Annotated in this window: 58 protein-coding genes (1 of these 58 running past the window's edge); 29 read left to right on the top strand and 29 right to left on the bottom strand. The window is 36.5% G+C overall.

Annotation, left to right across the window (positions count from 1 at the left end):
- Both BM361_RS13630 and BM361_RS13625 read left to right on the top strand, forming a co-directional pair.
- Positions 1-1,424: the 3' portion of a M14 metallopeptidase family protein gene (locus BM361_RS13630; RefSeq protein ID WP_074979531.1), read on the top strand. Its footprint begins 1,063 nt before the window's first position; 1,424 of the gene's 2,487 nt are visible here — the last part of the coding sequence; its start codon lies off the left edge, out of view; the stop codon is at positions 1,422-1,424.
- 143 nt (positions 1,425-1,567) lie between these two features.
- The gene (locus BM361_RS13625) at positions 1,568-2,176 is read left to right on the top strand and encodes a DinB family protein (protein WP_074979529.1); all 609 of its coding nucleotides are present in this window, start codon (positions 1,568-1,570) and stop codon (positions 2,174-2,176) included.
- A 97-nt stretch (positions 2,177-2,273) separates the two neighbouring features.
- On the opposite strand, the gene guaB is transcribed toward BM361_RS13625, so the two are convergent.
- From guaB to BM361_RS13595, 6 genes are all read right to left on the bottom strand, one after another.
- Positions 2,274-3,746 carry an IMP dehydrogenase gene (guaB, locus tag BM361_RS13620; RefSeq protein ID WP_074979528.1) on the bottom strand — a complete coding sequence of 491 codons (1,473 nt, stop codon included), beginning with the start codon at positions 3,744-3,746 and terminating at the stop codon, positions 2,274-2,276.
- Between the two features lie 104 nt (positions 3,747-3,850).
- Complete coding sequence (locus tag BM361_RS13615) at positions 3,851-6,295, bottom strand: TonB-dependent receptor domain-containing protein (protein WP_074979526.1); 2,445 nt, start codon at positions 6,293-6,295, stop codon at positions 3,851-3,853.
- Positions 6,276-7,643: an HTTM domain-containing protein gene (locus tag BM361_RS13610; RefSeq protein ID WP_074979524.1), complete on the bottom strand. Its 1,368-nt coding sequence runs from the start codon at positions 7,641-7,643 to the stop codon at positions 6,276-6,278. Before BM361_RS13610 ends, BM361_RS13615 begins: the two co-directional genes overlap by 20 nt.
- Before the next feature lie 7 nt (positions 7,644-7,650).
- Positions 7,651-8,781, bottom strand: coding sequence for an imelysin family protein (locus BM361_RS13605; RefSeq protein ID WP_074979522.1), 1,131 nt, complete (start codon positions 8,779-8,781; stop codon positions 7,651-7,653).
- Between the two features lie 87 nt (positions 8,782-8,868).
- Positions 8,869-10,065 (bottom strand): DUF4856 domain-containing protein, encoded by a 1,197-nt coding sequence (locus BM361_RS13600; RefSeq protein ID WP_074979521.1) that lies wholly within the window; start codon positions 10,063-10,065, stop codon positions 8,869-8,871.
- A gap of 124 nt (positions 10,066-10,189) precedes the next feature.
- Positions 10,190-11,053, bottom strand: coding sequence for a hydroxymethylglutaryl-CoA lyase (locus BM361_RS13595; protein WP_074979519.1), 864 nt, complete (start codon positions 11,051-11,053; stop codon positions 10,190-10,192).
- A gap of 122 nt (positions 11,054-11,175) precedes the next feature.
- Here BM361_RS13595 and BM361_RS13590 point away from each other — a divergent pair, with 122 nt between their 5' ends.
- Complete coding sequence (locus BM361_RS13590) at positions 11,176-12,795, top strand: class I SAM-dependent methyltransferase (protein ID WP_074979518.1); 1,620 nt, start codon at positions 11,176-11,178, stop codon at positions 12,793-12,795.
- Here BM361_RS13590 and BM361_RS13585 read toward each other — a convergent pair.
- Positions 12,792-13,805 (bottom strand): quinone-dependent dihydroorotate dehydrogenase, encoded by a 1,014-nt coding sequence (locus BM361_RS13585; protein WP_038261505.1) that lies wholly within the window; start codon positions 13,803-13,805, stop codon positions 12,792-12,794. The genes BM361_RS13590 and BM361_RS13585 overlap by 4 nt on opposite strands.
- A gap of 286 nt (positions 13,806-14,091) precedes the next feature.
- Between BM361_RS13585 and pepT the strand changes: the two genes are divergently transcribed.
- Positions 14,092-15,336, top strand: coding sequence for a peptidase T (gene pepT / locus BM361_RS13580; RefSeq protein ID WP_074979516.1), 1,245 nt, complete (start codon positions 14,092-14,094; stop codon positions 15,334-15,336).
- Between the two features lie 6 nt (positions 15,337-15,342).
- Positions 15,343-15,933, top strand: coding sequence for a YdeI/OmpD-associated family protein (locus BM361_RS13575; protein WP_074979514.1), 591 nt, complete (start codon positions 15,343-15,345; stop codon positions 15,931-15,933).
- A gap of 53 nt (positions 15,934-15,986) precedes the next feature.
- On the opposite strand, the gene yajC is transcribed toward BM361_RS13575, so the two are convergent.
- From yajC to BM361_RS13555, 4 genes are all read right to left on the bottom strand, one after another.
- Entirely contained in the window at positions 15,987-16,274 is a 288-nt protein-coding gene (gene yajC / locus BM361_RS13570) for a preprotein translocase subunit YajC (RefSeq protein WP_074979513.1), read from the bottom strand.
- A 19-nt stretch (positions 16,275-16,293) separates the two neighbouring features.
- Entirely contained in the window at positions 16,294-16,770 is a 477-nt protein-coding gene (locus BM361_RS13565) for a DUF1573 domain-containing protein (RefSeq protein ID WP_038261494.1), read from the bottom strand.
- Positions 16,771-16,838: 68 nt separating this feature from the next.
- Positions 16,839-17,780 (bottom strand): transcription antitermination factor NusB, encoded by a 942-nt coding sequence (nusB, locus tag BM361_RS13560; protein ID WP_038261491.1) that lies wholly within the window; start codon positions 17,778-17,780, stop codon positions 16,839-16,841.
- An 83-nt stretch (positions 17,781-17,863) separates the two neighbouring features.
- Positions 17,864-18,967, bottom strand: a complete 1,104-nt coding sequence (locus BM361_RS13555) for a Leu/Phe/Val dehydrogenase (RefSeq protein ID WP_074979511.1) — start codon at positions 18,965-18,967, stop codon at positions 17,864-17,866.
- Between the two features lie 141 nt (positions 18,968-19,108).
- On the opposite strand from BM361_RS13555, the gene BM361_RS13550 reads away from it, so the two are divergent.
- The 3 genes from BM361_RS13550 to BM361_RS13540 all read left to right on the top strand — a co-directional run bounded on the left by BM361_RS13550 (position 19,109) and on the right by BM361_RS13540 (position 24,023).
- The gene (locus BM361_RS13550; RefSeq protein ID WP_074979510.1) at positions 19,109-20,866 is read left to right on the top strand and encodes an ABC transporter ATP-binding protein; all 1,758 of its coding nucleotides are present in this window, start codon (positions 19,109-19,111) and stop codon (positions 20,864-20,866) included.
- A 78-nt stretch (positions 20,867-20,944) separates the two neighbouring features.
- The gene (locus BM361_RS13545; RefSeq protein ID WP_038261482.1) at positions 20,945-21,334 is read left to right on the top strand and encodes a PUR family DNA/RNA-binding protein; all 390 of its coding nucleotides are present in this window, start codon (positions 20,945-20,947) and stop codon (positions 21,332-21,334) included.
- A 178-nt stretch (positions 21,335-21,512) separates the two neighbouring features.
- Positions 21,513-24,023, top strand: a complete 2,511-nt coding sequence (locus BM361_RS13540) for a M14 family metallopeptidase (protein ID WP_074979508.1) — start codon at positions 21,513-21,515, stop codon at positions 24,021-24,023.
- On the opposite strand, the gene BM361_RS13535 is transcribed toward BM361_RS13540, so the two are convergent.
- The 13 genes from BM361_RS13535 to recR form a co-directional block, all read right to left on the bottom strand.
- Positions 24,016-24,291 (bottom strand): hypothetical protein, encoded by a 276-nt coding sequence (locus tag BM361_RS13535; protein ID WP_038261478.1) that lies wholly within the window; start codon positions 24,289-24,291, stop codon positions 24,016-24,018. The genes BM361_RS13540 and BM361_RS13535 overlap by 8 nt on opposite strands.
- 5 nt (positions 24,292-24,296) lie before the next feature.
- Positions 24,297-25,910 carry an amidase family protein gene (locus BM361_RS13530; RefSeq protein ID WP_254785837.1) on the bottom strand — a complete coding sequence of 538 codons (1,614 nt, stop codon included), beginning with the start codon at positions 25,908-25,910 and terminating at the stop codon, positions 24,297-24,299.
- A 94-nt stretch (positions 25,911-26,004) separates the two neighbouring features.
- Positions 26,005-26,958, bottom strand: a complete 954-nt coding sequence (ftsY, locus tag BM361_RS13525) for a signal recognition particle-docking protein FtsY (RefSeq protein ID WP_038261473.1) — start codon at positions 26,956-26,958, stop codon at positions 26,005-26,007.
- A 148-nt stretch (positions 26,959-27,106) separates the two neighbouring features.
- Positions 27,107-28,741, bottom strand: coding sequence for a glycoside hydrolase family 5 protein (locus BM361_RS13520; protein WP_083425955.1), 1,635 nt, complete (start codon positions 28,739-28,741; stop codon positions 27,107-27,109).
- Between the two features lie 213 nt (positions 28,742-28,954).
- Complete coding sequence (locus BM361_RS13515) at positions 28,955-29,107, bottom strand: DUF4295 domain-containing protein (protein WP_074979502.1); 153 nt, start codon at positions 29,105-29,107, stop codon at positions 28,955-28,957.
- 12 nt (positions 29,108-29,119) lie between these two features.
- Positions 29,120-29,302 carry a 50S ribosomal protein L33 gene (rpmG, locus tag BM361_RS13510; protein ID WP_038261471.1) on the bottom strand — a complete coding sequence of 61 codons (183 nt, stop codon included), beginning with the start codon at positions 29,300-29,302 and terminating at the stop codon, positions 29,120-29,122.
- A gap of 20 nt (positions 29,303-29,322) precedes the next feature.
- Positions 29,323-29,559, bottom strand: a complete 237-nt coding sequence (gene rpmB, locus BM361_RS13505) for a 50S ribosomal protein L28 (protein ID WP_038261468.1) — start codon at positions 29,557-29,559, stop codon at positions 29,323-29,325.
- Between the two features lie 76 nt (positions 29,560-29,635).
- Positions 29,636-30,883 carry a competence/damage-inducible protein A gene (locus BM361_RS13500; protein ID WP_074979500.1) on the bottom strand — a complete coding sequence of 416 codons (1,248 nt, stop codon included), beginning with the start codon at positions 30,881-30,883 and terminating at the stop codon, positions 29,636-29,638.
- Positions 30,883-31,221 carry an Hpt domain-containing protein gene (locus tag BM361_RS13495; RefSeq protein ID WP_074979498.1) on the bottom strand — a complete coding sequence of 113 codons (339 nt, stop codon included), beginning with the start codon at positions 31,219-31,221 and terminating at the stop codon, positions 30,883-30,885. Before BM361_RS13495 ends, BM361_RS13500 begins: the two co-directional genes overlap by 1 nt.
- The gene (locus BM361_RS13490) at positions 31,222-31,833 is read right to left on the bottom strand and encodes a fumarylacetoacetate hydrolase family protein (protein WP_074979496.1); all 612 of its coding nucleotides are present in this window, start codon (positions 31,831-31,833) and stop codon (positions 31,222-31,224) included.
- 98 nt (positions 31,834-31,931) lie between these two features.
- Positions 31,932-32,708 carry a 3'-5' exonuclease gene (locus BM361_RS13485; RefSeq protein ID WP_038261453.1) on the bottom strand — a complete coding sequence of 259 codons (777 nt, stop codon included), beginning with the start codon at positions 32,706-32,708 and terminating at the stop codon, positions 31,932-31,934.
- A gap of 95 nt (positions 32,709-32,803) precedes the next feature.
- Positions 32,804-34,102 carry a dihydrolipoamide acetyltransferase family protein gene (locus BM361_RS13480; RefSeq protein WP_074979494.1) on the bottom strand — a complete coding sequence of 433 codons (1,299 nt, stop codon included), beginning with the start codon at positions 34,100-34,102 and terminating at the stop codon, positions 32,804-32,806.
- 172 nt (positions 34,103-34,274) lie between these two features.
- Entirely contained in the window at positions 34,275-34,892 is a 618-nt protein-coding gene (gene recR / locus BM361_RS13475; RefSeq protein WP_038261448.1) for a recombination mediator RecR, read from the bottom strand.
- 83 nt (positions 34,893-34,975) lie between these two features.
- Between recR and BM361_RS13470 the strand changes: the two genes are divergently transcribed.
- Together BM361_RS13470 and BM361_RS13465 are read left to right on the top strand one after the other, a co-directional pair.
- Complete coding sequence (locus BM361_RS13470; protein WP_074979493.1) at positions 34,976-36,433, top strand: sodium:solute symporter; 1,458 nt, start codon at positions 34,976-34,978, stop codon at positions 36,431-36,433.
- Positions 36,434-36,464: 31 nt separating this feature from the next.
- On the top strand, positions 36,465-36,926 hold the full coding sequence (locus BM361_RS13465; RefSeq protein ID WP_074979491.1) for a lipocalin-like domain-containing protein: 462 nt from the start codon (positions 36,465-36,467) through the stop codon (positions 36,924-36,926).
- Positions 36,927-36,955: 29 nt separating this feature from the next.
- Here the strand turns inward: BM361_RS13465 and BM361_RS13460 are convergent, their stop codons facing one another.
- Positions 36,956-37,315, bottom strand: a complete 360-nt coding sequence (locus tag BM361_RS13460) for a CoA-binding protein (RefSeq protein WP_038261439.1) — start codon at positions 37,313-37,315, stop codon at positions 36,956-36,958.
- 109 nt (positions 37,316-37,424) lie between these two features.
- Here BM361_RS13460 and BM361_RS13455 point away from each other — a divergent pair, with 109 nt between their 5' ends.
- The 6 genes from BM361_RS13455 (at position 37,425) to BM361_RS13430 (ending at position 42,931) form a co-directional block, all read left to right on the top strand.
- Entirely contained in the window at positions 37,425-39,875 is a 2,451-nt protein-coding gene (locus BM361_RS13455) for a TonB-dependent receptor (RefSeq protein ID WP_074979489.1), read from the top strand.
- A gap of 137 nt (positions 39,876-40,012) precedes the next feature.
- The gene (locus BM361_RS13450; RefSeq protein WP_038261433.1) at positions 40,013-40,351 is read left to right on the top strand and encodes an ArsR/SmtB family transcription factor; all 339 of its coding nucleotides are present in this window, start codon (positions 40,013-40,015) and stop codon (positions 40,349-40,351) included.
- A gap of 47 nt (positions 40,352-40,398) precedes the next feature.
- Positions 40,399-40,938: a DUF6428 family protein gene (locus tag BM361_RS13445; protein WP_038261431.1), complete on the top strand. Its 540-nt coding sequence runs from the start codon at positions 40,399-40,401 to the stop codon at positions 40,936-40,938.
- Positions 40,939-40,942: 4 nt separating this feature from the next.
- Entirely contained in the window at positions 40,943-41,437 is a 495-nt protein-coding gene (locus BM361_RS13440) for a GNAT family N-acetyltransferase (RefSeq protein ID WP_074979487.1), read from the top strand.
- A gap of 23 nt (positions 41,438-41,460) precedes the next feature.
- The gene (arsB, locus tag BM361_RS13435; RefSeq protein ID WP_074979485.1) at positions 41,461-42,516 is read left to right on the top strand and encodes an ACR3 family arsenite efflux transporter; all 1,056 of its coding nucleotides are present in this window, start codon (positions 41,461-41,463) and stop codon (positions 42,514-42,516) included.
- Position 42,517: 1 nt separating this feature from the next.
- Entirely contained in the window at positions 42,518-42,931 is a 414-nt protein-coding gene (locus BM361_RS13430; protein ID WP_074979483.1) for an arsenate reductase ArsC, read from the top strand.
- A gap of 73 nt (positions 42,932-43,004) precedes the next feature.
- On the opposite strand, the gene BM361_RS13425 is transcribed toward BM361_RS13430, so the two are convergent.
- Positions 43,005-43,259, bottom strand: a complete 255-nt coding sequence (locus BM361_RS13425; protein ID WP_254785835.1) for a DUF983 domain-containing protein — start codon at positions 43,257-43,259, stop codon at positions 43,005-43,007.
- A 203-nt stretch (positions 43,260-43,462) separates the two neighbouring features.
- Between BM361_RS13425 and BM361_RS13420 the strand changes: the two genes are divergently transcribed.
- Positions 43,463-44,335 (top strand): AraC family transcriptional regulator, encoded by an 873-nt coding sequence (locus BM361_RS13420; protein WP_074979481.1) that lies wholly within the window; start codon positions 43,463-43,465, stop codon positions 44,333-44,335.
- 49 nt (positions 44,336-44,384) lie between these two features.
- Here BM361_RS13420 and BM361_RS13415 read toward each other — a convergent pair whose 3' ends face one another.
- Positions 44,385-45,395: a 3-oxoacyl-ACP synthase III family protein gene (locus tag BM361_RS13415; RefSeq protein ID WP_074979480.1), complete on the bottom strand. Its 1,011-nt coding sequence runs from the start codon at positions 45,393-45,395 to the stop codon at positions 44,385-44,387.
- Positions 45,396-45,590: 195 nt separating this feature from the next.
- On the opposite strand from BM361_RS13415, the gene htpG reads away from it, so the two are divergent.
- The 4 genes from htpG to BM361_RS17160 all read left to right on the top strand — a co-directional run bounded on the left by htpG (position 45,591) and on the right by BM361_RS17160 (position 50,271).
- On the top strand, positions 45,591-47,477 hold the full coding sequence (gene htpG, locus BM361_RS13410) for a molecular chaperone HtpG (protein ID WP_074979478.1): 1,887 nt from the start codon (positions 45,591-45,593) through the stop codon (positions 47,475-47,477).
- 147 nt (positions 47,478-47,624) lie between these two features.
- The gene (locus tag BM361_RS13405) at positions 47,625-48,041 is read left to right on the top strand and encodes a hypothetical protein (protein WP_074979813.1); all 417 of its coding nucleotides are present in this window, start codon (positions 47,625-47,627) and stop codon (positions 48,039-48,041) included.
- 30 nt (positions 48,042-48,071) lie between these two features.
- Positions 48,072-49,853: a DUF885 domain-containing protein gene (locus tag BM361_RS13400; protein WP_074979476.1), complete on the top strand. Its 1,782-nt coding sequence runs from the start codon at positions 48,072-48,074 to the stop codon at positions 49,851-49,853.
- A 64-nt stretch (positions 49,854-49,917) separates the two neighbouring features.
- Complete coding sequence (locus tag BM361_RS17160; protein WP_074979474.1) at positions 49,918-50,271, top strand: DoxX family protein; 354 nt, start codon at positions 49,918-49,920, stop codon at positions 50,269-50,271.
- A gap of 86 nt (positions 50,272-50,357) precedes the next feature.
- Here BM361_RS17160 and BM361_RS13390 read toward each other — a convergent pair whose 3' ends face one another.
- Positions 50,358-50,786 carry a hypothetical protein gene (locus BM361_RS13390; RefSeq protein WP_217643777.1) on the bottom strand — a complete coding sequence of 143 codons (429 nt, stop codon included), beginning with the start codon at positions 50,784-50,786 and terminating at the stop codon, positions 50,358-50,360.
- 127 nt (positions 50,787-50,913) lie between these two features.
- Positions 50,914-51,684, bottom strand: coding sequence for a S1/P1 nuclease (locus BM361_RS13385; protein ID WP_074979470.1), 771 nt, complete (start codon positions 51,682-51,684; stop codon positions 50,914-50,916).
- 119 nt (positions 51,685-51,803) lie between these two features.
- Here BM361_RS13385 and BM361_RS13380 point away from each other — a divergent pair, with 119 nt between their 5' ends.
- From BM361_RS13380 to BM361_RS13345, 8 genes are all read left to right on the top strand, one after another.
- A complete protein-coding gene (locus BM361_RS13380) occupies positions 51,804-52,664 on the top strand; it encodes an SPFH domain-containing protein (protein ID WP_038261393.1) in 861 nt (286 codons plus the stop codon).
- Positions 52,665-52,673: 9 nt separating this feature from the next.
- The gene (locus BM361_RS13375; protein WP_083425954.1) at positions 52,674-52,850 is read left to right on the top strand and encodes a DUF4177 domain-containing protein; all 177 of its coding nucleotides are present in this window, start codon (positions 52,674-52,676) and stop codon (positions 52,848-52,850) included.
- A complete protein-coding gene (locus tag BM361_RS17155) occupies positions 52,850-53,353 on the top strand; it encodes a hypothetical protein (protein WP_038261389.1) in 504 nt (167 codons plus the stop codon). The genes BM361_RS13375 and BM361_RS17155 overlap by 1 nt, the downstream gene beginning before the upstream one ends.
- A complete protein-coding gene (locus BM361_RS13365) occupies positions 53,350-54,288 on the top strand; it encodes an alpha/beta hydrolase (protein WP_038261387.1) in 939 nt (312 codons plus the stop codon). The genes BM361_RS17155 and BM361_RS13365 overlap by 4 nt, the downstream gene beginning before the upstream one ends.
- Position 54,289: 1 nt before the next feature.
- Positions 54,290-54,460 carry a type II toxin-antitoxin system antitoxin gene (locus tag BM361_RS13360; protein WP_074979468.1) on the top strand — a complete coding sequence of 57 codons (171 nt, stop codon included), beginning with the start codon at positions 54,290-54,292 and terminating at the stop codon, positions 54,458-54,460.
- Positions 54,460-55,278 (top strand): Cof-type HAD-IIB family hydrolase, encoded by an 819-nt coding sequence (locus tag BM361_RS13355; RefSeq protein WP_074979466.1) that lies wholly within the window; start codon positions 54,460-54,462, stop codon positions 55,276-55,278. The genes BM361_RS13360 and BM361_RS13355 overlap by 1 nt, the downstream gene beginning before the upstream one ends.
- Positions 55,279-55,434: 156 nt before the next feature.
- The gene (locus tag BM361_RS13350; RefSeq protein WP_074979464.1) at positions 55,435-57,291 is read left to right on the top strand and encodes a M61 family metallopeptidase; all 1,857 of its coding nucleotides are present in this window, start codon (positions 55,435-55,437) and stop codon (positions 57,289-57,291) included.
- Positions 57,292-57,391: 100 nt separating this feature from the next.
- Positions 57,392-57,671 (top strand): helix-turn-helix domain-containing protein (locus BM361_RS13345; protein ID WP_074979462.1); only part of this gene is annotated, 280 nt, incomplete at its 3' end.

Below are 57,671 nucleotides of genomic sequence, written 5' to 3'. Positions count from 1 at the left end.
AATTCCATGCGAAACAAGATTTTAAATTTAAAAGCTATATACTGTCCGGCAACAAAGATAAGATCCAACTACTGACAGAACTATTAGACGCTCATGAAATTGAATATGGCTACACCCCGGTTACAACAGTACGCGGATACGATTATAATAGTGGTAACAACAACACTTATAAAACCTCCGAAGATGATCTCGTTATCAGTACAGATCAATTCAAAGGTACACTTGTAAAGGTGCTCTTTGAGCCGAAAACCAAATTAAGCGATTCCTTGACCTACGATATTACTGCCTGGTCTTTACCTTACGCCTATGGATTAAACGCCATAGCCTCGGAACAAAAAATAACCTCAACTGCTCAAAATAAAACGAACGATGTTTTAAATAATATCGATTTTAGCGAAAATGAATATGCTTATATCTGTAGGTGGGAAAGCATGAAGGATGCCCGCTTTTTGTCAGATCTTCTTAAAAACAAAATTAGAGTACGATTTACCACTGAACCATTCGAAGTGAATAACACAACTTTTAAAAGAGGAAGCTTGATTATTACAAAGGCTGACAATAAAAGTAATCCTGAATTTTTAACCATCCTAAAAGAAACAAGATTCAAACATAGTAGAGAACTTACCGTTGCTCCAACAGGATTGGTGGATACCGGCAAGGATTTTGGTTCTAGTGCAGTCAAAATGATTCACAATAACAAAGTAGCAGTTTTGACAGGAAAACCTTTTTCAAGTCTTAGTTTTGGTGAAATTTGGCATTACTTTGAACAACAACTTCACTACCCCGTTACAGTTTTAGAACAAAGCTATTTTAACTATATAGATCTATACCAATATGATATCATCATACTTCCGGAAACAGCTGGGGTCATTGAGAAACAGACTATGGATAGAATCAAAAACTGGGTCAAGAATGGTGGAAAACTTGTAACCATCGGAAGAACTGTCAATTCCTTAGCTAAAGACAAAGACTTTAGCATAACACAAAAAAAGGACTCCGCTGAAAATGATGAAGACGCTGAAAATGGTAAGGATAATAGTGAAATGAACATAATCCCATACAGTGGCAATGAAAGAAACTATATAAAAGAAATGATAACCGGAGCAATATTCAAAGCAAAAGTCGATAAAACACACCCATTAAGCTATGGATTTAACAACGACTATTTCACTCTTAAATTAAATAGTGACGCGTACGATTACCTCGAGGGTGGAAATGCTGTTTATATAGACCATGAAAACAAACCCTTTAACGGCTTTGCTGGAAGTGACGCTACGGATAAGCAAAAAAGAAGTGTAATAGTAGGGTCCCAAAAATACGGAAAAGGCAATATTATTATCATGGTAGACAATCCTTTATTTAGAGGATTTTGGGAAAACGGTAAGCTTTTCATGGCCAACACCCTATTCTTTATGGGCAGCTAACCGTCCATTAAACCCAAAAAAAAATCTTATAAACTAGATTCCAAAAAGCAACTAGCTATTGTTTATATTTTTTTGTATCTTAACATTTAGAAATCTCACCCCTGTAGCTTTCCCTACGAAATGTAAACCAATAGCATAGTAAAATGAAATCATTTTGTAGCATTCTGTTTGTTTGTGCTTTCGTATTCAACTTAAGCCTCTATAGCCAAAACACTTTATCGGAGAAAGACCGCGCTTTTGCAATAAAGCATCTGAATGAATCTAAAGCAGAATTATTAAAAGCAATTAAAGGATTATCTGAAGAACAGTTAAACTTTAAACCTTCTGAAAATTCATGGTCAATTGCTAATTGCGTTGAACATCTTGCGCTATCAGAAACCAATATTATGGGGGCAGTTAAAAAGTCCTTGGAAGAGAAACCAAGCACTGAATCCCTGAACGAATTAAAAACTAGCGACAAAGAATTAATTGACATGATTACGGATCGGTCCAGTAAGGTCAAAACATCCAAACCATTTGAACCAACAAATAGTTTTGGATCCTACGAAGAAACACTGAAAGCATTTAAGGATCGAAGAAAAAACAATATCGCATTTGTAAAAAAAGACAAAATCAATTTACGAAATTACGTAATGGATTTGCCGTTTGGAAAAATTGATGCATTTCAAGGTATTCTATTTATGTCCGGACACACAAGTCGTCATGTAAAACAGATAAATGAAATTAAATCTAATGAAAGCTTTCCGGAATAACCAGCCAGCATACCACTTATAAACAACCAACCAAAAGAAGAGGCCTGTAATCAGAATTACAGGCCTCTTTTATTTTTAGAATGCTTTATGCTATACTTTATCTACTGTAATTAGGAGCCTCTTTAGTAATGGTTATATTATGTGGATGACTCTCCTTAATTCCACTACCTGTTAACTTAACAAAGCGACCGGTTTCTTTAAGTGTATCAATATCTTTGGCACCACAATACCCCATACCGGCACGAAGACCTCCAATAAACTGATGCATACTCTCATTCAACTCTCCTTTATACGGAACACGTCCCACAATACCTTCAGGAACTAATTTTTTGATATCATCTTCAACATCCTGAAAATATCTGTCTTTACTACCTTTATTCATAGCCTCTACAGATCCCATTCCACGATAGGACTTAAACTTTCTTCCTTCAAAAATAATAGTTTCTCCAGGAGATTCTTTAGTACCTGCCAAAAGTGATCCAAGCATAACACAATCAGCACCGGCAGCAATAGCTTTAGGGATATCACCAGTATAACGAATACCTCCATCAGCAATTACCGGAACTCCAGTTCCTTTTAATGCAGCAGAAACCTCTAAAACCGCAGAAAGTTGAGGAAAACCAACACCTGCAACAACCCTTGTAGTACAAATAGAACCAGGACCAATACCCACCTTAACAGCATCTGCTCCATTATCCGCCAAATATTTAGCAGCTTCTGGAGTTGCTATATTTCCAACTACTACATCGAGATCAGGGTGCGCTTTTTTAACCTCTTTTAATACGGTAACAACACCTTTGGTATGTCCATGAGCCGTGTCTATTACAATAGCATCAATACCCGCATTTACGAGTACTCCTGCACGTTCCACAGCATCACTGGTAACTCCTACAGCAGCAGCAACTCTTAAACGACCATATTTATCTTTATTCGCAATAGGCTTTTGCGTTAATTTAGTAATATCTCTAAACGTAATTAACCCAACCAGCTTTTCTGCATCATTAACAACCGGAAGTTTTTCAATCTTATTTCCTTGTAAAATCTGTTCGGCATCCTTAAGTGAAGTTCCCTCAGCAACAGTTACAAGATTCTCACTCGTCATCACCTCAGTGATTGGTCGATCCTCATTTCGCTCAAAACGAAGATCTCTATTCGTAACAATCCCTTTTAAGAATCCACTATCATCAACGATTGGAATCCCTCCAATACTATGTTCTTTCATACACTGCTTCGCATCGGCAACCTTAGCTGTAAGCGGCAGAGTTACAGGATCTATGATCATACCACTTTCAGCACGCTTTACTTTACGCACCTCCAGGGCTTGTTGTTCAGCAGTCATGTTTTTATGTAAGACCCCAATTCCACCTTCTCTGGCCATTGCTATAGCCATAGCTGACTCGGTCACAGTATCCATAGCAGCAGCTACAATAGGTACATTCAGAGTAATGTTCTTAGTAAATTTTGCTTGGATATTTACTTCGCGGGGGAGTACCTCTGAGTAATTAGGTACGAGAAGAACGTCGTCGTAGGTTAGACCTTCGCCAACAAATTTAGCATCGTGAGCTTTCATATTGCAACTTGTGATTTTGTTGCACGCAAATATACTGCTTTTTTATAGATTAAATAATGCTTTAACTATTATTTAATTTTATCCCATTTAAGTTTCTGTTCATATTAAAACTTAAATTGCAAGGTAGCGTAATAAGTACGTGGTGCAGAAGGTATAATTCCAGGTCCTGGATACCCGGTTGCCCTGCGCGTAAAATAATTATTATCAGTTAAATTATTAATCCCGGTTTCAATCCTGAATCTGGAAAATGAATACGACAGAGCCAGATCCATAACATGGTAAGCTGGAATCTGTCCTTCAATTCCTCGCACATTATCATTCACATCAATTGGAGCATTTGAAGCATCCGTATATTGATCTGACAAGTACGTATACTGAACAGATGCTAAAAAGTTTTTATATCCGAATGAAGTACCGGTCTTTAAGTTCACATTGGGAACAAACTCAACCTTATTCCCTTCAACGCCCGGAATATCAGACTCGATATACTCCGAATTTGTAAAAGCTGAATTGACAAAAACACTCCATTTGTACTGAAGGTCACCATTAAAAAATGTTTTGTATATATTCCAGTCAATAAAACCTTCAAAACCGTACATAAAAGCCTTCCCTATATTACCACGGCTTCTAACAACCCTGTTATCTTCAGCTACCAGTACTTCACCAATTCTATCATTGTACATTAACCCAAAAACATTAGCGTCATATGACACCTTACCTCCCAATTGCCCTCTTGCACCTAGATCGGCGGTAAATCCTTTCTCATCCGATATATCCGGATCTACCTTAAAAGAAGGATTAGCTATTCGAATATCATTAAAAGTAACTGATCGGTAATTCTGAGAGAAATTACCATACAATTCCATACTATTTAACGGCTTATAACTAACGCCCAGTCCAAAAAGAACAAAAGAACGCTCTAAATTTTCATCTTCATAAACGGTTTCATTCTGTATTACATTCCCGGCATTATCTAAATTAATATTTTTATAAAACCCTTCTGCCTTGGTATCAATAAATTCAAATCTGAAACCCGGAGTAAGGGTGAACTTATCAGATAACCGAAAAATATTTTCCCCGAAAAATGCCAGATTTAAATTAGGAAATTTATAATCCGATTGATTCGGATAGTTCGGAAACTCTTCTGTATAAAACTCAAAATCCGGACCATTGCCAGAACTTCCCGGCCCCTGAATAGCAGTATTATCAGACTGGTAATACTTCGCTCCCAACAATAAAGCATTTTCTTTATCTTTAAGAGTATACTTATGAAGCATCCGTAGTTCCGCTCCCCAATTCACAAAATCTCCTGAAATTAAATCCCTCACAGTTCCCGGTTCATCGGGTTGTGAAACTCTGTTCGTCCTGAATCCCACACTTTCTCTCGAAGCATCTAATCCAAATAAATTCAAAGTAAACATCGTTTGTTCCGAAAATTGGTGTTTTAATTTCAAAGCCAATAGATTCCAATCTACCGCAAACCAATTTCGTTCCCTGTTGCTTTGTGAAGGATCCTCTAAAAACATAACATCAGTTAGTCCCCCAGCCTGATGAGCTAAATAATTAAAATAGGTATAATCCAAACTTAGACTGGTTTGCTCACTAAACTGATAATTCAAATTGGCAAAAAAGTTTCTGGCATTAAACTCCGAGTTATCCTGATACCCATCACCTTCTTTATAATTGAAATAAGTATAATAACTAAATTTTCCTACTGTACCACTTAAACTATTAAAACTTGTAAATAAACTATTAGAACCAAGTGTTTGTCTACTAATCCACTCTATCTTTTTATCAGCAACCGGTTCTTTCAGCTTAAAATTAACCAAACCTCCAAACTGCGTACCATATTGCAGCGATGCAGCTCCCCTGATAATTTGGATTTCATTCAAGGCCTCTGCCGGAGGAGTATAATAACTTTCAGGATACCCTAAAACATCAGCACTTATATCATACCCGTTCTGCCTGGTATTAAAATTGGCGGAACGATTAGGATCTAAGCCTCTCCCCCCAATATTCAATTGAAGTCCACCATCATCACCTTCATAGATATTTAAACCTACTACCTGAGAATACAATTGTCGTGGTGAATTCACCGCCAAATTCCCCATTTGCTCACCAACCAAAACAACTTCATTCTTCTTACCGGCATAGATTGCGGTTTCCTCAATATCCTTTAATCGCTTAAGTGCAAAAAGTTCCTTCCTCTTTTGAGATAAAACTACTTCAGTCAACTCTACAGACAAAGGTGATAAAGCCAGGTCAAGAGTTAAAACCTCATCGCTCGAAACACTAACACGCCGCTGAACAGTATTATATTCATAACTAAAAAATATCAACTCGTATGAACCAGCCCCTAATCCGGTAAATTCATAAACACCATTTTCATTGGTTGAGACCAGTTTTTCAATGGTCTTATTATAAACCTCTACAAATGGTATAACAGTTCCTTTTTCAGCATCTGTCACCACTCCCTTAATGGTACTTTGAGAATACATGAAACCGGAAACGAACGCACACAATAAAAAACTACAAACCTTTAATTTCATCATTAAATGGTAACAACCAGGATTTATGGGCAAAAGACTCTTCTTCCTTTGCCAGATTAACAGTTGGATCTATATATAATTGACTCAATCGGCCATTGAGTGCTACATAACATTCTACACGAACCTCAGGATTATCTATTCCCATTTCCTCAAAATGATCATGTAAAAAATGAGCAAACTCTAAAATGAAGTCGGGTTGAAACGACATTTGCTTTTCCTGAAAAGGAGTCAAAAAATTAGAATTATCTACATGATAAGATTTCTTCGTATTAGGGTCAGTTATAATAAAATTTGCATAACCAGCCTTTTCCATCAGCATAACCCGCCATGAGAAGCGAAACCCCTCTTCGGTCCAAAAAAGCTCACCCGGATACAATAAATACCTGAAAGGAAACAAAAGTTGTATAATTAAAAACAACATTAACAATCTGAGCTTAAACCTCACGTAGGGAATACGTGACATAACCAGCTTTTTCCCATTGTCAAAATACGACTTGGAAACTTTTAAATACTTTGATATAATTGATAAAAATCTATGATGCCAACGATCACTAAAGAATATTAGTGTTGAAAAAATCATTATAAACGGAAACATCCCAATCGGAAACATCACACGGGTTAGCACATGAAAAATAACCACTAAAGCAAAAGCAAACAATCTAGTCCTTTTAAAGAGTAGTAAAAAAGGAATTAATAGATCATAAAAGGCACCTATCCAACTAAAAGCATAATGAACCCACTCCTGCTCTAAAAAGCTGCCTATTACAGGGATATTGTATTTCGATGGCAACCAAATTTTAAGAGGCAAAGCATGAAGCAACCAATCGGAATTAAGCTTTGCCAATCCGGCATAAAAATAGACAATACCCAATAACACTTTTACAATATCAATAGTCCATGCCGGAACTTTTTGATAAGCAATGTTTCCACGGTGTTTTGCATCAATGGAATAATAGGCATTTGCAGGTAGAAATATCATCACAAATGCCATTAAGCTAATAAAATAGTAATGGTTTAAATAAGTAGTCTTGTCCATCAATTCTATGTAGGTGAAACTTAGAAAAAAAGAAATAATAGCAAGACGGTATTTAAATCCGAAGGCTACCGCAAGAGCTGAAAGACCACAAAAAACAAAAATCAGATAAGTATAGATTCCGATCGGTTTTACCCATTCAAATCCATAATACGAAAAGAAAAACTTAGGTTGAATATATAACTTATCCACCCAACCTAAACCCATAAACCTAACAATACTCAGGAACATGAGGAAACCAAAGAAAATACGAAAGACTGCTAAAGGTGCAGCCTCACGGTATTTATTAAAATATGTATTTTCTTCTGGATTCATTTATTAATTAATCACCATCAGCATCAACATAATCAACATTGATACTCATTGCCGAAAGCATATCAACCTTAAAGTATACTACATTACGCTGTAACTCATCATATACATTAAGAGCCACTGAATTATCACTTTGAACCTGAGCACTTATACTTTCAGAAAGTTGGTCAGCCATATTCTTGGCAGTAGAAAACTGAACATTTATCAAAAGTGCAAGGTTGTTACCTTCCTGAATATCGTTCAAGTATTCCAAATAAGATTTTAATGATGCTCCCTCAACACCTGATGCAAAAGCTCTTCCATTAAAAAAATCATTTGCAGCATCGATAGCATCTAATAAAAGTAACTTCGAAACATCATTTCTGTAATACCCTTCAACCTTTTCCGGTAATATAGTACCCCCGGAGAACACACCCGCTGGTATACCTATTTTACCAGCCCTAAGATTCTTTTCGAAATGGTAAATAAAATCATTCACCAACTTATTCGTCGAGCTGGTGGCCGTATTTCCTTTATTATTGATAAAATTATCCCTGTAAGTCCCTTTCCAATCAGCCAAAACCGCATCAGCCAAACTCTTCAAACGAACAGATAAATCAGTGAGATAAGTTTTATAATTAGATCCATTTAGATATAAATTCACAATTTCTGTATCCGTTTCAGCGATTCCATGAAGCATGTAATCAAGAGCTGGAAAACCTTGTTCATCTATATTCGAAAGTGCAGTAAGGTCATATGAGCCAGAAGCTATGTTTTGATTAATCCCATCAGCATCAACAGCGTTACCGTCTACCTGAGTCGGATAAATATTAGAATAACTATGCAGCTTCAGCTCTTCTGCTTTGCCAATTTCATACATCCCTACATACTGAAAAGCCCTGTAAGCTTCCAACCAGGCAACTCTTACATTATTTAAATTCGATTCATCAGGAGTCGTAACGAATACCTCAGCCTGAGCATTTAATGTAGCTAACTTTTCGGTATAATTCTCATAAGCAGGAATAATAATATTATCTGCCCAATTAATAAGCATTGCCTGCCTGTCAAATGAATCTTTACCCTGATTTCCTCCATCAGAATCATCTCCACTACTACAGCCCACTAAACCTGCGAAAGCCAAAAATAAAAGTATCCGTTTCATATTTTTAATTATTCTAAATAAAACTTTGCAAATATATAAAAATCAGACTCAAGAGAACACGCTCTTAAACCTGATTTTTATCATATGTTATTCGCTAATTGCAGCAGCTTCAACCGTAAATCCAAAAGCTTCAGCAATTTTTTGAGAAATAACATCTAAATTATCATTAAGATGATCAACATCCCAAAAACCATTTGTACCTCCTAATAAAGTTTCCAACATCCCGTCTACATCCTCTTTAGAAAGATATGGCGCTTCAGAGCTTGGATTTTGAGTATATCGCAAACTTAAAATAAAACCGTACCCTTCAGATAATGCATGAAAAGCGGCTGTAGCATCAGGAACTAAACTCTCTTTACCGCTTTGTAAATAATGTACTGCTCTTACCGCTACCACCAATGAAAGGTTCTCCTTAATTATTGCAGCCTGGCGATCTCTCTCTTCATAGTCCCCATTAACAATGGCGGCTCTACCAGCAATAAACGCCTCATCAATAGCGGCTCTAACACCTGAAAAGTCTGAATCAGCATCCACTTGACTGATATAACTATCCCAATATTTACCTCCACCGGCTCCATAAATGTATCCATAAGCTTCATCCCATTTATGCTCCATAGTAGTGTATAGTTCACCTTCCTCTAAAACCGCATTATCATTATTGGCTACATTTGAAGCTTCGTCTAAAACTGCTCCGCTTATGTAGTTATTTAAGATCTGATCTACAAATACAGCGCCCATTAATCCTTTAGCCATCACTTGTTCGATCTCTAAACCGTTACCATCTACTAAACGACTGCCATCTGCAATACCAGCAAAACCCGGCTCCGCATTAACTGCATTCGCCCCGTTAACCGAAGCTTCTGCTGCAGCTGACAACCAATTCTCAAATTGTTGTCTGACTGCTACCTGCTCAGCTGTTGAACCTCCACCATTCAAATTCACAAAATAATCTCTTGAGGCAGCGGTTTTACTCTTTAGTTGTTTTGAGGTTGCTTCATTTAAATCTGCACTCTCAAAAGGCGCATCTGTATTGCTATACATATTTGAAACCCTGTTAGCATCTAAAGGCCAATTATCTTGTGTTTTAAGATAAGTTCTTAATTCATCCAACATTAAAATCCTTATGGTTTGCCCTCCATAACTTACAGTTGAAGAACCGGCTCTTTCAAAAGTATAAGATGCAGGTATTTCGTATCCTAAGTTCGCGCCATCATCATCCGATGAACATGAAGTGAATGCCATTGTTGTAATTGATAGTACTGAAAGCAGTAATCTTGATCTCATTATTCGTTTATTTAGACTTATTATTAATAACAGGGCAAATGTAAAAACGAATTTGAATTCAACAAAGTTTATTTAGATTAATTTTAAGTAAAAATTAAGAAAGGGATTGGATGTAGCTATTTTCCTAGTGGTAATTACTAAAAATCTTTATAGATTCATTATACGCACTCTCAAAACTCATGGCTTGTAAATTCGTTTCAACCTGGTTAACGTTAAAATAAGACAACAAACGTTCCGTAGGCATGTTTCCAGTTAGCTTATCCTTTGCCATCGGGCAGCCGCCATACCCCATAATAGCACCATCAAATCGCTTACAGCCTGCCTTATAGGCCGCATCAACCTTTTCATGCCAGCTATCAGGTGTTGTATGCAAATGAGCACCAAACTCAATCTGAGGATACTCGGGAATCAAATTAGAAAATAAATAAGTAATAACTTCAGGAGATGAAGAACCAACGGTATCCGACAATGACAAAATTCGTACACCCATAGAAGAAAGCTTTTCAGTCCATTCACCCACAATCTCAACATCCCAGGGATCTCCATAAGGATTGCCGAATCCCATTGATAAATAAGCGACCACCTCCTTATTCGATTTATCTGCAATTTCTAGTATTTCTTTTAAGACTTCAATACTCTCCGAAATCGTTTTATGCGTATTCCTCATTTGAAAGTTTTCAGATATTGAAAATGGATATCCCAAATAATCAATTTCTTTAAACCGTGAAGCATCATTAGCACCTCTAACATTAGCTACAATAGCGAGGAGCTTACTTTTCGTTACAGACAAATCCAGCTTCTCTAACACTTCAGCAGTATCAACCATCTGAGGAATTGCCCTTGGCGACACAAAACTCCCAAAATCTATGGTGTCAAATCCCACCCTAAGTAAAGACTGAATGTAATCCACTTTTTTCTCGGTTGGAATAAAATCCTTTATGCCTTGCATAGCATCCCTCGGACACTCTATAATTTTCACTTCACTCATTGCATCAAAGATAGAAACGTTTTTCTTTAATAAAAACAATTTAATCTCATTAGAACTAAATAATCAACAGGATAATTAACTATATAATTATGTATCTTTAATAGCACACAATGATTAATCGAATGCTTACTAAACAACAAAAACAAAGTTATCGGGCCGAACTTTTCAAACACCTTGATGGTATCGTTACAGCTCCGACCGTCACAAGCCTTTATGAAAACAAGGTCATTGAATTTCTCAGTAAATTAAAAGATCCCGTAGAGATAAACGAAATTTCTTCAAAGTTCAATACCAACCCAGGATACTTAAATGTGGCTCTAAGAATTCTAAGCTCTCAAGGATGGTTAAATTACAAAGTAGATAATAAAAAAAACACCATCACCCTCAGTAGGAATAATAATACCGTAAAATTAAACGAATTTGCTCATCTATACATTCCTGTCAAAAATTTTTTAAAGAAAACAGAAAAAACAGGGCTGGCTGCACTAAATAAAGAAATTGTAAATACATTAATACAAAACTTTACTGAATTTCAAAAAGCAGGATCTGAATTTGAAAATATCAATCCATCAAACCAAAAAGTATACTATCAAATCCTAAAACACCTGGAAGGCATGATCGTTGGCCCGCTAATCGTTATACTGGGACAAGGAGGAATGTTTCACAAATACTTCATGGAAGCTTCGTTTAAACCCGAGGAGTACCATAAAGAAGCCAAAATTTTTGAAGAAGCCCTTAATATCCTTACCAAACTTTCATGGTTTTCAAAAATTAATGACACCTATAGTTTTACTGAAAAAGGATTGTTTTTTGCCAAAAGAGCCAGTGCATATGGCGTCACCGTTTCATACATACCTACCCTAAGAAATCTGGATCAATTAATATTTGGCGATCATTTACCGCTGAGAACACTTGAACCTAACAAACCCGAGCCACATGTTTACAGAGAAATGAATGTCTGGGGAAGCGGTGGCGCTCATGCTATTTATTTCAAAAAAATAGACGAGATCATTCTAAGTATATTCAATAAAGAACCCGTGGCTGAACAACCCAAAGGAATTTTAGACATGGGATGCGGAAATGGCGCATTTCTAATTCATCTTTATAACCTTATAGAAAAGCAAACCCTGAGAGGGAAAAACTTAGATGAATACCCACTGTTTTTAATAGGAGCAGACTACAACCAGGCAGCTTTAAAAGTCACACGTGCCAATATGATACAAGCCGATATCTGGGCAAAAGTAATTTGGGGAGATATTAGCGATCCCATACAATTAGAACAAACCCTTAAAAACGATTATAATATTAAATTAAAAGAATTACTAAACGTTCGAACATTTTTAGACCATAACAGGATTTGGAAACAACCTAAAGAAGAACCAACCTTCATAAGCAAATCAACAGGCGCATTCGCCTTCAAAGGTAAAACACTCAACAACAATGAAGTAGAACAAAATTTAACTGAACACCTTTCATTATGGAAACCCTATGTAGAAAAATTTGGACTCCTGGTTATTGAACTACACACCACCCCTCCAGACCTTACGGCCAGGAATCTGGGCAAAACAGCAGCTACCGCCTATGACGCTACACATGGCTATTCAGATCAGTATATCGTTGAAATTGATGTTTTCGAACAAGCTGCAGAAAGAGCCGGATTATACATCAACAAAGAATCCTTTGCTAAATTCCCGGATTCTGAATTAGCAACCATTAGCATTTGTCTTTTAAAAGGATCTTAACGCAATAATGCCTTATTGATTTCTTTTACTAATTTGGGGCCTTCATAAATGAACCCGGTATAGACCTGAACAAGATCAGCACCGGCTTCTAGTTTTTCAATAGCATCCTCAGCAGAATGAATACCTCCAACCCCAATGATTGGGAATGCCTTATCACTTCTATTAGCCAAAAATCGAATAACTTCAGTAGCCCTGTTGGTCAGAGGCTTTCCACTTAATCCCCCTGTCTCCTTCTTATTTTCCGAAATCAGCCCGTCCCTGGAAATCGTCGTATTTGTAGCAATAACTCCGGCGATTTTAGTATCCTTTACAATCTCTATAATATCCAACAATTGTTCGTCCGTCAAATCAGGGGCAATCTTAAGCAAGATTGGCTTCTGAATTGTTTTTTGAGTATTTAATTCTTGTAAAGTATGTAAGAGATGCTTTAAAGGCTCCTTATCCTGCAAGGCCCTTAAATTCGGGGTATTAGGAGAACTAACGTTCACGACAAAATAATCGACATATTCGTAAAGCGTTTCAAAACAAATTTTATAATCATTTACAGCGTCTTCATTTGGGGTAACCTTGTTCTTACCTATGTTCCCCCCAATAAGGACCCCTTTGTTTTTCTTTAATCGCTCAACAGCATCTTCAACTCCACCATTATTAAAACCCATCCGATTGACAATTGCACTATCGGACTTCAACCTGAACAATCTCTTTTTTGGGTTTCCAGGCTGTGGTTTTGGAGTTAACGTCCCAATTTCGATGAATCCAAAACCAAAATTAGAAAACTCATTAAATAAGCGCGCATCTTTATCAAATCCGGCAGCCAATCCAACAGGATTTTTAAACTTCAGTCCAAAAACTTCCTTTTCCAGACGTTCATCTTCAACCTTATAAATAGATCTGATCAATGCAGGTACACCTGGAATCTTATGAATGAATTTAATAACAGAAAATGTAAAATAATGAACCTTTTCCGGATCAAAAAGGAAAAGAATTGGACGGATAAAAAGTTTGTACATGCCGATTTTGTTTGGGCAAAAATAAGCTAAAAAAACACGAATGAAAAACTACTTTTAATTTTAAAATTACGAACGCATTCATTCTATCAAAACGCTAAATAAAAACAAGTATAATGTCATGGTAATTAAAAACACAGGAGCTCCGTCAGACAAGCCATTCCATAATAAAGAATTATATAAACCCACTAAAAAGCAAGCTTAATGAACTAGATTATTAACGACCATGAACAGCTAAGAATATAAAATTGCCAATGAAATTATTTACTTTTGAAAAAAATAACACAACATGACAAACAAACAACAAGTAATAGACCGATTTACTAGTTATATTACCATAGACACACAATCAGATCCAAAAAGTGAAACTACACCTAGTACTAAAAAACAATGGGATCTGGCCAACAAGCTTGTTGAAGAACTTAAAGACATGGGAATGCAAGATGTAAGCATAGACGAAAACGCATACATCATGGCCACCCTTCCCACAAATGTCAATCATGAAATACCTACCATTGGATTTGTAGCTCATTTCGATACTACTCCAGACTATAGTGGCACCAATGTAAACCCACAAATCGTTAATGATTATGATGGTGGAGATATCGTATTAAACAAAGCTGAAAATATTGTTTTATCTCCTGATTATTTTGAAGATCTAAAACAATATAAAGGCCAGACATTAATAACCACAGATGGAACCACACTTCTTGGTGCTGACGATAAAGCCGGTATAACCGAGATCATGGAAGCCATGAAATACCTAATCGATCATCCCGAAATTAAACATGGAAATATTAGAGTCGGTTTTACTCCTGATGAAGAAATAGGAAGAGGCGCTCATAAATTCGATGTGAAAAAATTTGGAGCAGAATGGGCATATACAATGGATGGAAGCCAGATTGGAGAATTAGAATACGAAAATTTTAATGCTGCAGGAGTAATCGTAAAGTTCAAAGGTAAAAGTGTACATCCAGGATATGCAAAAAATAAAATGGTTAACGCTGTTTTATTGGCCAATGAATTCCTATCTCTTTTGCCTCCTCGGGAAGTACCTCAGCACACCTCCGAAAGAGAAGGATTTTTCCATTTCTATAGCATCAAAGGAGATATCGAACTAACTGAAATCGAAGGAATAATAAGAGACCATGACCGTAATAATTTTGAAGCACGTAAACAATTAGTAAATCAAATTGCAGACGACTTAAAACAAAAATACAACGATGATATCATTTCCATCGAAATAAGCGATCAATACTACAACATGAGAGAGAAGGTAGAACCTGTTTTTCATATTGTAGAAATTGCAGAAGAAGCCATGAAACAATTAAATATTGAACCCATTATCAAACCTATCCGAGGTGGCACCGATGGATCACAATTATCATACATGGGCTTACCATGTCCAAATATTTTTGCAGGCGGTCATAATTTTCATGGTAGATACGAATATGTCCCGGTAGAAAGCATGCAAAAAGCAATAGAGGTAATTGTAAAGATTGCTGAAATTACAGCTACCAAATATCTTAATTAAAAACTAATGAAAATTACTTCATTTGACGAATACCTCAAGAAACACAAAAAATGGGAAAAAGAATTAACAATCCTGAGAACTTTAATTCTTGAGACCCAAATGGAAGAATCCATTAAATGGGGTGCCCCCACATACAGCATTAACAAAAAAAATGTAGTTGGGCTCGGTGCATTTAAAAACCATATAGGCCTCTGGTTTTTTAATGGAGCTCTTCTTGAAGATAAAAACAATGTCCTAATAAATGCTCAAGAAGGTAAAACCGTAGCAATGCGACAATGGAGGTTTACCTCTATGGATGAAATTGATAAAAAACTAATTCTAAACTACCTTAAAGAAGCGATTAGTAATCAACAAGAAGGCAAAGAAGTCATATCGGCTAGATCAAATAACCTCATCATCCCAATAGAGCTCGAACAAGCTTTTGAGGAAAATAATAAACTAAAACTGGCTTTCGGGGAGTTTACTCCATACAAGAAAAAAGAATTCGCCGAATACCTATTAGAAGCCAAAAGAGATAGCACTAGGCTAAAACGCCTGGAAAAGATAATCCCTATGATCTTAAAGCGTGAAGGCTTGAATGATAAATATCGAAAATAAATAAAGGCCGCACTTGCGGCCTTTATTTATTTATAAAATCATCATAAGAATGATTATTTCTTCTTTTCAGGAGCATTCAAACGTATCGACATTTCCATAGATATGGCCGAACGATCAAATTTAATTTTGCCCGCCATAGTTTCAATAACACAAGTATTATCATCGTTTAGATCCAATACTTTACCATGCATTCCACTTTTGGTAACAACTTTATCTCCTTTTTTTAATTCGCTAGCGAACTTCTTTTCTTGTTTTTGTTTTTTAATCTGTGGACGTATCATGAAGAAATACATGACCGCAAAAATTAAAATAAACGGGGCAAATTGATTTAAAATTTCCATTAATTATAGTATTAAATACTTAGTTAGACACTTTTATAGGCGACCCTGCCTTATCTTTAGGTGTTACAAACGCTTTAATTCTCAAGGTTTCATTACCATTCGCTGTATTTGCAGTAACAGTGATCGTCTTGGTAACCTGATTCGAACCTGAACCATTAAATTTCACTAAAAGCTCTCCTGTTTCCCCTGGCGCGATTGGATCCTTTGGTTTTTCAGGAACCGTACATCCACAACTAGATTTTGCATCTGTAATAATTAAAGGCGCATCTCCTGTATTAGTAAATTTAAACTTGGTCTCAACCGGAGTACCCTGAACTATATTTCCAAAATCATGCTCTGTCTTTTCAAAAGTCATAACTGGTAATTTCTTAGCATCCTCATCACGTTGAGCTGCAATATCAACATTTTCTGATTTTATCTTATTAGTCGCATTATCCTTACACGATACAATAGACAATGAAGCTACGGCAACTAACATTAAAACTGCTTTTTTCATTTTGTTAGAATTTTAAGGGGTTAAAATTACTTAATAATTAACGTAATATAATAAATTATTACAGAGTATTACATGAGTCCACGACCAACCTTATTCAGTTTATTGTCTTGCTGGTATTCTTTCACCAGTTTATCTAAAATACCATTAATAAACACACTACTTTTAGGAGTTGAATATTCTTTGGCAATCTCCACATATTCATTCATAGTAACTTTTACCGGAATGGAAGGAAATCTCAAAAATTCACAGATCGCCATCTTTAAAAGTATCGAATCTAAATCCGCAATTCGTTCAACATCCCAATTAGGTGTTTTACCAACAATCTCCTCCTGTAGTTTCTCATAATTGAGCACCGTTTTCTTAAATAGATCTGAAGCAAACTTTAGATCATCTTCATCCTTATATAAGGAAGGTAAGAAATATCTGGCATCAGGATCCTTTTTAAGATTGGTGATCATTTTTAAAATAAGCGTATTCACCAATGGCAAATCATCTACCCATGTTAAATTGCGGTCCTCTATAAAATCATAAAGTTTATCATTAGGCGCAATGATATTCTTATAAATGGCAATTACAAACTCCCTGTCCTCTTTAAAATTGGTTTCTGACTTCGACATATATTCCTGATAAATATCACTCGCCAAAATAGCATCATATATGATCTCTACATATTTATCATCTAAATCCCATGACAATTTCCTATTTGAAAGCTCTTCAGTCAATAGCTCATTCTCAACCAGGAGCTTTAAAACACTATTGTTTACAAATTTTTTATTAGGATTTTTTTCTTCTTGGGTAGCTAGATATTTCTTCTGTGATAATTGCTGCTGTTCTTCAGCCTTTTTTTGAACCTCCACCAACAGTGCTAATAGCGTTAAATAGAGATTATACATATTATCCATGCTGAATTTAACGAACTTCACCTCTTTATCAACATCGGCATTACCAGATTGGGCTATTGCATAGATCGACTGCATTACTTTTACCCGAATATGTCTTCTTGTTAACATACTTTAAAGAACTTACTAAAAAATTAAGGGCGAAAGGTAAATCCTTTCGCCCCGCAAAATTAAAATTATTTATGTAATATCTCTTATTTTTTTAGCTCTAATTTACGAGCATCGATACGAGACTGAGCCATTTTTAAGGCAGCTTGATGGGTTGTAATACCTTCCAACTCCGCTTTTGAGAAAATCTCTAAGGTCGTATTGTAGATATTTTCAGTTTTATTAATGATCTCCTGCTTTCCATAGTTCTCAATTTCAGCATATACATTAATAATACCTCCGGCATTAATTAAAAAATCAGGTGCATAAGCAATCCCCTTCTCTTTCAATAAAGCACCATGGATATTCTCATCAGCCAATTGATTATTGGCTGCACCCGCTATAACCTTTGCCTTTAGCTTCCCTATCGTTTCATTATTCACTGTAGCTCCTAAAGCACATGGCGCATAAATATCGGCTTCTTCTGAATAAAGATCTTTTCCTCTATAGATTTCAGCACCATATTTACTACTTACCTCATTAAGTCGTTCTTCATTAATATCCGCAATAACAACCCTTGCATCTTCTTTGGTTAAATAAGAAACCAAAGTTTCACCAACATGACCAATTCCCTGAACCAACACCTTCTTACCAGAAAGAACATCAGAACCGAACTGAAACTTAGCCGCCGCTTTCATTCCCATATATACACCATAAGCAGTAATTGGTGATGGATTTCCAGCGCCTCCTCTTGATTCGGAAATACCAGTAACGTAAGGAGTAACATCATGTACCAAATCCATATCTGAAGTCTCCATCCCTACATCTTCTGCAGTAATATATTTACCTCCCAATGAATGAACATAAGCTCCAAATTTCTGCATGAGTTCAGGAGTTTTTTCAGTTTTGGCATCTCCAATAATTACAGCTTTACCTCCACCAAGATTTAAACCACTGATCGCAGATTTAAAAGTCATACCGCGAGATAATCTCAACACATCATTCAAGGCCTCCCATTCATTATTGTATTTCCACATTCTGGTTCCTCCTAAAGCTGGACCCAATACTGTATTATGAATACCAATTATTGCCTTTAATCCTGTATCTTTGTCCTGACAGAATACAACTTGTTCATGATTATCAAAAGAAATTTGACCAAACACCGGGTCCACTTTTTTAAGATCATTTAGAGCAATCAATTCTGATTTCATATTTACGAATTTTAAATTTTTAGCGTGTTAAATTTTTAATTCGTCAAAAATAAACTAAAAAACAATACCTAAATTGAATATTTGATAAAATTAACGTTTTTAATTACTTATTTATCAAATCTAAATAACCTCAAATAAGACATGAAAGAATTAAAATCAATTCATAAATTCTTCTATAAATACAAATGGAAACTCTTAATTGGAGTTATCATTACCATCATAGCAAGAATATTTTCATTGTTTCTCCCTCCATATATTAATAAGTCGATCACAGCCGTTCAGAATTACTTAAACACCCCCGATGCAAGTCTCACGGAAGTAAAAGATGAACTCATTTTATACATCCTGATCATTATCGGCACTACCCTCCTATCTGCTTTCTTTACTTTCCTAATGAGACAAACCATTATTAATGTATCCAGATATGTAGAATACGACCTGAAAAATGAAATATTTAAACAATACGAAAAACTTTCACTCGGCTTCTACAAAAAAAACCGAACAGGAGATTTAATGAACCGAATTAGTGAAGATGTTACCCAGGTAAGAAGCTATGCAGGCCCGGCCATTATGTATAGTATCCAAACCATTACCTTGTTTATCTGTGTCATCCCAATAATGATCTACAAATCACCTACCATGGCAATGTACACATTAATACCATTACCATTTCTATCCATTCTTATTTATAAGATCAGTAAAGTGATTCACGAAAGAAGTACTTCCGTTCAAGCATATTTATCAGATCTATCTGCATTCTCTCAAGAATCATTTTCTGGGATTTCTGTAATAAAAGCATACAGTATTGAACCTGAAACAAACACCTCCCTGGTAAATCTTGCTAACGAAGGCAAGAACCGTAGTATGAATTTGGCTAAAGTTAACGCATGGTTCATGCCCCTAATGATATTAATGATAGGACTAAGTACCACCCTGGCAATTTATGTAGGGGGTATGCAATACATCAACGGAGAAATTAACTCTATTGGAATCATCGCTGAATTTATTATGTACGTAAACTTCCTGACATGGCCCGTGGCGATAGTCGGATGGGTTACCTCTATAGTCCAAAGAGCAGAAGCTTCACAAAAGAGAATTAATGAATTCATGAGCCTAACCCCGGAAATTCAAAATGAAGTAGACACGCATACACCTGTTGAAGGAGAAATAACATTTAAAAATGTTAGCTTGACATATGATGATACCAATATAACAGCCTTAAAAAATATTTCCTTTACCATAGAAAAAGGACAGACATTAGCCATAATCGGTAAAACAGGATCCGGAAAATCCACCATCCTGGATCTTATTGGAAGACTCTATGACACGACCGAAGGAACTATTTATATAGATAAGACACCAATAAGAAAAATGAATTTATCTGACCTGAGAAATAGTATTGGTGCTGTTCCTCAAGATGCCTTCCTGTTCTCTGATTCGATAAAAAACAATATCAAATTCGGAAAAGCATCTGCAACAGATGAAGAGGTAATCGAAGCAGCCAAAAAAGCTGCTGTACACGAAAATATTCTTGGATTTAATAAAAAATACGAAACCGTATTGGGAGAAAGAGGTATCACTTTAAGTGGGGGCCAAAAACAACGAGTTTCAATCGCCAGAGCCATGATAAAAGATCCTCAGATATATCTCTTTGACGATTCATTATCTGCAGTAGATACTGAAACAGAAGAACAAATTCTAAATAATCTTCGAAAAATTTCGAGCGAAAAAACTACAATTATTGTAAGTCATAGAGTCTCTTCGGCCAAAAACGCAGATAAAATTATAGTTTTAGAAAACGGACAAATAATTCAGCAAGGATCTCACAATCAATTAATAAACCAGGAAGGATACTACAAAGAACTATATTTAAATCAATTGTCAGAAAAAGAAAACTGATTTTTTTTTGTTTCGTTGCGATTTTTTTCACATTTTTGATTTGTTGAAAAAACTAATTTTAAGACTACAAGAGGGATTATGAGCGAAAAAGATTTATTAGAGAAAGACGAAATTTTCTCTAAAGTTTTAAGAGCCGGAAGAAGAACCTATTTCTTTGATGTAAGAGAAACCAAAGCTGGAGATTATTATTTAACAATCACCGAAAGTAAAAAGTTTACTCACGACGACGGTTCTTTCCATTACAAAAAACACAAAATCTATCTCTACAAAGAAGATTTTGATGCCTTCAAAGAAATCCTTGATGAAACCACCAATTTCATCATAGACAACAAAGGAGAAGAAGTTATATCTGAAAGACATCAGAAAAACTTTAAAAAAGAAAGCTTCTCTTCAAATGGCGATTCGGAATCAAACGTAGAAGAAGTTAATACCGAAAAGTTTACCGATATCAGCTTTGACGATATTTAAAAAGTTAAAACTTTCTTAAGTAGAAACCACCTCTGTTAATTCAAAGGTGGTTTTTTTATATTTACTTATCAGGTATGATCCATATCATACCAAGAATAGTTTACTATAATGTACTCATAAATTAACCCCTCTAAGAAACGTCTTAGAGGTAATTTACTCTTTAAGAAAATCAACACCTATGAAAAAAATTACTTTTCTATTTATTGTTTTCACCCAAATCCTCTTAGGGCAAAACAATATTTCATTAGATTACTATTTACCTCAAAACATATCCTTCAACCAGGAAATACCCACCCCCAAAGAAATTATAGGTCATGAAGTTGGAGAATGGCACGTAACTCATGATAAACTGGTAGAATACATGAAAAAAATTGCTGAAGTATCCCCGAGAGTCAGCATCGAAAATCGAGGTGAAACCTATGAAGGAAGACCAATAATCCTCTTAACAATCACCGCACCTGAAAACCATTCAAATATCACCGAAATAAGAAAAAGCCATGTTCAACTAACCGAAAACAGTGGGAATTCACTTAATACGGAAAATATGCCAATTGTGGTTTATCAAGGTTTTTCTATACACGGAAATGAACCGAGTGGATCCAACGCTGCACTGGCTACTATTTACTATCTGGCTGCTGCTGAAGGAAATGAAATAAATGATTTATTAAAGAATACTGTCATTCTTCTCGACCCATCTCTGAACCCTGATGGACTTCAACGCTTTGCTTACTGGGCTAACACCAATAGAAGCCATGTTCTCAATCCTGACCCGAATGACAGAGAATATGAAGAAGTTTGGCCCGGTGGTCGAACAAATCATTACTGGTTTGACCTTAACAGAGATTGGCTCCCGATACAATTACCGGAAAGTAAAGCACGTATTAAAACATTTCACCAATGGATGCCCAATATCCTTACCGACCATCATGAAATGGGTACAAATTCAACATTCTTTTTCCAGCCGGGAGAACCCTCTAGAGTGAATCCTTTAACTCCAAAAATGAACCAACAATTTACAAAAGAAATTGCAAAATATCATGCAAAGGCATTAGATAAAATCGGCTCTCTATATTACTCAGAAGAGGATTATGATGATTTCTACTACGGAAAAGGTTCCACATTCCCGGATATAAACGGAAGTATAGGTATTCTTTTTGAACAAGGAAGCTCAAGAGGACATATACAGGAATCAGAAAACGGAATCCTCACCTTTCCATTCACCATAAGAAATCAATTCACAACAGCATTATCTACCCTTGAAGCTGCAAAAAACCTTCGCGTTGATATACTAAACTATCAACGAGAATTTTATTCAAATGCCAGAAAGGAGGCCGCAAAATCAAAAAGCAGCGCATATATTTTTGGAGATGAAAAAGATGCCGCCAAAACATATCAGTTAGCCAAAATTTTAGAAAGTCAGAAAATTGAATTGTACCAGGCTAATGAAGATATCACCATAAATGAAAAGACCTTTAAAAAAGGATATAGCTATTTGGTTCCCAAAAATCAAAAAAATCATCGCCTGATAGAAGCAATGTTCGACATTAGAACTGAGTTCGAAGACAGCCTGTTCTATGACATTTCTGCATGGACATTTCCTTATGCCTTTAATTTAGACTTTGAAGAAACCAAAACAGCTGGAGACAGAACAAACAACATTACCCTAAGAACAGGTAATGTTAACGAACAAAGCAACTACGCCTACCTGTTTGATTGGCATGAGTATTACACCCCAAAAGCTCTGAACATGATCCTTAACAAGGGACTTAGAGCCAAAGTAGGTAAAACACCTTTCAGCCTTGAAGGCAAAGACTATGACTACGGAACAATAATGATTCCCGTACAAAACCAAAAATTAAACAAAAGCGAGCTATACGAATTCCTTCAAAAGGTTGCAAAAGAAGCACATATAGAGATTACCTCCGTAGCAACAGGATTAACCAAAGGAATCGACTTGGGAAGCAATGATTTTGAAGCCTTAAAAAAACAGAAAGTCGCTTTGATTGTAGGCAATGGAATTACATCTTACGATGCTGGAGAAATATGGCATTTATTCGATCAGCGATATAACATGCAAATTACTAAACTAGACACCGACAATTTAGGCAGAACAAGTCTCGACAAATACACCACTATAATCCTTCCAAACATATGGGGAAGTGCTTTAAACGGAACTGCTACCCAAAAAATAAAAGACTGGGTGCGCAATGGGGGTACCCTGATTGGTTACCGCAATGCGGTAAATTGGCTCGAACGTAATGACCTGCTCAAGGTAGAATTCAAGAAAAACGAAATGACCGCTAAGAATATCACTTTCGAGCAAAAGCAATTCTTTTCTGGAGCTCAGGTAACTGGAGGTGCAATCTTCAAAGCAAACCTCGATAGGTCTCATCCGATAAACTTTGGCTATAAAAACGAAACATTGCCGGTTTTTAGAAACACAAACATCTATATGGAACCTAATGAAGAAAGCTACAACAATCCAATTCAATATGATTTAAACCCATTACTAAGTGGTTACATCTCTGAGGAAAACTTAGAACTATTAAAAGGAGCTGTTCCTTTTAAAGTACAACGCAACGGAAGTGGACGTGTAATTGCATTTACAGATAACACAAACTTCCGCGCATTTTGGTATGGCACCAACAAATTACTGATGAATGCCATATTCTTCTCAAAAGTTATGTAGTAGATATTAATTGATACAAATAATTTGATACCTCAGATTCATAGTATCTTAATGCTGAAATAAATACAACTCCTATAATGGCATACCACCAATTATAGGAGTTTCTTTTTATAATGATAAAGCCCAACGCTGCATTAATCAATAAAATTAAAGCTATAAAAAGGTTAGGAACCAACCACATTCCTTGAAAAACCCCAAAGACTTTAACTCCGGCATAAAAAAGACAATAAAACGCAACGATTTTGGTAATGATAATTAATGATTTCATGAATATTATTGATAGTTTTTTGGAAGTTCTCTTATCGGATTTATCCTTTCATAAGCACCCCCTAGTTCATATAATTTCATTTCTTGAAACGGTTTGGAAATAAAGGTTAAACCCACGGGCTCTCCCGACACTTTATACCCCATAGGCACAATGAGAGCCGGGTACTTTGCCACCGCAGCAAAAGCTGCATGATAATTATTAATAGAAAGCACAGCATCGAGATCATGAGTATCTAGAATACTATTGAAATAGCTACGACCCTTTGACTCTAAATCTATTTTTATATCCTCTAATTGCTCAGAGGTAGTGGTATCCGAAATGATTCCTTCAAACAGTTTCTGATTATACGGAACCCTCACTATAGAATCTTTAAGATTAAAATCAACCACCTCTTCAATAGTTTTAACCGCAACTCCTTCTGTTGCATTAGCCTCTAAATATGCAGGTAAATCATTTTTCATATCTATATTCAAAAGGGTTATAAATCCATCCAGACTCAATTTTGGTGCTTCCACTTCAATGACAACTGCCCCATTTTCTTTAAGGAAGCCAACACTTCTTGAATAAAGAGAATCCTCCTGAACCAAATCCTTAAAAACCCCAAAACGCTTGCCCTTTAAAGTTGACTTTTGCAAAACATCTAACCCCATATTTAATTCACTAACGTCCTTCATCGCATCAAAAATTATGAAATTATCCATAACATTTCCGGTCATCGGACCAGGGGTGTCCAACGTACTTGAAATGGGCACAATTCCATTTTGACTCAATACACCTACAGTCGGTTTTAGCCCAACAACAGAATTTTGTCCGGACGGCGATAATATAGACCCGGCAGTTTCTGTTCCAACGGCTCCCACCGCATAATTGGCGGCAACAACCACTCCACTTCCTGAACTGGATCCACCGGTTTCAAAAACCTTTCGGCCATACGGATTTAAGGTCTGACCACCTATAGCAGAGTAACCCAGCGGACATCCATCACAAAAAAAGTAAGCCCATTCACTTAAATTCACCTTACCAAGAATTATAGCACCTTTAGCCTTTAAGTTCCGCGTTACTACAGCGTCTTCCGGCATATTTTCTGCCAATGCAACAGCACCCGCCGTTGTATGAAGTCCCGATGCACCGATATTATCTTTCAAAAGAACTGGAATACCATAAACTTCATGATTTTTATCCGATTTCCTTTCGAGATCCATTTCCCTGGCAAGGGCTATCGCTTCTGGATTTAATTCAATAATTGAATGAAGCGACGTTAATGGATTGCCTTCGTAATATCTAATTCGATAAAGATAAAAGAGAGTCAATTCCTCATAAGAGAATTCATTATTCGCAACTGAAGCCTGAATTTGAATTATACTCCTCCCTAAAATCGAAGATTTTAATTCCTCATACCTCCGGACGGGGAAACTATCCAGTTTTTCATCAAAAACCTGCCATGGCTCCTCTTGCTTATAACGCGACTGAATCAATTTATAACGCATTCTTTTATTAGGATGCTCCTGCTGTTCCAAAATTTCAATCGATTCTTCATAATTATCTGACACCTCCTGTTTAGGATCAGTCTTACAGGCCAAACACAAAGAAAACAAAGCGATTGCGATAAATGATTTCATAAAGTTACTTTTCATTAAAGATAAAAACTTAAATCAAAAAAACTCCACCTTAACAAGATGGAGTTTTTTTTTATAAAAGCTTTTCTGGTACCTGTTACTTAAAAAAAGAATCTACAAATTCATACTTATTAAATACCTGAAGGTCTTCAATCCCTTCTCCAACTCCGATATATTTAACCGGTATCTGAAACTGATCAGATATTCCTATTACAACTCCACCCTTGGCAGTACCATCCAGTTTAGTAACCGCCAAAGAAGTAACTTCAGTTGCCTTTGTAAATTGTTTGGCTTGCTCGAATGCATTTTGCCCTGTTGAACCATCAAGAACTAACAACACATCATGAGGAGCATCCCCAACCAACTTTTGCATTACCCTTTTTACTTTGGAAAGCTCATTCATTAAATTCACTTTATTATGCAATCGTCCGGCCGTATCGATAATCACGATATCCGCATCTTTAGAAATAGCAGACTTTAAGGTATCATACGCTACAGAAGCAGGATCACTCCCCATATCCTGTTTAACAATAGGCACACCAACTCTGTCTGCCCATACCTGCAACTGGTCTATAGCAGCAGCCCTGAAGGTATCAGCAGCACCCAAAACAACCTTCTTTCCTTGCTTTTTAAATTGATAAGCCAACTTACCAATAGTCGTTGTTTTACCAACTCCATTAACCCCGACAACCATCATCACATAAGGCTTTTTATCAGTTGGGATTGAAAATTCAGTCGCTACACCTTTATTGGTTTCGGAAAGAAGATTGGCAATCTCTTCCCGTAGAATTTTATTCAATTCATCTGTGCCGAGATACTTATCGCGCGAAACCCTGTCCTCAATTCTTTCTATTACCTTTAAAGTGGTATCCACACCAACATCACTGGTAACTAATACTTCTTCAAGATTATCCAGAACCTCATCATCTACCTTAGATTTTCCGGCGACAGCCTTACTAAGTTTTGAAAAAAAGCTGGTCTTTGATTTTTCCAGCCCCTTATCTAAAGTCTCTTTTTTATCCGAAGAGAATATTTTTTTAAATAAGCTCATTTATTATGAAATTTATTTATGATAAAACTACGCAAATTTAGGCAATTAAATACTTGACTAAAACTCAAATAGACTGATTCTTTTCAAAAACAATATGTTTACATTAATTAACCGCACAGAACATCTTCCAATTTAAATTTTAATCGATCTACTTTACCGTCCATCCAAATTTAATTACCTTGGATTTTCCATCACTATTAATCGCCAGAAAAGCTGAATGTGAATTCGGAATTTCGATTAATTCTATATGTTCAGGAGCCACATTAGTCTGAAGCTCCATAGCTTTAAACTCACTTACATCGGAAACATATATAAGAGTAGGTTTAGATATACTGAGATTCGGTTTCCACGAACAAGAAAAGCTACCATCAATTTCATTCCTATACGACAAAAGAGTCCCGGTTACTGCCACCGGATAGCTTCGAACCAAACAATCAGAAAAATAAGACTGCTTCGAGATGCCCTTCTGGTAAGCCCAATAGGTTTGTCCCATCTTATATCGCTCTATTAAATTAATATGCACATTACACGGACGAACGTAAGAAACATCAGAAGACAGTGGAAAAGCACCCCACTCATCCAAAACTACGGGCACTCCTCGCTTTTTTGCCGACGAATCTATAACAGACAATATATAGCTTAATCTTTTGTCATTAACCTTTTCCACATCATCCGTATCTACAACCAAATCATAAGCATGAGGAGTATACAATACTAAAGAATCACGCACCCCATTTTCATCATAAGGAATCTTAAAAGTACTCTCTACTCCCATATTACAGAAATAATTATGATTAAAACCTAGAAGTATATCCTCATTAACTTCCCGAATAGAATCCCGGACTTTCTGATAAAAAGCAGATAAACTTCCTTGTTCAAAATTATCGGAAATGGTTTGAATTACAGAAATTAACTTTTGAAAATTTTGATTTCGATTTAGCACCTCAAGAGCCTCATTCCTACCTGAGGCATTTCCCCATAGGGCAGCCAATTCATCCTCGTTCAACTTTTGCCCGGAGTCTTCATAAACGATTTCAGCATATTTTGTCAATAATAATGGTAGTATTTGCTTGGCCACGGAACCAGGAAACGGCTCATTCATTACATCGATACCAGCGACTGATGAATTTGAGCGATACCGTTCAGCAAGAACCTTTAAAACATTCACATACCTATCTTGCACCCCCTTACCATCTTTGGCCGGCTTATTTGCCCAAAAATTGTCAAAAGATTTTTGTACCGCAGGACTCAACAAATAAGAATCACTCCAGATCGCTCCTGTGACATGTGGCATATCTTCATCAAGCGTTGCCCATTCCGGAGCACCATCACTAAATCGACGGGCATACAAATCCTGATGCATATCGAGAATAAGATAAATACCATTATCCTCAGCCCAGCGGACTCTTTTATCAATCTCCTTTAAATAGACTTCATTATAAACCCCTGGCCTAGGCTCTAAAGCATCCCAGAAAATACCATACCGAACACAATTAAAACCAAGCGCTTTAAACTTTATAAACAACAATGAATCTTCCTGGTGTAAATAATACGCAGCCGGATCTTTATTAATATGACAAATACCATTTAACAGTATGGATCTGCCTGCTTCATCTTTTATAACACCATCTTCGACACTTATACGACTAAGTGTTGCTTTCTCCTTTGAATTAGAACCTGAACAACTTTGCACCAAAAAAGACATGACTATTACCACGGGTGTTAAAACCAAAACACGAAGAGCAAGCCGCCAACTGAACATCGATGTAATCAAATAAACCATAATTAATCTGTTTAAATTTATCAAACAAATCTACCGCATATGGTTATTTATCCGGAAATCTAAATCTATTTGGTACAAAAAGCCCTCATAAGGGATCAAAGGGCATTAGGGCTTTATATAACGATTATAAAATCCGAAGAGAGATCGCTACCCCAAAAACGAAAAGCTGCCCTCGGTTAGAGTGCAGCTTTATGTATAATAAATTTTGTGAACTTATTTTTTACTCAACCAGTCGTTAACAACTTCTGGAGCCATAACAGACTCAACAAAAGTGTAAGCACCAGTTTTTGGAGACTTCACCATTTTAATGGCTTTTGTCAACCTTTTTGATTTACCTTGTAACGTTGCTACTGTTTTCTTTGCCATGACTCAAAAATATTATTTAATTTCTTTGTGAACTGTCATTCTCTTCAAGATAGGATTAAACTTTTTAAGCTCTAATCTATCCGGAGTGTTCTTTTTATTTTTTGTAGTAATATAACGAGATGTACCTGGCTTACCAGACTCTTTGTGCTCAGTACACTCTAAAATAACCTGTACTCTATTACCTTTCTTTGCCATTTTAATATCGTTTTAGAGGATTACTTAATAAATCCTTTTGCTCTAGCTTCTTTTAAAACCGCTGATATCCCTTTCTTATTGATAGTTTTAAGTGCAGAAGTAGACACTTTTAAAGTAATCCACTTATCCTCCTCAGGGATATAAAAACGCTTTTTTGTTAGGTTAGCGTTAAATTTACGCTTGGTTTTGTTCATTGCGTGAGAAACATTATTTCCCACCATTGCTTTCTTACCTGTAAGTTCACAAACTCTTGACATTTCTTCTAACTTTTGTGTTATTTCAAAACAGGGTGCAAATTAACGAATTTTTCACCATCCGTACAAGCACCAGGCATTAATTTTTTAAAATTTCTTTTTGAAGCATTTCAAAAGCCTTATTTACTGCCTTATTTACCACTCTTTCGCGATGATTTCCAAAATTGAATGCTTCCGAAAACACACCACTTGGCGTAGCTATGGCAATATAGACCGTTCCCAATTCTGCTTCCGAATCTCCCTTGGTAGGCCCTGCATTACCCGTTGTAGCCATAGAATAATCCGATTTATACAACTTTTTAACCCCCAGAGCCATGGCCTCAGAAACTTCAGCGCTAACGACAGAATGTTGATTGATAAGGGATTCCGACACTTTTAAAATATCCACTTTAGTATCGGTAGCATAAGCTACAACTCCTCCCCTGAAATATTTTGAGGCTCCGGGAACAGCGGTTATAGCTTCAGCAAGCTTACCGCCTGTACAACTCTCTGCTACACTTAGAGTCTTATTTTTTTCCGTAAAGAGTCTGGCAATTAAAGCCTCTATAGAATCCTCTTCCTCTAATCCGTAGATCGCATCGCCTATAATAGTGCGTAATACCTCTATCTGTTTTGCTACCTCAGAATCTATAAGCTCTCTGTTATCACCCTTAGCCGTAAGTCGCAACCTCACTTTTCCTAAATTAGGCAGGTAAGCCAACCTTACAAAAGACGGAAGATTATCCTCCCAATCCGAGATAAGATCAGCAAGGGCACTTTCTCCTATACCATAGGTCAAAATCGTTTTATGAAGAATGTAAGGAGTTTTGTATGCATTTTGAATTCTGGGTATAACCTCATCCTCTATCAATGACTTCATCTCAAACGGAACTCCCGGTAAAGAAACAAATATTTTCTCGCCCTTGGCAAACCACATTCCCGGAGCTGTTCCGAAATTATTAAACAAGACTTCGGCCTTAGATGGTAACCAGGCCTGCTTCTTATTAACATCGAGTAAAGGCACAGAAAGGTATTTCTTAAAGAGCGCTTCCACGTGCTTTAAAACAGCCTCATTTTCTACTAATTCATCATTAAAATATTCGCAAAGTGTATACTTGGTAATATCATCCTTAGTAGGCCCTAACCCTCCGGTTAATATAACAATATCAGCCCTTCGCTCAGCCTCATTGAGCGCATTTAAAATATGTGCTCTCTCGTCTTGAATAGAGGTCATTTGAAATACCGAAACTCCAATTTTATTCAGTGCCTTAGCTATAAAACTAGAATTCGTATCGACAATTTGACCAATAAGAATTTCATCACCAATTGTGATAATTTCAGCATTCATTACAACTGAAAGTCTTTTTTAAGTTCCAATATGGTTTCGTCCACATAAACAACAGCATCAGGAATCAACGACTTGATTAACTCAATATTTTGATCACCTTTCGCCTCCTTTTCAATGGTTAGAATACTATTTTTGGCATACTCCATTCCCAGCAAATCCAAATTAGGCTTTAGCTTATGAGCATATTGATAAATAGCGTCAAAATCTTCTTGTCCAATAGCCTCCTTTAAGCTGTTTAAATCTCCTGGTACTTCTTCCAAAAATGCCGCGACAATAGTCTCTATAAACTCCTGATCACCGGCAGCTAATTCGTTCAGTTTATCTAGTTGGTATTTCATTTATTTTATATTAAGGGTAAACAATTTCTTTCCTTCCAAATATCCCTCCAAATAATCACCTTTAGTAACTTTACCAACCCCGGATGGAGTTCCCGTAAATACAACATCCCCTGTTTTAAGCGTAAAGTATTTAGAGACATATGATATTAGCTCGTCAATTTTCCATAACATGTGAGCTGTATTTCCTTTCTGAACAACTTCACTATTCTTAATAAGATTAAAATGAACCTTATCTATATCTTCAAATTCATTCTTGTCTATCCATTCTCCTATAAGAGCTGAACCATCAAAAGCTTTAGCCTTTTCCCAAGGTAATCCCTTTTCCTTAAGTTTAGCCTGAAGATCTCTGGCGGTAAAATCAATCCCTAAACTAATTTGGTCATAATATTTATGAGCAAACTTCGGATCAATATGCTTCCCGACCTTATTAATTCGAACAAGTAATTCTACTTCATGATGTACTTCTTCAGAAAAATCCGGAATATAAAAACCTTGTTCTTTATTCAAAATCGAAGTATCGGGCTTTATAAAAACAACGGGGTTATCCGGCTTTTCATTAGCCAACTCCTCAATATGTTCCGTATAATTTCTTCCAACACAAATAATCTTCATCTCCTAAACAATCTTAAGTTACCAATTAATAAATCATTAAACCAAAACAAACTCCAAAAACACAGAATCATCCGATATGAAATGACTTTTAAAACAAGCTATTGAAGTTTATTATTAAGCTTTCTCAATTTAATAGCCGTTAACACCTTTTTGGTATACAAAGGAAAATCCGCGTTTAATATCCATCCAAAATACCCGGGTTCCTGCTCAAGAACTTCTTCAACTTTCTTCCCCTTATGCTTCCCAAAAGAAAAGGCTTCATCCCCCTCCTTGTCATAAATAATAAAACCCGCAAAATCTGCCGTCTGTTTCCTTGTGGTAAATGCCGATAAAAACTTCACATCATTCTCCAGCTCATCATATCTTGCTACCTGGGCTTTCAATACCTCATAGGTCGCCATGGTATCCGCCTCTGCACTATGAGCATCCTCTAAATTTTTATCGCAATAAAACTTGTAAGCAGCAGTTAAGGTACGCTGCTCCATTTTATGAAAAATAGTTTGAACATCAACAGACACCCTGTTTTTCATGTCAAAATCAACATCAGCCCTGAGCATTTCCTCAGCTAACAGAGGTATGTCAAATCGGTTAGAGTTATACCCGCCCAGATCACTATCCTTAATCATGTTATAAATCTCCTTAGACAACTCTTTAAAAGTGGGCTCATTAGCCACTCTGTCATCCGTTATCCCATGAATTGCTGAAACATTCGCCGGAATTGGCATTTCAGGGTTAACCAACCACGTTTTACTTTCCTTATTCCCATTAGGATATACCTTCAAAATAGATATTTCCACAACGCGATCTTTAGCTACGTCCGTACCCGTGGTTTCAAGATCAAAAAAACATATGGGTTTGGTCAGATTTAAATCCATTTCATTTTATTTTTCCTTGGTAAATATACATTATCAAAAAAGAAAACCCTGAAAGTTTCAGGGTTTATTAACAAGATAATATTTATATACTTAAATTATACTTCTCTTTCAGAATCCCAACTTTCAAGATACTCAGCAACGCGTTTCACAAACTGCCCTCCTAGAGCACCATTAACAACACGGTGATCATAACTATGAGATAAAAACATTTTATGTCTTATACCTATAAAATCTCCATCGGGGGTCTCTATAACGGCAGGAACCTTTCTGATAGCGCCCAAAGCCAAAATGGCAACCTGAGGCTGATTGATGATCGGTGTTCCAAACACACTCCCAAATGTCCCAACATTCGTTACCGTATAGGTCCCCCCCTGAATTTCATCAGGCTTCAACTGGTTTAAGCGAGCACGACCCGCCAGATCATTCACAGCTTTGGCCATACCCACCAAGTTCAATCGATCCGCATTTTTAATAACAGGAACAATTAAATTACCATCAGGCAAGGCTGCTGCCATCCCAAGATTTATATTCTTCTTTATTATGATTTTATCACCATCAACAGAAATGTTGATCAATGGGAAATCACGAATAGCCTTCGCGATAGCCTCCATGAAAATTGGAGTAAAAGTCAGTTTCTCTCCTTCTTTTTGCTCGAACGACTTTTTAATTTTATTTCTCCAGTTAACTATTTTAGTAACATCCACCTCAATAAAACTCTGAACATGAGCCGAAGTATGTTTACTCTCCGTCATATGATGAGCAATAAGCTTACCCATTCTGGTCATCTCTATGATCTCATCCTCACCATTAACAGAAACTGGTACTGATGGCGCTATTGGCGCAACCGGCTTCGTTGTTTTCGACTTGATTGCTTGTCCTGACTTCCTGTTTTCAATATAGGCAAGCATGTCGTTTTTGGTTACACGCCCATCTTTACCTGTACCTTGAATAGTATCCAATTCCGTTACATCAATCCCCTCCTCTTTAGCCATATTTTTAACCAAAGGTGAATAAAAACGATCAGAGGCTGAAAAATCAACCTTCGTAGTAGCTACGGTTGCTTTGGCAGACTCCATTGATTCTTCCAATTCAGAAACAGCTTCTTCCATCTGTTCTTCTGGCTCTGCTACATTGCTTTCTGCAGGTGCATCACCTTCAGTCTCTATCACAGCCAAAACCTGTCCAACCTGAACCACATCGTCTACTTCAAAAAATCGCTCGACCAAAACACCTTCAACTTCACTGGGAACCTCAGAGTCCACTTTATCAGTAGCTATCTCTAATACTGCCTCATCCGCTTCAATAGTATCTCCAACTTCCTTTAACCAAGAGGTTATAGTTGCCTCTGCAACACTCTCCCCCATCTTAGGTAATTTTAGTTCAAATTTTGCCATATTTCTAATTCAGTAGTAATTTTTGTTAGTTGCGTTGCGAAATTAATCAAAAAATAGATGATTCGTTAGTAAATCAATAAAAAATATTCACAGTTCATCGATCAATAACTTTATATTCGGTGTATAAAATTAAGGCTTTTACATAAACTCATCCAATTCAAAGAAGCTCTTTTTAACTTTTTAAAGAGTTTTCAAAAGGAATTCGATTCAAAATACTTCTTCCAAGCGTAACCTCATCTGCATACTCCAATTCATCACCTACAGCTATACCTCTGGCAATGGTGGACGTTTTTATATTAAATGGACTTACCTGCTTATAAATGTAAAAATTCGTCGTATCCCCCTCCATCGTCGAGCTTAATGCAAATATAATCTCTTTAACCACCCCTTCTTTTACCTTTTCCACCAGGGAATGAATATTTAAATCACTCGGACCAATGCCATCCAATGGCGATATCTTTCCTCCTAACACGTGATACAAGCCCTTATACTGACCCGTATTTTCTATAGCCATAACATCCCTGATATCTTCTACCACACACACTAAAGACTCCTCTCGCTTAGGATTGGCGCATATCTCACACAAATCGACATCCGAAATATTATGACAATTTTTACAATACTTGATCTCGTTTCTTAAGTTTTGTAAAGCAAAAGACAACCGCTCCGTTTGATCCTTGGGTTGCCTCAATAAATGTAAGGCCAGACGTAGTGCAGTGCGCTTACCAATCCCGGGTAATTGCGAAATTTCGTATACTGCGTTCTCCAATAATTTAGATGAAAAATCCATGCTACGAATTTACGATTTTAGATTCAGCTAGATGATATTCAAATCGAGTTTTGTATTTTGGCTTGTAAATTTTACAAACATCCATGAAGCCTATACATATCCTAATCCTCATCGCAATCTACTTTGCTGTACTAATCATCATTTCATACTTTACTGGTAAAGAAGACTCCAATGAAGCCTTCTTCAAGGCTAACAAATCATCCCCATGGTTCATCGTGGCATTTGGTATGATTGGCGCATCCTTAAGTGGTGTTACCTTTATCTCTGTGCCCGGAGACGTAGGCAGCGGTATGTTTAGCTATATGCAGGTAGTCTTCGGCTATCTTTTCGGATATTTCGTGATCGCATTTGTCCTGATGCCTATTTATTACAAACTCAATGTAACATCAATCTACGAATATTTAGGAAATAGATTCGGGATTGTAAGCCACAAAACCGGAGCAGCCTTCTTCTTTATTTCCAGGGTGCTGGGAGCAGCTTTCAGATTATTTTTAGTTGCAAGCGTTTTACATGAGTTCGTCTTTAAGTTTTGGCACTTTCCCTTTGCTCTAACGGTACTTATATCAGTATTACTTATCATGATTTACACTTTTAAAGGAGGCGTAAAAACAGTTGTTTGGACCGACACCATTCAAACCCTATTTATGCTAATAGCCCTGGTAGTAACTATCGTTTTAATATACCAACAAATGGGCTGGGGTCTTGGGGACTTCCTTGATAGCAAAGAGCTTAGAAAATTTGACAAAATCTTTTTCTTCGACGACTTCATGGCGAAAAATCATTTTGTAAAACAATTTTTAGGTGGAATGTTTATCACCATATGCATGACGGGACTGGATCAGGACATGATGCAAAAGAATCTTACCTGTAAATCACTCAAAGACGCTCAAAAAAACATGATTAGTTTTAGTGTCATTCTGGTATTCGTGAATTTTGTCTTCCTGCTCCTGGGAGCACTTTTGTTCATTTATGCCAATGCGAACAATATAGATATCCCTGTAGTAGATGGAGTAACAAAAACCGACTTGCTTTATCCGGAAATTGCCCTAAAATCAGATCTTGGTATTTCAGTTGCCATATTCTTTACGTTAGGACTGGTCGCTGCTGCATATTCAAGTGCAGATAGCGCTCTTACATCACTAACCACTTCTTTTTGTATCGACTTCCTGAACATAGAAAAGAGGCCACAGAACACCCAAAAGAAAACAAGGAAAAAGGTGCACATTATGATGGCCGGCCTTTTAGTGCTGGTTATAATTAGCTTTTACTACCTGTTAGATCAAAGTGTTATAAGCGGCTTGCTGACGGTCGCTGGATATACATACGGACCCTTACTTGGCTTATTTGCCTTCGGTATTTTTACAAATCACAATATCAAAGATAAAATGGTACCGTGGGTTGCAGCAGTATCCGTTACACTTTCCTATCTTATCGCAAAATTACCGTCAGAATATATCGGTGGATACCAATGGGGTTATGAGTTATTAATCTTAAATGGTATAATCACATTTATTGGCCTGCTAATAATTAGAAAGAAATAATCTTTAATAACAACGAATCAAATTAGAATAATTGAAAAAACTTGCATTAGTAACGGTAAGCCTCATAGTAAGCGCAGCATGCGCTCCTGAGAAAAAACAAAATCATGCTCCGGTAAAGACCTCTATCATTGGCACATGGAAATTAATAACCGGAATAACCATCAAAGACAATGATACAATCATTACCGATTATACAAAAGATCAGGAAATGATTAAAATTATAAACGAAACGCATTTCGCATTCTTAAGGCATGACAAGAATACCAGCAATGACAGCACAGCAGTTTTTGCAGCTGGAGGTGGCCCTTATACAATTGAAGATAACATATATACTGAATATTTAGAATATTGCAATTACCGGGCATGGGAGAATAATTCTTTTTCATTCGAATATTCAATTCATAACGACACGCTTACCACTATCGGTGTTGAGAAAATCGACAAGATCGGCGTAAACCATATTAATATGGAGAAATTGGTTCGGTTAAAATAACCTTATTCATAAAAACCCACACCCTGGTCCTAATACCGTTTGGTGGAAAGCAGAACCAATGTACATGCCACCTCATGCCGAATTTTATTCGCCTCTAAAAGCTCGTAAAAGCTTTCATTTTCAGTGCCCGGATTAAATATAACGCGATTTGGTTTCAAAGAAAGGATGTAATCGTAAAATTCTTTCTGAACCTCAGGTCTAAGATACAAAGTAACAGTATCTATATCTGTATACCGAATCAACTGGTCTTCGACCACAACATCAGCTACCCTGCCTTTATGCTTTCCAAAGGCCACAACACTTTCCCCATACATTCTCAATCGCTTTAGAGCTATATAACTATAGCGGCTTGGCTGAAGTGAAGCTCCCATGATTAAAGTTTTTCCCATTTGTTAAAAAGTGTTAATTATTTTAAAACCGAGTAACACATTAGCTAAGCGGTCGTCAATTAAATACGAAACTAAAACAATTATCATCAATCAAAAAATCAACTAACCAATGAGAAATTTCATTGTTACATTTATGCTGTTAACTTGTATCGGCCTCCAATCCTTCGGACAACCTTCTCCGAATGCAAAGATTGGGTCTATAACCGGTAAAGTAATAGATAAAACACTTAATCAACCTATCCCCTACGCATCTGTAGTTGTAAAGTCTAAAGTAGACGGATCTAATATTACAGGGGGAATTACCAATGACGAAGGTGTATTCGAACTTAAAAACATCGAAGAAGGAACCCACCTTTTTGTGGTACAATTCATAGGATATCAGTCTTTCACTAAAGAAATAACCATTTCCAGAGACAACAGAAAGCTTGAATTAGGTACCATCACCTTATCTGAAAATTCAATTGAATTAGAAGGAGTTAGTGTGGTAGGAGAACGAACTACCATTGAGCAAAAAATAGATCGAAAAGTAATTAATATCGGTAAAGACCTTAGTACTGCTGGTGCCTCGGCTTCAGATATAATGAACAACCTTCCTTCTATTAATGTAGATCAACAAACGGGAAACATTAGCATGAGAGGCAATGAAAACGTTAGGGTAATGGTAGACGGAAAACTCTCAAACATACCGGTTAATCAACTCCTAAAACAAATTCCTTCTACCTCAATTAAAAGCATTGAACTAATAACAAACCCTTCAGCTAAATACAATCCTGAGGGCATGAGCGGTATCATCAATATCATTTTACATAAAAACGCTAATATTGGGTTTAACGGTAATGCCAGCGTTGGGCTTACCTACGATGAAAATGCTAAATTTAATAGTGCTCTCGATTTAAATTACCGAAATGGAAAATTCAACCTGTATGGCAATATCGGAACAAATATTGGCAAAAATAATAACCATGGAAATATTTTTCGGGATGTAGAAAACTCAGAACAACTATTTAATTTTCAGGATAACAACAAATCATACCTGTACAAAGTCGGGGTAGACTTTTATCTCAACGATAAAAACACGATTTCTTTCTTTACTAACCAAAACATTTATGACGGAAAAGCGAAAGGAAACACCAACATTATTTACAACGACGATCCAACAAGAAATTATTTCCAGAATGCCTACAATAAAACAGACAATCATAGTCAACAGTACAACTTTGACTATAAACTTGATTTTGCTAAAGAAGGTCACAATATCGAACTAGAAGTTGATTACAATACTTTTGAAAGTGACAGCGACTTCGATTTTCTTTATGGAGGAAATACCAACCTACAAAACTATTCCGATTTTGTAGGCACCGACAGAACACAGCTAATAAGCAATTTGGATTATGTAAATCCAATTTCAGAAAATTCAAAACTGGAGGCTGGATTAGAAGCCAGATTATATGAATCTGATATCGATTACTCCTCAACCGGACTAACCTTTAATCCGGACTCAGGAAATCTGGAAGCAACTCCCGACAGAAACTTTATTTACAACATGGACATCTATTCCGCCTATGTAACCTTTGCTCATGAATATGAGAAATGGGCTTATCAGTTAGGAGCAAGAGCAGAAACAGTAGACGTAGATGCTGATTTAAACGAGAACAGAGTTTACAACGATGATTATATACAAATATACCCTTCAGGGTTTTTAACCTATACCCCTACTGAAAAAAATCAATACCAATTGAGTTTTAGCCGTAGAGTTGACAGACCGGGATTAAACCAGGTAAACCCATTCAGGGAATGGAGCACTCCGCAAATATCATCACTGGGAAACCCATTACTCGAACCGCAATTCACAAACTCAATTGAAACCAATTATACCCGAAGATTAAAAAATGGAAGTATTACAGCGGGCGTTTTTTACAGGCTTATAGAAGATGAAATCAACAGGGCGGTTTACATCGATAGAGTCGATACCGAAAAAATTATTTTAACCTTCGATAATTTTGATCGAACCTCAGCTTATGGATTAGAAATCTCCTCCAACTACAGACCGACAAAATGGTGGAATTTTAATGCCAGTTTCGATCTCTACTCTCAAACTCAAAGAAGTGTAACCGAGCGATCGATTTCACCAGATGAAAATATCACTATCGACGAGATTATCACCGAAGAAGTTAAGATCACTAATACCCCATGGAACTTTAGAATGAATAACAATTTTAAAGTAACAAAAATATTAACGCTGTCATTATTCGGCATGTATAGATCCAGCGCCAAAGGAATTCAATTTGAAACGAAACCAATGTATTTTGTAAACACCGGAGCTCGTTTAAGCTTTGCTGAGGGTAAAGGAACATTGAGTTTAAATTATAACGACATTTTTAATACTATGCGATTCGCTTTCGAAGGAGAAAACCCATACCAACAGGAAGGTTCATTCCACTGGGAAAGTCAAAGTGTTTACCTCGGACTGTCTTATCGATTTGGAAGTGGTAAAAATAGAGCATTAAGCAGAAAGAACAGAGATGACAACACCAAAGATGCTGGTGGAGGAATCTTATAATAAGATAACTATGCAATTTTTACAAAGTCAATGGTTAGTGTTTTATTGCTAGTTATATTAAATCCGGGAAAAATAACCCGGATTTTTTTGTTCTTTATCAACTTAATCGTAATATTGCAATATAATAATTAACAGAAATGGGTATTACCAAAACAGAAATCTTTACAGAAGAGCAAAATCAGATTGCCAAAATAGCCAAGGTTATTGGTCACCCTGCGAGAGTCGCAATTATTGAATACCTCATCAGAGTCGACCAATGTATCTGTGGCGATTTAGTTGAAGAAATAGGGTTAGCACAACCAACAATTTCTCAACACCTCAGAGAACTTAAGAATGTAGGCCTAATAAAAGGAAATATTGAAGGAACCAGCGTATGTTATTGTATCGATCCAATAAACTGGAATCATATCAAAGCATTGTTCTCTTCATTTTTCGATACCTACAAAAACGAAGCCTGCGATGAACAGTGCTGCTAAAAAAATTTTAATTTATTAATCGTAATATTGCAATAAACAAATTTAAAATGAAAACATCAGAATTTATATCACTGTTGGAAAAACACCCCGACCTTCCATTGTATTTTGAATACAAGCCTGGATTATATACCCGAAATGATTATCATATAACAGAAATTAAAAACGTGTCCTTTGATACAGTTGATTGTGGTGGTATTCAGAACAAATGGGAAGAAACCCATGTACAATTATGGGAAAATGAAGTCCCTGAACCGAATCATAAAATCACAACCTCAAAGGCCCTGAAAATTTTTCAATTAGTTGAAAAAATCCGACCAACATTCCAAAATGTAGAGGTTAAAATTGAATACGGAAACAAAAATTTTCATACCGCCATACTTCCGGTTCATAATATTCAGGTTTATGAAGATAAACTTATAGTCAAGTTAGTGCAGGAGCACACAACTTGCAAAGCTAAAGACCGGGCAACAACAGCTGATGAAAAAGCCGATGCGTGTTGCTCAGCTCCGGCAAAACCTGAAAAGAAAAAAATAAAATTAGCTGAAGTTCAGGAAAACGCTTGCTCACCGGGAAACGGTTGTTGTTAGAAAAATGAATTTCCACACTATCACCACATACAATTACCCTAAGGTAGCTCAAATTTACCAGGCAGGTATCGATAGCGAAAATGCAACTTTTGAAGTGAACGTTCCTACATATCAAGAATGGGATCAAAAGCATTTACCATTCGGACGAATTGCGCTGTTCGATATGAGTAAGATGGTCGGATGGGCTTCTTTATCCAGAGTATCTGAAAGAGAAGTGTACAACGGTGTTGCAGAAGTTAGTATTTACATCGCTCCCAATCAACAAAGGAAAGGAATCGGAACACTTTTACTCCAAAAACTCATTGAGGAGAGTGAAAGCAACGGAATCTGGACACTGCAATGTGGCATTATGAGAGAAAATAAAGCCAGTATTGAACTTCATAAAAAATGTGGCTTCAGAGAAATCGGTTACCGGGAAAAAATTGCCGAACTTCATGGTGTGTGGCGCGACAACATCCTAATGGAACGCAGAAGTAAAAAAATTGGACGCTCATTTTAATTATTTAAACAAATCTAACCACAATGAAAAAGAAACTATCGTTTTTAGACAACTACCTGACACTTTGGATCTTTTTAGCCATGGCATTAGGAGTTGCTATTGGCTATTACATTCCGGGTACAGCAAATTTCATTAATTCATTTAGCTCAGGATCAACCAACATTCCAATCGCTATAGGACTCATTGTAATGATGTATCCACCTTTAGCTAAGGTGAACTACAAATTATTACCCAAAGTTTTTAAAAACACCAAATTACTCTCACTATCCCTAGTACTCAATTGGGTTATAGGCCCGTTACTAATGTTTTTTCTGGCCATCACTTTTTTAAGAGATGAACCGGAATATATGACAGGTCTTATATTAATAGGCTTGGCACGCTGTATTGCGATGGTCCTTGTATGGAATGATCTGGCCGATGGTAGCAGCGAGTATGCAGCAGGGCTGGTAGCCTTGAATAGTATTTTTCAAGTGTTCGCCTATAGCTTTTACGCCTGGATTTTTATCACCATACTTCCACCATATTTTGGTTTCGAAGGCGCTATCATAGATATTTCCATAGCCACTATTGCGGAAAGTGTTGCTATTTATCTTGGCATTCCATTTTTACTAGGGTTTTTAAGCAGAGTGATTTTGGTAAAGCTCAAAAGTGAAGCGTGGTATATGAATGATTTTATACCTAAAATTTCAAAATTAACTCTTATTGCCCTGCTATTCACTATCGTAATCATGTTTAGCCTAAAAGGAGAACTGATTGTAAACATCCCCATGGATGTTGTAAAAATAGCAGTACCATTACTCATTTATTTTGCACTTATGTTCCTGATTGGTTTTGGGATCAGCAAATGGTTTAAGGCTCCTTATGATGAAAACGCCGCTGTTTCTTTTACCGCAGCCGGTAACAACTTCGAACTTGCCATTGCGGTGGCTATAGCTGTATTTGGATTGAATAGCGGCCAGGCATTTGCAGGTGTTATTGGCCCATTAGTAGAGGTACCTGCACTTATTTTATTAGTGAAGGTCTCCTTTTGGTTAAAAAACAAGTACTACGATAAAAAATTAAACACCCAAAAAGCTTAAAATGAAAAACATTCTTGTTCTATGCACAGGCAACTCTTGCCGAAGCCAAATGGCACATGGTTATTTAAAACAATTCACAGCGAATAAAGCTAATATTTACAGCGCCGGGGTCGAAATTCACGGTTTAAATCCTTTTGCTGTAGGTATCATGGCAGAAGATGGCGTTGACATCAGCAAACACACATCAAATCATGTCGATGAATACTCAAATATTGATTTCGATTTTGTTATAACTGTCTGCGATCATGCCAACGAAAGCTGTCCGGTATTTATCGGAAAAACAAAAAAAATTCATCATGATTTTTCCGATCCAAGCAAAGCATCCGGGACTGCAAAAGAATTAATAGAAGCATTCCGAAATACTAGGGATGAGATCAAAGAATTCTGTCATAAGTTCGCAAAAGAAAACATCTAAAATACTACTCATAGATCATTTTAAGTGCAATCAACAACAATAAATCCAAAAAAGCTCGAGGATTCGATTGCACTTAAATTGATTTTCTTTCAAAAAAGTACATCCATAAAGAACGGGAAACCCTGAAATTAAATGTACTAAGCAAAAATGCTAAGATGGCAACACTAATGACCAAAACAATATTTCCAAAGCCAAGAATAAATTTAACCACCACCAATAAGGCAACTAACTCTGCCACAGCCAACGAATAACTTACATACATAGCTCCGAAAAAAAATCCGGGTTCACGCTCAAAAACATAACCACATGCCTCGCATGATTTGTACATTTTAGGCATTTTAAAAAAAATTGGGTTACCGGAGTCTTTAAAAATTGCCCCCTTTTCACATTTAGGACACTTACATTGAATAGCCTTTATATACCTACTCATAGATCAATTTATTTAGATGAACAAATTTCAATAATATAATAAATATGAAGGTTGCCTGATTATTGCTTTTATTTGTACTTTTAAGACATAACCCACTACAGATGTCATTACTCAATATTTTAAATATTCAACAATTCAACAACGGTCAAAAAACAAATGATTTTTATAGCAACACCTTTGAAAAACACATCAAAACACATCATAAAAACATTTCGCATCCTCATAAACACGACTTTTATGTAGTTATTATTTTCACTCGGGGCTCCGGCATACACGAGATCGATTTTCACAGCTACGACATTAAACCCGGTACCGTATTTTTATTAAAACCCGGACAAATTCATAACTGGGAACTCTCAAGGGATGTAAAAGGCTTCATCTTCTTCCATTCAAAATCATTTATAGACCTGAACTACACGAATAACTCAGTCGATAACTTCCCCTTTTTTTATTCATCTCAAAATCCTCCCAACGTTTGTTTAAAAAGTACCCAACTGCCCGCTTTTTTAAACTACTTCAAAGAGATTAATCAAGAACAAAAACAAGATTACATTTTTAAATACCAAAGAATCATTTCACTTATTAATCTTCTATACATAGAGCTAACAAGAGTTTATTTAACAGGCTCAATACCGTCCGTACAACCACATATCGATTCTGAACGAATAAAAACGCTGGAACTCCTGATTGAAAAACACTATAAAAAAACAAAATTTGCCTCCGACTATGCAGAAATGATGCACCTGAGTCCAAAGCATCTCAATCGCATCATTAAAAAAGCACTTAACAAAACTACCTCAGACCTGGTAATGGAAAGAGTTATACTGGAAGCAAAAAGAATGCTCATCTATGCTAAAGGCTCTCTTACTGAAATTGCGCACGAATTAGGATACGAAGATTACGCTTATTTCTCCAGGGTTTTCAAGGAAAAAACCAGTATATCTCCCAGCCAGTTCGCGAAAAACTATCAATAAAAAAGTCGTTGCAAAAACAACGACTTTTTTATTGATTTTATACTTCGTATTACCATTTAATAATGGCGCTTCCCCATGTAAAGCCACTTCCGAATGCAGCTAACACAACGGTATCTCCTTTTTTAATCTTTCCTTGTTCCCATGCCTCTGTTAAAGCTATCGGAATCGAAGCAGCGGTGGTATTCCCATATTTCATGATATTATTGAATACCTGTTCGTCCTTTAACTTGAATTTCTGCTGTATAAACTGTGAAATTCTAAGGTTTGCTTGATGCGGAATTAAAATATCAATATCTGAAACTGAAAGGTTATTCGCCTCCAAACCTTCATTAATAACTTCGCTAAAACGAACCACTGCATTTTTAAAAACAAACTGACCATTCATATACGGATAATAAGAAGTATCCTCCGGATTATTATCTTCAATAATATCCGTAACCCATCTTTTACCCATTCCGGGAGCTATTAAAGACAATTCTTCCGCATACTGCCCTTCAGAATGCATATGGGTAGACAACACACCTCTCGATGTATCTTCCTCTCTGGTTAATACCGCTGCACCGGCACCATCACCAAATATTACAGACACTCCCCTTCCTCTGGTAGTCATGTCTAATCCTTTAGAGTGAAGTTCCGATCCTATAACCAATACATTCTTATACATGCCCGTTTTAATATATTGATCGGCAATCGAAATAGCATAAACAAACCCGGAACATTGATTTCGAATATCCAGGGCTCCCACGGTTCGAAGACCTAAATCCCGCTGTACTAATACTCCTGGACCCGGAAAATAATAATCCGGACTCAAGGTGGCAAAAATAATGAAGTCTATATCCTCTTTAGCTACGCTCGCTCGTTCAATTGCAATTCTGGCAGCTTCTACACCCATTGAAGTCGTGGTTTCACCACTTCCTTCTACCACATGACGACGCTCCTTAATTCCCGTTCGTTCCTGAATCCACTCATCATTAGTATCCATCAACTTCGATAAGTCATCATTCGTCACAACATTTTCGGGCACATAATAACCAAGCCCTGCAATTCTAGAATTATACATATTCATATAATATTAGTTCATAACAAAATACTGTTTTTCAGAACAAAATCAGCTCTGCAATTTAAGTATTTATAAAATAAGATCACTTAAAATGATTTATTCTTAATAATAGTGTCATCTTGTCACTTCACTATCGGTATGGTATTTTTTTTGCCATAGGTGGTTCGTGAAGAATAACATGAAAAACACAATTCTATGACAACTGGAAATATTAATGTATCTGTTGAAAACATTTTTCCGCTGATAAAAAAGTTTTTATACAGCGACCACGAGATCTTTTTAAGAGAGTTAATATCAAATGCTACGGATGCAACTTTAAAGCTAAAACACCTTAGTAATATAGGGGAAGCTCAAGTTGACTATGGAGATCCGATGATAGAGATCAAAATTGACAAGGAAAATAATAAACTTCATATTACCGATCAGGGTATCGGTATGACTGCCGAAGAAGTGAAGAAGTATATTAACGAAGTGGCTTTTTCAGGGGCAGAAGAATTCCTGGAAAAATATAAAGATTCCGCAAAAGATAGTGGGATCATTGGACACTTCGGACTTGGTTTCTATTCTGCATTTATGGTGGCAGACAAAGTTGAAATTATTACTAAAAGCTTTAAAGATGAACCTGCGGCGCATTGGAGCTGTGATGGTTCACCGCAGTACGCCTTGGAAAAAGCCGATAAAAAAGACAGAGGTACTGAGATCATCCTTCATATCAACGAAGACTCAAAAGAATTTCTGGAAGACAATAAGATCGCCGAACTTTTAAACAAATACAATAAGTTCAATGCAATTCCGATAAAGTTTGGCACAAGAACCGAAACCCTGCCTAAACCGGAAGATGCTAAAGAAGACGATCCGGCACCTACGAAAGAGGTAGACAACATTATCAATAATACACAACCGGCATGGACTAAGCAACCTGCCGACCTGGAAGATGAGGACTACAAAACCTTTTATCGTGAATTGTACCCAATGCAATTCGAAGAACCCTTATTCAACATTCACTTAAATGTTGATTACCCTTTTAATTTAACCGGAATACTTTATTTTCCAAAACTTTCTAACGATATCAATCTGCAGAAAGACAAAATTCAATTATATCAGAATCAGGTTTTTGTAACAGATAACGTTGAAGGAATTGTCCCTGAATTTTTAACGATGTTAAAAGGAGTTATAGATTCTCCGGATATTCCATTGAATGTCTCAAGATCCTATCTTCAGGCTGATGGTAATGTGAAGAAAATTTCAAGCTATATTACACGTAAGGTTGCTGATAAACTTGCATCATTATTCAATAACAATCGTGAAGATTTCGAACAGAAATGGAACGATATTAAGATCGTGATCGAATATGGTATGCTTTCAGAAGAGAAGTTCTTCGATAAAGCTCAAAAATTTGCCCTTTACCCGACAGTGGATGGAGATTATTTAACCCTGGAAGAGTTAAAAGAGAAAATAAAAGACAATCATACTGACAAAGACGGGAATACAGTAGTACTATACGCTAGCAATAAAGACATCCAACACAGTTACATAGCAGAAGCCAAAGAAAGAGGGTACGAAGTGTTACTATTAGACTCACCAATCGTTTCTCACCTGATTCAAAAGTTGGAAACCTCGAACGAGAAATTCACCTTTGCCAGAGTTGATGCCGATTCTTTAGATAATCTCATCAAAAAAGATGAAGAGAAAATCTCCAGGCTATCTGATGAAGAAAAAGAGAAACTAAATACAGTTCTGGAAGAGGTCGTACCGAAAGAAAAGTACACAGTAAAACTCGAAGCACTGGATAGCGCTGCCTCCCCTTTTGTGATAACGCAACCTGAATTTATGCGTAGAATGAAAGAAATGAGTGCTACTGGTGGCGGAGGCATGTTCGGTATGGGCAACATGCCTGAAATGTACAATCTGGTAGTAAACACCAATCATGACTTAATAAGTCAGATTGTAAGCACCAAAACTAAAGCGAAGCAAGAACGACTGATTAAGCAATCATTAGATCTTGCCCGTCTATCACAAGGCTTATTACAAGGTGAAGAACTTACAAACTTCATCAAGCGAAGCTATGATATGATCAAGTAATTAATTGAAACTAATTATCATATTTAAACCACTTCTTAATTAAGAAGTGGTTTTTTTATTACCCTTGCCGGAGTTTTGTTGCTTGGAACAGATGATCTTTATCCGTATCTTAGTAGAGTTGCTTTATTAAAAATAAAACACCCGCAAGTGAAAACATTATTTCAAAAACTAAAGCTTGAAAACCAACAAGAGATTTTGGTTATAAATGAACCGGATGGCTTTAACGAACAGCTTGCCGAATTAACAGGTATTGATGTAATAGAATCTTTGGTTCAGATAAATCAGGTAGAATTTGCGCTTGTTTTTGTAAAAACAATAGAAGAATTTGAGCGTCAAACGCAAACCCTGTTACCCAAATTAAAAGATGATATCGTATTATGGGTAGCGCATCCAAGAAAAGTGTCCAAAACCCTGAAAACTGATATTACGAATGATTACGCCTGGTCACCACTGATCAAAAATTGTTATACCCAGGTAGGATACCTGAAAATAAATGATGATTGGGAAGCCCTGCGATTTCGTAAACTCGAATATACCAAATGCAAGGAAATCAAGAACCGTTAACCATTCTTACCAAAAAAACCATAATTACTTATGAAAAACTTTCTGTTTGCTCTGAGTCTTATACTATCGATTACTGCCTGTAAGCAAGAAGATAAGAAAGAAACAATTTTAGAAATAGACCTTCCCCCTATAAATGAAGTTTTTGAATCCTATTACCAACAAAGTCTCAAACTCAACCCAATCAACGCAACCTTTGCCGGAGACAATCGATTCAATGACAAACTACCCAACAATATCACTAAAAACTATAAAGAAACAGCGTTAAATGTTTTTCAAACCTATAAAGATTCCCTGGAACTTTACGACGATACATATTTAAACGACGAAGAAAAGTTAAGCAAAGCTGTTTTACTTTGGGAACTTGATCAAAATATCAATCTCCTGAAATTTAAAACCCATTTGATGCCCTTAAACCAATTCTCTGCCATGCACCTTACTATTGGGCAATTAGGAAGTGGAAGTAGTGCCCAACCGTTCAAAACTATATCTGATTACGATAATTGGCTGTCAAGATTAGATAAATTTTCAGTCTGGATAGACTCTGCAATAGTGAATATGAAAAAAGGAGTTGAAGAAGGATACGTGTTGCCAAATTCACTCATCCTTAAAACAATTCCCCAAATTAAAGACCTGACCAAAACTCCGGTAGAAGAGAATTTATTCTTTGCCCCTGTTAAAATGATCCCGGAAAACTTCACCAAAGAAGAAAAAAGTCATGTGACATCATCCTATACACAAACGATTAAAGACAAGGTGATTCCTGTAATGGATCGTTTGAACACGTATTTAAATGATCAGTATCTGAAAGCCGGAAGAACGTCCTCAGGAATTAGTGATATCCCTGATGGCAAGGAACTTTATAACGCCCTGATTAAGCAATACACCACAACCAACATGACAGCCGATGAAATACATCAGTTGGGATTAAGTGAGGTGGCACGTATTAAATCGGAAATGGAAAAAATAAAAAAAGAAGTTGGTTTCAATGGAGACCTCAACGCTTTCTTCGACCAGGTCCGTAATAAAAAAGAATTAATGCCTTACAACCAACCTCAACAGGTCATCGACCACTTTAATGAGATTCATGAAAAAATGAAGCCTAATCTCATCACATTGTTTGATCTTACACCAAAAACAGCTTTTGAAGTTCGAAGAACAGAAGCATTCAGAGAGGCTTCTGCCAGTGCCGAATATAACCCAGGCACCCTGGACGGAACCAGACCGGGTATCTTCTATGTGCCAATTCTTAACGTCGAAAAATACAATATCTACTCCGACGAAGACCTGTTCTTACATGAAGCAATTCCAGGTCATCACTATCAAATTTCACTTCAACAGGAAAATGAAGAACTCCCTGATTTTAGAAAAACATTATGGTATTCTGCCTACGGGGAAGGATGGGCGCTGTACGCGGAATCTCTGGGGAAAGAATTAGGACTTTATAATGACCCATATCAGTATTTTGGAATGTTGAGTGCTGAAATGCATAGAGCCATACGTCTGGTTGTCGATACAGGAATACACGCTAAAGGATGGTCCCGTGAAAAAGCAATCCAGTATTCCCTGGATAATGAAGCGGAAAGTGAAGCCAGTATCATTGCAGAAATTGAAAGGTACATGGCTATCCCTGGTCAGGCATTATCCTATAAAGTAGGACAGTTAAAAATTCTTGCACTACGACAAAAAGCCGAAAAGGAACTCGGTAACAAGTTTGACATCAAACAGTTTCACAATAAAATATTAGAGTCGGGTTGTATTCCTCTTAAACTATTAGAAGATAAAATCAATCAGTGGATTACCACTCAAAAATAATTAAATCACCCCCGGCATTTCCAGCGCTATGAAGCCTTGAGAATTGCTGTTTAAATATAAGCTTATGTTACCATGGCATCTATACCTAATGGCCCTGCTATACGTATGTGCTGGCATTATGCATTTTTTGAAACCAAAAATATATTTGCGCATCATGCCCCGGTATTTACCAAATCATAAAGGACTCGTATGGTTTAGTGGTCTTGCAGAAATTATATTGGGCATTTCAATTTGTATTCCGGCAATTAAAAATATCGCACTATATGGAATTATCTTAATGCTTTGTATTTTTCTCTTGGTACATTTCTATATGCTCAGCAGCGAAAAGGCTTCGGCCGGATTCCCAAAATGGCTCCTCCTGAGTAGAATACCCCTGCAGTTTGTACTGATGCTTTGGGCATATTCCTATATAAATTAAAAAGAAAAAGGCCGTTGGGTACGGCCTTTATCATTAATTAACTCAAAAAAATCAAATCGCCTAAGCAATTCACTTATAAACAACCACTATAAGCTTCTACAGGTTAAGTTCGCCTTATTATCTAAGGAAATATTGTTATAGTCTAAACACTTTAATAATCCAGCGAAAAAAGTCAAATAAAAAAGATTTCCAATTACCTCTGATGAGTTTCCGCTAATCATCATTACCAGGGTTAAAACTCCAAATAATACTAAGCCTGCTATAAGACTTGGTTTAGTGAAGAAACCCGGTAAAAGAAACAATCCTAATCCAAATTTGATAAAAGGAAGACAAATTAATAACGCTTGAAATACATTATTCTCTAATAAAATGTTTCCTCCTGAAGTACTAACAATATTCGATGAGAGCTCATTTAAAGCAACAGTTTCTCCATATCCCGCAAACATTAATTGCGCTCCTACAAAGATTCTAATTCCAGCATAAAACAACTTCATCAACACTTTAAATTTCAGCACTTTATCCTTTTTCCGAGCGCAAAAATACTATGTGAAAATAATAAAACAAGCATTTTATCGGAAATTTTATAAACTTTAACACCAAATCGTGCTATAAACTGATAATCAATACTCTATTGCCAAATTATCATAAAATGGCATTCAAAACCTTAGCCAGTCGAATTCCCCCTTTTAACAATTGATACCTCACCTGACTAAAATTTTCATACATATACCCATATCCTAATTTAGCACCTGAATCAGCTGTTGCATACACTTTATCAGCCAGCTTTTGTGATTCATAAGTCCAGTCCAAAATAGTACCTTCCTCAATAGCTTTTCGCTCTTTCCTGCTTAACTTCGGAAGGTTCTCTGCAAGTTCAGAATAACTCATCTTATAATGATTGATCATATCGCTATCCCAAACCCGATGCAAATTAGTCCCTTTATTAAACCATCTAACCTGAATGTCATTACCTCCCTTGTCTTCAGCCCTCCCTACGTGCAAAGGCTGATGCAAATCACCTATTAAATGTACAAGCATTTTTAAATAGAAGGCCTTATCATCTTTAGTAGCCTCCTTTTGCTGAATCACAGCAATGCACTTTTCGATTCCCTGTATAATATCACCATGCGCCGAGGCATCATGTGAATCGTATAATCCCCCGGATGGAATATTCACATAATGCCACGGATTAAACTCTTTATATCGCTTATCTGATTTGATATCGTCTCCAAAAGTAGATACTAAAGCTAAACTCTGACTATCTAACAATAAATTCAACTTTCTTTTAGTACTGCCTTTTAAGTATTCAGTCGCTACCTCTCCGACAACCCTATGACCGGTAGATCCCCATATTGAAGTCTCTGCCAAACAAAACTGACTCGATAGCACTAGCAATAATAACAATCTTTTCATTCTTTATTTTTTTTCAAAAGTAATTATATCAATGAAATCTAAATGTTAAATATCGGAACTATTAAAAATTAATTCAATATCTTTATGATATCATTTTAATATCATACAAAACTATCATTATGACAAATGAAAAAATAACATCTGGCTTAAACGGATATCTTATGCTCTTTGCGGCAATGATCCTTTTCTTCGGAGGCTTGTATATGGTAATCTCACAATCAAATACGATGTTCCTCATTGCGATAATAATTGCTTTATTCATACTTCCGGGATTCACCCTCGTAAATCCAAATAACTCGAGGGTTCTTTTACTATTTGGAAAATATGTAGGCACAATTAAGAAAAATGGATTTTATTGGGTGAACCCATTCTTTACAAAAAAGAAGATCTCATTACGAGCCAGTAATTTCGATAGTGAACGATTAAAAGTAAATGATAAAATTGGAAACCCTGTCATGATTAGTACTATTCTGGTATGGAGAGTGACCGACACCTATAAAGCAGCATTCGACGTTGATAATTATGAAAACTTTGTACGTGTCCAAACGGATGCAGCAGTTAGAAAATTGGCAAGCATGTACCCATACGACAACTTTGCAGATGAAGGACTGGATGAAGACATCACCTTAAGATCTAGCGTAAATGAAGTCAGTGAAGACTTGGAGAAAGAAATTCAGGAACGCCTGGCTATGGCAGGGATCGAAGTTTTAGAAGCCAGAATCGGTTACCTGGCCTATGCTCAGGAAATCGCCAATGCAATGCTTAAACGTCAACAGGCCACCGCCATTGTTGCCGCCCGTCATAAAATTGTAGAGGGAGCTGTAAGTATGGTGGAAATGGCACTAGATGAATTAAGCAAAAAAGAATTGGTAGATCTGGATGAAGAACGTAAATCAGCCATGGTGAGTAACCTTATGGTAGTACTTTGCTCCGACAAAGATGCAGCCCCTATAGTTAATGCAGGAACCTTACACCATTAAAATTTCAACATGAAAGAATATAAAATCCTAAAACAAAAATCAAACCTTTTTACAAATACAGACAAGAATTTTGAAGCAGAATTAAATGGGTATGCTCGCGATGGATGGCGCGTTGTGACAGCCGTATTCAGCGATAAAAATTTCGCAATAAAAGCCATCCTCGAACGCGATAAAAATGAAAGATAATGAAAGTCTTTACTGAAGAGCAGCGGTTTAATCAATGGTGGATCTACGCTACTTTAATATTGGCCTTTATTGGTGCTTTAATTCCATTCATCCTGGAAAAAAATAAATTAAATAATGGAGATAAAGAATCAGTTACAGCATTAGTGATCATAATAGTTACCATGGGACTCATATTTATCCTGATCCGAACTGTTAAACTAACCACCAAAATAAATGAGATTGGTATTCACTATAGATTCTCACCAATTCAGAGAAATGATAAAACCATCAAATGGGGAGAAATCAAAATGTGTAAAGTAATTAAGTATAACCCGATCAAAGATTATGGAGGCTATGGTTGGCGCATTGGTTTTCGCGGAAAAGGCAAAGCACTGAACATAAGAGGTAATAAAGGCATTCAGATTATTTACAAAAACAATAAAAAATTGTTAATAGGCACCCAAAAACCGGAATTGGCCGATAAAACAATTACAACCTATTTTAATCCTATTACGACAACATGAAACAGCTCGTTTTTTATATATGCCTCTTCACCAATCTTATATGCCAGAGTCAGGACATAAAGCAGGAAGAAGTGGCACTCTATAATGACAACATTGCATTACCCGGAACGCTAAGTTACCCCGGATCAAATGAAAAAATGCCCCTGGCCATCTTTATTCATGGCTCCGGTAATGTAGACAGAAATGGCAATCAAAAACTCGGCACCATAGAAATCAAAGCCAATTATATTAAACTATTGGCTGATAGTTTAAATGCAAGAGGTATTGCCTTTTATCGCTATGATAAGAGAACATCTATTGCAGAGAATATTAAATTAATGTCCGATAAAACGGTTTTCGAAGATCTTGTTACAGATGTTAAAGTAATTATTGATTACTTCAAAAAAGATAAACGCTTTACAAATATTACCCTCATAGGGCATAGTCAAGGTTCATTAACCGCCATGCTTGCACAGGACACTAACGTCACCAATTATATATCCCTTGCAGGACCATCTGAAGATTTTGAAACATTAATAATGCGTCAGATAAACGCTCAAAGCGCAGCACTTTCTCCTACCGTAAAAGCGCATTTTGAAGAACTTAAAAAAACAGACACCATTTTAAACGTTAACCCTTATCTGGTTGGAATATTTGCCCCTGCAAATCATCATTTTCTTAAATCATATATAGCCTATAAACCTTTAGAAGAGATAAAAAATGTTAAAGCCAGAACATTAATTATTCAGGGAGATGCCGACATACAAGTAAGGATTGAAGATGCAAAAAATCTATTCAACGCAAAACCCGATGCAGATTTGAGAATTATAAAAGATATGAATCATGTACTAAAAGAAGTACATACATTAAAAGAAAATAACGAATCATATTATTCTGCTAATTTTGCACTCGCTTCAGAACTAGTAGAAACTATTACTGAATTTATTAATAAATAATATGCCTAAGAAAAAAGCATTTGCATTAAGGATCAATGAAGATATGCTAAAAGCAATCGAGAAATGGGCTGCTGACGAGTTTCGTAGTACCAATGGGCAGATCGAATGGATGCTGATGCAAAGCTTAAAGAACGAAAATAGAGATCCGAAAACTAAAAAAGAAAAAGAATAATGCCTTATAAAATATTATTTACCGATATAGACGGCACCCTTTTAGATAAAAACCGGGATGTATCAGCATTTACCATTTCAGAAATTCAGAGGATAAAAGATTACGTTCCTATTGTGTTGGTTTCAGCAAGAATGCCAAAGCAAATGCATCACATACAAGATAAACTAGGGGTAACAGACCAACCCCTTATTTGTTATAACGGAGCCCTGGTAATAGCAAATAATAAAATATTGCACAACCTGGAGATTCCCGGCAATTTATTAGAACGTATCATTTCTTATAATGAACAAATTTCAGCAGAAAAATTTCATCTAAGCCTTTTTAACAACGACGAATGGTATGTAGAACAATACGATTATTGGGCCAAAAGAGAAGAAAATAATACCAGGGTAACACCCGAAATCAAATCCAACATCGAGACTTTAGAAGATTGGAAGAACAAAAATAAAGGTGCTCATAAAATTACGTGTATGGGCGAAGCTCATTTAATAGAAGAAGCCTTTCAATATTTTACTAAAGAATTCGGGAATGACCTGCATCTATACCGTTCCAAAGACACTTATATTGAAATTGCTCCCAAACAAGTATCAAAACTTACCGGTATCCAAAAATTGCTGGACCTGCACTTTAAACTGTCTATTGATGATGCAATCGCTTTTGGAGATAATTACAACGACACCGAAATGATAAATGCCGTAGGTCATGGCGTTGCAGTAGCAAATGCAAGAGACGAAGTAAAAGCAGTGGCAAATGCCATTACGCTTCATCACAAAGAAGATGGCGTTGCTAAACACATAGCTAAACTATTTAAAGACTAAAATAGGTCTATATTTTCGGACTATTATTTCAACAAAAATCAAAGCCTCCCTCAAACCTCATCGGTTTTAGGGAGGTTTTGGTTTAAAATAATGTTAAATACTGTAACTTTACCTTTAACAAACACACTAGTTAACTGAAACACCAAAATTAAAAGAATGAAAAAAATATTCATAACCGTACTTACGGCTGCTATTTTATATAGTTGTGGCCCCAAAGTAAATGACTTGGCAACCAACCTTCCGGTAAATGCCAGCATCGATTTGGTCAATGTAAAAGATGACAAAGTAAAAGTAGAAGTGGACCCGGGGAGGTTCACAACAACCTCCATTAATTTTTATATCCCTAAAACAGTCCCTGGAACCTATAGCAATAACGATTACGGACAGTTTATAGATGATTTTAAAGCCTTCGATTACGACGGTAACCTAATGCAATCAAATCGGGTAGACAAGAACACCTGGCAAATTTCGAATGCTCAAAACCTCGATAAAGTAACTTATTGGGTAAACGATTCGTTCGACACAGAAACACAGGTAGACGAGGCCGTTTTCTCCCCTGCAGGAACGAACATCGAAGCAAATACCAATTACTTTTTAAACCTTCACATGCTAGTGGGGTATTTCAACGATCTTGACCAACGGCCATATCAGATTTCCTTCACCCACCCTAATGGGTTTGTCGCTTCAACTTCTTTAAAAGAAGTCGCGAACCAAAAGGAAAACACAGATACATTCTATGCCAATCGTTACTTCGAAGTAACAGACAATCCGATAATGTATTCAAAATTAGATAGTGAAACCTTTACCGTGAATGATATTGAAGTTACCCTATCTGTATATTCACCTAATGGAACCTATAAAGCTATAGATATCAAAGAAGATATGGAGCGCATGATGAAAGCCCAAAAGACATTTTTAGGAGACGTCAATGCAACCAAAAGCTATCACATTTTATTATACCTAAGTACCGGACAGGAAAATGATGCGACCGGATTCGGAGCCCTGGAGCATCATACATCAACTACCGTGGTACTTCCCGAGTCAATGCCTAAACAAGCCTTGATTGAAACCATGATCGATGTGGTTTCTCATGAGTTCTTTCATATTGTAACTCCACTATCTGTACACTCGGAAGAAGTACATTATTTCAATTATAATGATCCGGCAATGTCTAAGCACCTATGGATGTATGAAGGAGTTACAGAATATTTCGCAAATCTGTTCCAAATTCAACAAGGATTAATAAGCAATGAAGCATTTTATGATCGTATAAATCAAAAAATTCAAACCGCTAAAAATTACGACGATAACATGTCCTTCACCGTAATGAGTGAAAACATCTTAGAGGAACCCTATAAAGGTAATTATGTTAATGTCTATCAAAAGGGAGCCCTTATTGGCATGTGCATTGATATCATTATCAGAGAACAAAGTAATGGTGAGAAAGGAATCCTATGGCTAATGAAACAGCTGTCAGACAAATATGGAAAAGACAAACCTTTTGACGACGATACCATTATTGACGAAATCGTAAAACTAACGTATCCTGAGGTTGGTGATTTCTTCAATAAACATGTCATCGGAGACACACCAATAAACTATACCGCGTTCTTAAATAAAGTCGGATTAGCATTTACCGCTAAAATGGAGGAAACCGGGTATTTAATGAACGGACAAATTCCATATATCGATGTGAAGCCAGGCTCAAAAGAGGTTTTCTTCAGAAATACAAAGCTGAACTCTTTTCTGACCGATTTAGGAATTCAGGGTGGAGATATAATCAAATCCATTAATGGAACAGCATATAACCTGGATAATATTCGTGACATGATCATTGGTTCATTCGGTTGGCAACCAGATCAGGATATTACCATGGTAGTAGTACGAGAAGGAAAAGAAGTTACCCTCTCAGGTAAAACAAAAACGCCTATGGCCGAAGTAACCGCCATCGTTGAGGAAGCAAATGCAAGCAGCGATCAAATTGCACTTCGAAACGCCTGGATGAAGAATTAAATGTATGCACAAAACATCATAAAAAAAGCGGGGTTAAACCCCGCTTTTTTTTATTTATATGTCCCGTCCTAATATAAGTTGACACAAAAACGACTTATTTATGAAAGACAAGACGAACAAAGGGAACAAACGCACACAGCGCGATTATAACCTAGGCTTTAAATTAGCTGTGGTCTCGCAGGTAGAAAAAGGCGAGATGACCTACAAGCAAGCTCAAAAACACTACGGGATTCAAGGTAGAAGCACAGTTTTGGTTTGGTTAAGAAAACATGGTACCTTAGACTGGAGCAAACCAAACCTATTTATGAAATCCAAAGAAACACCTGCACAGAAAATTAAACGTTTAGAGCGTGAGTTAGATGATGAAAAACTAAAGAACA

Origin of the sequence: Zhouia amylolytica (assembly GCF_900116365.1) — a bacterium.
Classification (GTDB): domain Bacteria; phylum Bacteroidota; class Bacteroidia; order Flavobacteriales; family Flavobacteriaceae; genus Zhouia; species Zhouia amylolytica.
This window is presented reverse-complemented; position numbering and strand designations above follow the sequence as displayed.

What these genes read in the sequence shown, in the direction of transcription:
- BM361_RS13625 (WP_074979529.1), top strand. Translation starts at nt 1,568, where the DNA reads ATGAAATCATTTTGTAGCATTCTGTTTGTTTGTGCTTTCGTATTCAAC.
- guaB (WP_074979528.1), bottom strand. Translation starts at nt 3,746, where the DNA reads ATGAAAGCTCACGATGCTAAATTTGTTGGCGAAGGTCTAACCTACGAC.
- BM361_RS13615 (WP_074979526.1), bottom strand. Translation starts at nt 6,295, where the DNA reads ATGAAATTAAAGGTTTGTAGTTTTTTATTGTGTGCGTTCGTTTCCGGT.
- BM361_RS13610 (WP_074979524.1), bottom strand. Translation starts at nt 7,643, where the DNA reads ATGAATCCAGAAGAAAATACATATTTTAATAAATACCGTGAGGCTGCA.
- BM361_RS13605 (WP_074979522.1), bottom strand. Translation starts at nt 8,781, where the DNA reads ATGAAACGGATACTTTTATTTTTGGCTTTCGCAGGTTTAGTGGGCTGT.
- BM361_RS13600 (WP_074979521.1), bottom strand. Translation starts at nt 10,065, where the DNA reads ATGAGATCAAGATTACTGCTTTCAGTACTATCAATTACAACAATGGCA.
- BM361_RS13595 (WP_074979519.1), bottom strand. Translation starts at nt 11,053, where the DNA reads ATGAGTGAAGTGAAAATTATAGAGTGTCCGAGGGATGCTATGCAAGGC.
- BM361_RS13590 (WP_074979518.1), top strand. Translation starts at nt 11,176, where the DNA reads ATGCTTACTAAACAACAAAAACAAAGTTATCGGGCCGAACTTTTCAAA.
- BM361_RS13585 (WP_038261505.1), bottom strand. Translation starts at nt 13,805, where the DNA reads ATGTACAAACTTTTTATCCGTCCAATTCTTTTCCTTTTTGATCCGGAA.
- pepT (WP_074979516.1), top strand. Translation starts at nt 14,092, where the DNA reads ATGACAAACAAACAACAAGTAATAGACCGATTTACTAGTTATATTACC.
- BM361_RS13575 (WP_074979514.1), top strand. Translation starts at nt 15,343, where the DNA reads ATGAAAATTACTTCATTTGACGAATACCTCAAGAAACACAAAAAATGG.
- yajC (WP_074979513.1), bottom strand. Translation starts at nt 16,274, where the DNA reads ATGGAAATTTTAAATCAATTTGCCCCGTTTATTTTAATTTTTGCGGTC.
- BM361_RS13565 (WP_038261494.1), bottom strand. Translation starts at nt 16,770, where the DNA reads ATGAAAAAAGCAGTTTTAATGTTAGTTGCCGTAGCTTCATTGTCTATT.
- nusB (WP_038261491.1), bottom strand. Translation starts at nt 17,780, where the DNA reads ATGTTAACAAGAAGACATATTCGGGTAAAAGTAATGCAGTCGATCTAT.
- BM361_RS13555 (WP_074979511.1), bottom strand. Translation starts at nt 18,967, where the DNA reads ATGAAATCAGAATTGATTGCTCTAAATGATCTTAAAAAAGTGGACCCG.
- BM361_RS13550 (WP_074979510.1), top strand. Translation starts at nt 19,109, where the DNA reads ATGAAAGAATTAAAATCAATTCATAAATTCTTCTATAAATACAAATGG.
- BM361_RS13545 (WP_038261482.1), top strand. Translation starts at nt 20,945, where the DNA reads ATGAGCGAAAAAGATTTATTAGAGAAAGACGAAATTTTCTCTAAAGTT.
- BM361_RS13540 (WP_074979508.1), top strand. Translation starts at nt 21,513, where the DNA reads ATGAAAAAAATTACTTTTCTATTTATTGTTTTCACCCAAATCCTCTTA.
- BM361_RS13535 (WP_038261478.1), bottom strand. Translation starts at nt 24,291, where the DNA reads ATGAAATCATTAATTATCATTACCAAAATCGTTGCGTTTTATTGTCTT.
- BM361_RS13530 (WP_254785837.1), bottom strand. Translation starts at nt 25,910, where the DNA reads ATGAAATCATTTATCGCAATCGCTTTGTTTTCTTTGTGTTTGGCCTGT.
- ftsY (WP_038261473.1), bottom strand. Translation starts at nt 26,958, where the DNA reads ATGAGCTTATTTAAAAAAATATTCTCTTCGGATAAAAAAGAGACTTTA.
- BM361_RS13520 (WP_083425955.1), bottom strand. Translation starts at nt 28,741, where the DNA reads ATGGTTTATTTGATTACATCGATGTTCAGTTGGCGGCTTGCTCTTCGT.
- BM361_RS13515 (WP_074979502.1), bottom strand. Translation starts at nt 29,107, where the DNA reads ATGGCAAAGAAAACAGTAGCAACGTTACAAGGTAAATCAAAAAGGTTG.
- rpmG (WP_038261471.1), bottom strand. Translation starts at nt 29,302, where the DNA reads ATGGCAAAGAAAGGTAATAGAGTACAGGTTATTTTAGAGTGTACTGAG.
- rpmB (WP_038261468.1), bottom strand. Translation starts at nt 29,559, where the DNA reads ATGTCAAGAGTTTGTGAACTTACAGGTAAGAAAGCAATGGTGGGAAAT.
- BM361_RS13500 (WP_074979500.1), bottom strand. Translation starts at nt 30,883, where the DNA reads ATGAATGCTGAAATTATCACAATTGGTGATGAAATTCTTATTGGTCAA.
- BM361_RS13495 (WP_074979498.1), bottom strand. Translation starts at nt 31,221, where the DNA reads ATGAAATACCAACTAGATAAACTGAACGAATTAGCTGCCGGTGATCAG.
- BM361_RS13490 (WP_074979496.1), bottom strand. Translation starts at nt 31,833, where the DNA reads ATGAAGATTATTTGTGTTGGAAGAAATTATACGGAACATATTGAGGAG.
- BM361_RS13485 (WP_038261453.1), bottom strand. Translation starts at nt 32,708, where the DNA reads ATGGATTTAAATCTGACCAAACCCATATGTTTTTTTGATCTTGAAACC.
- BM361_RS13480 (WP_074979494.1), bottom strand. Translation starts at nt 34,102, where the DNA reads ATGGCAAAATTTGAACTAAAATTACCTAAGATGGGGGAGAGTGTTGCA.
- recR (WP_038261448.1), bottom strand. Translation starts at nt 34,892, where the DNA reads ATGGATTTTTCATCTAAATTATTGGAGAACGCAGTATACGAAATTTCG.
- BM361_RS13470 (WP_074979493.1), top strand. Translation starts at nt 34,976, where the DNA reads ATGAAGCCTATACATATCCTAATCCTCATCGCAATCTACTTTGCTGTA.
- BM361_RS13460 (WP_038261439.1), bottom strand. Translation starts at nt 37,315, where the DNA reads ATGGGAAAAACTTTAATCATGGGAGCTTCACTTCAGCCAAGCCGCTAT.
- BM361_RS13455 (WP_074979489.1), top strand. Translation starts at nt 37,425, where the DNA reads ATGAGAAATTTCATTGTTACATTTATGCTGTTAACTTGTATCGGCCTC.
- BM361_RS13450 (WP_038261433.1), top strand. Translation starts at nt 40,013, where the DNA reads ATGGGTATTACCAAAACAGAAATCTTTACAGAAGAGCAAAATCAGATT.
- BM361_RS13445 (WP_038261431.1), top strand. Translation starts at nt 40,399, where the DNA reads ATGAAAACATCAGAATTTATATCACTGTTGGAAAAACACCCCGACCTT.
- BM361_RS13440 (WP_074979487.1), top strand. Translation starts at nt 40,943, where the DNA reads ATGAATTTCCACACTATCACCACATACAATTACCCTAAGGTAGCTCAA.
- arsB (WP_074979485.1), top strand. Translation starts at nt 41,461, where the DNA reads ATGAAAAAGAAACTATCGTTTTTAGACAACTACCTGACACTTTGGATC.
- BM361_RS13430 (WP_074979483.1), top strand. Translation starts at nt 42,518, where the DNA reads ATGAAAAACATTCTTGTTCTATGCACAGGCAACTCTTGCCGAAGCCAA.
- BM361_RS13425 (WP_254785835.1), bottom strand. Translation starts at nt 43,259, where the DNA reads ATGTACAAATCATGCGAGGCATGTGGTTATGTTTTTGAGCGTGAACCC.
- BM361_RS13420 (WP_074979481.1), top strand. Translation starts at nt 43,463, where the DNA reads ATGTCATTACTCAATATTTTAAATATTCAACAATTCAACAACGGTCAA.
- BM361_RS13415 (WP_074979480.1), bottom strand. Translation starts at nt 45,395, where the DNA reads ATGTATAATTCTAGAATTGCAGGGCTTGGTTATTATGTGCCCGAAAAT.
- htpG (WP_074979478.1), top strand. Translation starts at nt 45,591, where the DNA reads ATGACAACTGGAAATATTAATGTATCTGTTGAAAACATTTTTCCGCTG.
- BM361_RS13400 (WP_074979476.1), top strand. Translation starts at nt 48,072, where the DNA reads ATGAAAAACTTTCTGTTTGCTCTGAGTCTTATACTATCGATTACTGCC.
- BM361_RS17160 (WP_074979474.1), top strand. Translation starts at nt 49,918, where the DNA reads ATGTTACCATGGCATCTATACCTAATGGCCCTGCTATACGTATGTGCT.
- BM361_RS13385 (WP_074979470.1), bottom strand. Translation starts at nt 51,684, where the DNA reads ATGAAAAGATTGTTATTATTGCTAGTGCTATCGAGTCAGTTTTGTTTG.
- BM361_RS13380 (WP_038261393.1), top strand. Translation starts at nt 51,804, where the DNA reads ATGACAAATGAAAAAATAACATCTGGCTTAAACGGATATCTTATGCTC.
- BM361_RS13375 (WP_083425954.1), top strand. Translation starts at nt 52,674, where the DNA reads ATGAAAGAATATAAAATCCTAAAACAAAAATCAAACCTTTTTACAAAT.
- BM361_RS17155 (WP_038261389.1), top strand. Translation starts at nt 52,850, where the DNA reads ATGAAAGTCTTTACTGAAGAGCAGCGGTTTAATCAATGGTGGATCTAC.
- BM361_RS13365 (WP_038261387.1), top strand. Translation starts at nt 53,350, where the DNA reads ATGAAACAGCTCGTTTTTTATATATGCCTCTTCACCAATCTTATATGC.
- BM361_RS13360 (WP_074979468.1), top strand. Translation starts at nt 54,290, where the DNA reads ATGCCTAAGAAAAAAGCATTTGCATTAAGGATCAATGAAGATATGCTA.
- BM361_RS13355 (WP_074979466.1), top strand. Translation starts at nt 54,460, where the DNA reads ATGCCTTATAAAATATTATTTACCGATATAGACGGCACCCTTTTAGAT.
- BM361_RS13350 (WP_074979464.1), top strand. Translation starts at nt 55,435, where the DNA reads ATGAAAAAAATATTCATAACCGTACTTACGGCTGCTATTTTATATAGT.